The organism is Leucobacter luti, assembly GCF_050310065.1.
In the GTDB taxonomy this organism is placed as follows: domain Bacteria; phylum Actinomycetota; class Actinomycetes; order Actinomycetales; family Microbacteriaceae; genus Leucobacter; species Leucobacter luti_B.
The window spans coordinates 1928992-1986279 of record NZ_CP190007.1 but is presented as its reverse complement, the minus strand read 5'-3'; the positions used below and the strand labels follow the sequence as shown (position 1 = coordinate 1986279).

Below are 57288 nucleotides of genomic sequence, written 5' to 3'. Positions count from 1 at the left end.
CGAGATCTCCTCGTTCAGCGGGCCCGAGTTGCCGATGCAGGTCATGCAGCCGTAGCCGACGAGGAAGAAGCCGAGCGCCTCGAGGTCGTCGCGGAGGCCCGACTTCTCGTAGTAGTCGGTGACGACCTTCGAGCCCGGCGCGAGCGTGGTCTTGACCCACGGCTTCGCCTTCAGGCCCTTCGCGACCGCGTTGCGGGCGAGCACGCCTGCGGCGAGCATGACCGACGGGTTCGAGGTGTTCGTGCACGAGGTGATCGAGGCGAGGGTGACCGCGCCGTGATCGATCTCGAATTCGCGACCGTGCTCGTCCTTCACCTTGGCGGGGTTCGCCGCCTCGGCGTAGTTCTTGAGGTCGGTCTCGAACTGATCCTTCGCCGCGGTGAGCTCGATGCGATCCTGCGGGCGCTTCGGGCCAGCGATCGAGGAGACGACCGTGCCGAGATCGAGCTCGAGGTACTCGCTGAACTCGGGCTCGTGCGCCGGATCGTGCCACATGCCCTGTGCCTGCGTGTACGCCTTGATGAGCTCGATCTGCTCCTCCGGGCGGCCCGTGAGGCGCAGGTAGTCGAGCGTGACGTCGTCGACCGGGAACATCGCGGCCGTCGAGCCGAACTCGGGGCTCATGTTGCCGATGGTCGCGCGGTTCGCGAGCGGCACCGAGCCGACGCCCTCGCCGTAGAACTCGACGAACTTGCCCACGACACCGTGCTTGCGCAGCATCTGGGTGATCGTGAGCACGACGTCGGTCGCGGTCACGCCGGCCGGGATCTGGCCCGACAGCTTGAAGCCGACGACGCGCGGGATCAGCATGGAGATCGGCTGGCCGAGCATGGCGGCCTCCGCCTCGATGCCGCCGACGCCCCAGCCGAGCACGCCGAGGCCGTTCTGCATCGTCGTGTGCGAGTCGGTGCCGACGCAGGTGTCGGGGTACGCGAGGGTCTTGCCGTCCGCGTCGCGCGTGAAGGTGACGCGCGCCAGGTACTCGATGTTGACCTGGTGGACGATGCCCGTCCCGGGCGGAACGACCTTGAAGTCGTCGAAGGCGCCCTGGCCCCAGCGGAGGAACTGGTACCGCTCGCCGTTGCGCTGGTATTCGATCTCGACGTTCTTCTTGAACGCGTCCGGGCTGCCGTAGACGTCGGAGATGACCGAGTGGTCGATCACGAGCTCGGCGGGAGCGAGCGGGTTGATCTTGTCGGGATCGCCGCCCAGGTCGGTGACGGCCTCGCGCATGGTGGCGAGGTCGACGACGCAGGGCACGCCCGTGAAGTCCTGCATGATCACGCGCGCGGGCGTGAACTGGATCTCGGTGTCGGGCTGGGCGTTGGGATCCCAGCCGCCGAGGGCCTCAATGTGGGCCTTCGTGACGTTCGCGCCATCCTCGGTGCGGAGCAGGTTCTCGAGGAGCACCTTCAGGCTGTAGGGCAGCCGCTCGTGACCGGCCACCCGGTCGATCCGATAGATGTCGTATTCCTTGGTGCCGACGGCGAGTGTACTCTTCGCGTCGAAGCTGTTGACGGCTGCCATGAGACTCCTCCAAATCTCTCGATGTCGAGATAATTCTACACCGAAACGGAGACCCGAAAGTGCACGCCTACGGGGTGTTCTCCCCTGTGCTGGCAACGGAATCCGGATCCGGATCATCAGATGAAGGTGCCAGGCGGTTCAGCACCATCCACGTAAACACGACCACGAGCGCGAAGAGCGGCACACCCATCACGAGGCGCGCGATCCCGAGGGCGTCCGTCGCCGAGGGATCTCCCCCGTCCTTCGCTGCGAGGTAGAGCGGAACCTGCACGGCGAGTCGCGCGATGAAGAGCCCGCACCACACGAGCGTGAGCCAGGTCGCGGCGCGCCTGAGCGGCTTCTCCCGCCGCCACGCGGTGAGGCTGCCGCGGAACGCGCCGAGCGCGATCCCGAGCAGCGGCCAGCCAACGAGCACCGAGATGAGGAGGCCCGCCGCCCACACGATGTTCGTGATGAAGCCGGGCAGGTAGTAGTCCTCGCCGCGGCCCGTGAGCATCGTCGCGGCGACCGCGATCCCGACGCCGATCGCGCCGGAGAACACCGAAGCGAGCGGCTCGCGCCGGATCAGCCGCACGGCGATCGCGCCGAGCGCGAGCGCCGCCGGGGCGATCGCGGAGACGCGCGCGTCGCGGGTGAAGGTGAAGATGATGAGGAAGAGGAGGCCGGGGACCAGGGTCTCCGCGATCCCGCGCCAGCCGCCGATCGCGTCGAGCACGCCGCGGCCGCTCAGCGACTCGCCGCCGAGGCCGGCGCGCACCGTTCGGCCGAGGGAGCCGCCGAGGGCGCCCTCGAGGGGTGAGGCCGGGGCGGCGGTTGGCGGTTCGAGGGGCGTCGTCGCCTCGGGCGCAGGATCGCCGGGCTGTGCCGGGCCTCCGGGCCGCGTTGGGCCGCCGGGCAGCGCCGGATCGCCGGGCAGCGCCGGATCCTCGGGTCGCGCGTCGGCTCCGCTCACGCGGGCTGGGCCCCGCCCTGCTGCTCGGCCTGGCCCTGCGCCTGGCCCTGCGCGCCCGCGGGGACGCGCAGCGGAAGCAGCTCGCTCGGGGGCATCGGCTGGTCGCCGCGCACCACGACGAGCTCGCGGAAGAGCTCGAGGATCCCGTCGCGGGCCCCGGTGTCGACCGCGGCCTGCCCCATGATCACGCCGCGCAGCATCCAGCGCGGGCCGTCGACCGCGACGAAGCGCACGACACGCTCGCCGCCGCCCTGCTCTGCGGGGGCCTGCGTCCGCACGAGGAGCTCGGGGCCGAGCTGGCCCTCCTCCTCGGTGACGCTCGCGCCCTGCGCTGCCATCTGCTGCGTGACCTCGGCGCGGACGCGGTTCCAGAGGCCCGTCGACTTGGGGGCGGAGAACGCCTGCACCTGGAGCAGCGAGCCCTGGTATTCGAGCGAGACGGCCAGCACGCGGCCGGCGCGCTCGTCGACCTCCAGGCGGAGCTGCAGGCCCTCGCGCGGAGCGACCTTGATGCCGCCCAGGTCGACGTACGGCCGCATGGCCGGGACCTCGGTCACGTCGAAGGGGCCCGCGATCGCGCGATCCTCCGGCGCCGACTTCGACTCGTCGATCTCGACCTGGTCGCTCTCGTGAAGCTCGACCTCGTCGGCCGCGCCCTGCTGCTCTTCGCTCATGCCTGCATACTCCTCAACATCTCTGCCCTGATCTGGACGACTCTACTCCGCGCGCGGTCGGATCAGCCGGAAACGCCGGTCGATCCGAAGCCGCCCTCGCCGCGCTCGCTCTCGGGGAGCTCCGCGACGGGCTGAAACACGGCGCGCGACACCGGCATCACAATGATCTGCGCGATCCGGTCTCCCCGCTCGATCGCGAACGGTCGTTCGCGATCCGTGTTGAGCAGGGTGACCTTGATTTCGCCGCGATAGCCGGCGTCGACCGTTCCCGGTGAATTGACGACCGTGATGCCGTGCTTCGCCGCGAGGCCGCTCCGGGGCACCACGAACGCGGCGTACCCGGTGGGCAGTGCGATCGACACCCCCGTTCCGACGAGCGCGCGCTCGCCCGGGCCGAGCTCGAGCGACTCGCTCGAGCGGAGATCCGCCCCGGCGTCGTCCCAGTGCGCGTAGCCCGGGATCTGCTCGGCGTTGTCGGCCTTCATGGGAATGTTCACGACATCAGTCACCCGGACAGGTTATCGGATCAGCTCTGGGAGGGGCCCAGGCCGCGAACGCCTCGGCTCGCCGGGAACCCGGATCGCCAGGGACACAGGGCGGCGGGGGATAATGGGGGCATGACGAGCAACGCTTCGGCGGCGGCCGCGCCCGCCCGCCCCTACCGTGAACGACTTCTCCCCGGACCTGGCCTGTTTCTCGCGTTGCTGCTGCTGATCCCGGGCGTCACGCTCGTGCTCATGCCGATCAACAGCGGGATCGCGCTGCCCGTCGGGATCGCGGTGTTCCTGCTCGTCCTGCTCGCGCTCTTCCTCATGAGCCCCGTGATCGCGATCAGTGGCGGCAACCTCACCGCAGGACGCGCGACGATCCCCCTCACGGAACTCGGGCGCGTCGAGCTGCTCGGAGCCGAGGGGCTTCGCGCCGCGATCGGTCCCGGGCTCGACGCCCGCAGCTACCTGCTCGTGCGGGGCTGGATCCACCGCGGCGTCCGGATCGAGAACATCGACGCAGCGGATCCCGCGCCGTACTGGATCCTGACCACGAGGCACCCGCAGCGCCTCGCAGACGCAATCGAGGCCGCCCGCTAGAAAAAGCGGGCGGCCTCGGCCGTGTGGTGCTGCGGGCGCTCGCCTGCGCATTCCCGGCGCGGTGGCGCCGGCGCGGAATGCGCTAGAAAGCGATGCTTTCTAGGCTGAGCATTCCGCGCAGACCGGCCCCAGGTCGGTCTGGTGGTCCATCTGTGAGCGGTGCCGGACGAGGAAGCAGCTCACGCACGTGAACTCGTCGTCCTGCTGCGGGAGCACGACGACGTCGAGCTCGACATCGGAAAGGTCGGAACCACCCAGGTCGAAGCTCGGGTTGTCCGCATCCTCCGAATCGAGTCCCGAAGCGCCCTTCGCAGGCCCCCGTTCCTTCAAGGCTTCGATCGACTCGGCGTCTTCTTCAGTCTTGCGCGGTGCGTCGTAGTCGGTTGCCATTCTCTCCCTGCACTCCCGTGCCAGTTGCGGCACTTCATCCTTCGAGCGGCCATAGTCTGCCCCACGAAGGGCCCATTGCGCAAACTTCGGCGCTCCGAGTTCACTGAGCGCGTATTGCGTGCGACCTGAACTTTCGACCCCGCCCGGGTCAATACCGCGGAACTTCAATGGACTATGGCACGCTGGTGCACGACCCGGAAGGAATGCGCCGATGGATGAACTGCGCTTTGTGCGACGTGACGACCGCTCGTTGATCCTCGCGAACGAAGCGGACGAGGAGTTCCGCCTCGTCGTCGACGACGCCGTACTGGCCGAGCTCAAGCACCTGAACCGCCGCGAGCCCGCGGTCGGCAAGGTCAGGCCCCGCGAGATCCAGGCGCTCATCCGCGCCGGAAAGACCCGCGCCGAGGTGATGGAAGAGACCGGAACCGAAGAGGCCGACGTCGAACGCTACGAGGAGCCCGTGCTGGCCGAGCGCAGGTACATCCTCGAGCGCGCGCACGCCGTGCCCGTGCGCACCGATGCGACCGAGGAGAGTGAGGAGAAGTTCGGCGAGGTCATCGCGGAGCGCCTCGTCAGCCTCGGCGCCGACGCGAGCGAGTGGTCCTCCTGGAAGGACGAGACCACCGGCTGGATGGTCGCCCTCGAGTTCATCTCCCGCGACGTCGCGCACCGCGCCGTCTGGGCGTTCGAGCACCGCACCGGCGTGCTCTCCCCCGAGAACCCCGACGCCGTCAGCCTCTCGAAGCAGGGCGACGTCGGCGACCGGCTCATCCCGAAGCTGCGCGCCGTCGACGACCGCGAGAAGTCCGGCCGCTTCGACTCCGGCGCGTTCGACACGAACGAGCTGGGCGGCGCGGACGGCGCGGCCGACGGCGGCCAGTCCGCCGGCGCCGCTGACGCCACCGGGGCCTCCGCCGATTCGGGTTCCGGATCCGGATCCGGCCGCTCCGACGCCGGCAGCCGCACTGACGCCGGTGGCCGCTCCGACGCCGGCAGCCGTTCCGAGCAGGACGACGCCGCCGCGGAGTACGAGCGCCGCCGCGAGATCGACCAGCGCGCGATCAAGACGAGCGACGACTCCCCCGAGGACCTCAGCCAGACGGCCGACCTCCTCGACGCCCTGCGCAAGCGCCGCGGCGAGCGTGACCAGCGCGGTGCGCGCCCCAGCGAGCCCGTGGGCAACCACCCCGCGGGCACGCAGCAGCCCGAGCGCGAGCACCCGACCGCCGAGCAGCCGACGCTCGACGTCCCGATGCCCGAGGATGAGGCGCCGCGCCCGAAGCCCCGCAGCATCTGGGGCGGAGCCGGCGTGTCGAGCGACGCAGGCCCCTCCGCGGGCCCCGGCGCCGGCCGCGACGCGAACCCAGGCGCGCCGCAGGTGCCCCGACTCGTCGAGCGCCCGAGCCCCGCCGACCGCGGGTCCGAGGCTGGGCCCAACGGCGGGCAGCCCGCCGAGACGGAGCGCTCGCCCCGCAAGGGCCGCGCCTCGATCCCGAGTTGGGACGACATCCTCTTCGGCACCCGCAGCGACGAGGATCCCGCGGACTAGATTTGGCTCGGTTCGGCTCGGCACCCGGCCGCGGCCGGATCCGGCCGGCTCAGGCCGCCGCGAGCTTTGCGACGGCCGAGGCGAAGCCAGAGCCGGCGAATGCTCCGGCGAGCGCGAGCGGCACGCCCCGCTCCTCCTCGGTGAGCGCGCCGTGCTGCCCGACCATGTCGAGCGCCTGCGGGCTGTCCGAGGCCGCGTAGTAGGCGACCTGCTTCTTCGCCCCGATGAGCACGTCGCCGAGGCGCTCCGCGACGCCCGGCGCGAGCGGGCCGAACATGCCCGAGGCGATCGCCTCGTCGCGGGTCGCGACCCAGGCGCGCTGCCCCTCGGCGGCGGCGAGCTCCGCGGCGAAGGATCCGGGATCGACGCCGTCCGCGAGGAACAGCGAGCGGAACCGGGGCTCCCCGCCGAAGTCGCGCACGCCCGCGGCGACGAACGGGTGGTCGTCGAGCATGAGCCGCTGGTGCTCCGCGACGTCGACCATGCCGTGGTCCGCGGTGAGCACGACGCCGACGTCGCCCGGGAGCGAGCGCAGGAAGTCGCCGAGGGCCTCGTCGAGCTGCTCCAGGCGGCGCACCCAGGCATCGCTCTGCCAGCCCTCCTTGTGGGCCGCGCGGTCGAGCTCGTCGACGTACACGTACGCGAGCAGGGGTTCTCCGACGCGGACGGCCGCCGAGGCCGCCGCGAAGCGGTCGGCGATCCGCTGCCCGGAAACGTACTCCGCCCCCGCGAGGATCGCCTCCGTGAGGCCCCCGGACGCGTGCGCCGGCCGGCCGATCGCGACGGCGCGGGCGCCGAGATCCTGAGCGGCGAGATCCCGTACGGCGCCGAACAGCGGCGGGCAGAGCTGCCACTCGCGGCGGTTCGGGATCCCTTCCCAGTCGGTGAGCGTCGTGAGGAGGCCGTGCTCCGGGTGCATGATCCGGTACCCGATGAGGCCGTGGGCGCCGGGGAGCCGGCCCGTCGTGAGCGTCGTGAGGGCCGCGCCCGTGGTCGACGGGCAGACCGTCTCGATGCGCTTGCGCTGCATCGCGGCGATGTTCGGCGCGTGGCCGATGCGCGCGCCGAGGTTCGCGTGGCCGAGGCCGTCGACGACGACCATCACAAAGGAGCGCACGGGCGGGAGCTGGGCGGCGTCGAGCGCTGAGGCAGCCGCCGCGCGCGGCGCGCCGATCCAGCCGGACAGCGCCTCGGCGGGGTCGATCCCGATCCCGCGAGCCATCGCGGAGAGCCCGCTTGGCAGAATCGCGGCCAGCCTCGCGCCGTTGTCGCCGGTCGTCGGTACCATGAGCCCATTATGACCGAATCGCCCAGAGCACCCCACGAGATCGCCGGCGAACGGATCGAGGACATCGACATCTCCCAGGAGATGGAGGGTTCGTTCCTCGAGTACGCCTACTCCGTGATCTACTCGCGCGCCCTGCCGGACGCGCGCGACGGATTGAAGCCCGTTCAGCGCCGGATCCTGTTCATGATGATGGACATGGGGCTGCGGCCCGAGAAGGGGCATGTGAAGTCGGCGCGCGTCGTCGGCGAGGTCATGGGCAAGCTACACCCGCACGGCGACTCGTCGATCTACGACGCGCTCGTGCGGCTCTCGCAGGACTTCGCGATGCGGCTGCCGCTCGTCGACGGGCACGGCAACTTCGGCTCGCTCGACGACGGCCCGGCCGCCTCGCGATACACGGAGGCGAGGCTCGCTGGCGCCGCGCTCGCGATGACGCAGTCGATCGACGAGGACGTCGTCGACTTCGTGCCGAACTACGACAACCAGATCATGCAGCCCGACGTGCTGCCCTCCGCCGTGCCGAACCTGCTGGTCAACGGCGCGAGCGGCATCGCCGTCGGCATGGCGACGAACCTCGCGCCGCACAACCTCGTCGAGGTCGTCGACGGTGCGAAGCACCTGCTCGCGCACCCGCAGGCCACGGTCGAGGAGCTCATGGAGTTCATTCCGGGGCCGGATCTGCCTGGTGGCGGCACGATCGTCGGGCTCGACGGGGTCAAGGACGCGTACCGCACGGGCCGCGGGGCGTTCCGCACGCGCGCGAAGGTGTCGGTCGAGCAGATCGGCCCGCGCCGCACGGGTCTCGTCGTGACCGAGCTCCCCTACCTGGTCGGGCCCGAGCGCGTGATCGAGAAGATCAAGCAGGGCGTCGAGGCGAAGAAGCTCTCCGGGATCTCGGACGTCGCGGATCTCACCGACCGCAAGAACGGCCTCCGCCTCGTCATCACCCTGAAGACGGGCTTCTCCCCCGAGGCCGTGCTCGAGCAGCTCTACCGCTACACCCCGCTCGAGGACTCCTTCAGCATCAACTCCGTCGCGCTCGTGAAGGGGCAGCCGCAGACCCTCGGACTGCGCGAGATGCTGCGCGTCTTCCTCGACCACCGGATCCAGGTCATCAGGCGGCGCTCCGAATATCGGCTGCGCAAGCGCCGCGAGCGGCTGCACCTCGTCGAGGGCCTGCTCATCGCGATCCTGGACATTGACGAGGTCATCCAGCTCATCCGCACGAGCGACGACGCAGAGTCGGCGCGCGCGCGACTCATGCAGGTCTTCGACCTCTCCGAGCTGCAGGCCGAGTACATCCTCGAGCTGCGGCTGCGCCGGCTGACGAAGTTTTCGCGCGTGGAGCTCGAGGGCGAGCGCGACGAGCTGAACGCGGAGATCGAGCGGCTGCTCGAGATACTCGGCAGCGAGGCCCGGCTACACGGGGTCGTCGCGCAGGAGCTCGACGAGGCCGCCGAGGCGTTCGGTACGCCGCGGCGCACAGTGCTGACGGGCGCGGTCGTGCGGCCGACTCGAGCCGCGGCGTCCGCCGCGTCGCTCGAGGTCGCCGACTCCCCCTGCACCGTGCTGTTCTCGGTGACGGGGCGCGCAATCCGAATCGACCGGGATCCGGAGGCGCTCGACTCGCCGCGCAACGCGTCGCGGGCGACGAAGCACGGCGCGGTCCGATCCGCCGTCGAGGGCACGGTGCGCGGCGAGTTCGGCGCCGTCCTCTCGAACGGCACGCTGCACCGCTTCACGCCGGTCGACCTGCCGCTCATGCCCGCCGCGAGCATCGCGTTCTCCGGCGGCACGAAGCTGCTCGACTACATCGGTGTGACCGACAAGAAGCTCCGGGTCGTCGGCGTCGTGCCGATCGACACCGAGACGCCCATCGGCATGTTTACGCGCCAGGGCGTCGTGAAGCGGGTCGTGCTCACGGACCTGCCGGCGAAGCCCGACTTCGAGGTGATCGGGCTGAAGGCCGGCGACGAGCTCGTGGACGTGTTCCCTGCGCCCGACGACACCGAGTTCGCGGCGGTGACGAGCGACGCGCAGCTGCTGCGCTTCTCGGCCGCCGCGGTGCGGCCGCAGGGCCGGCCGGCGTCCGGCATGGCCGGGATCAGGCTTTCCAGCGAGGCGCGTGTCGTGTTCGCCGGGGCCGTGCCGGAGGGCGCCGCCGCGCGCGTTGTCACGATCGCCGACAGCTCGATCACGCTGCCCGGCACCGACGTCGCGACGGCGAAGGTCTCGGACTGGGCGGAGTTCCCCGCGAAGGGCCGCGCGACGGGCGGCGTGCGCGCGCAGCGCTTCCTCAAGTGGGAGGACCAGATCGCGTGCGCCTGGGTCGGCGTCGGTGAGCCGCGCGCCCTCGCGACGGACGGTACCGCCCGCAAGCTGCCCACCGAGCTCGGCAAGCGCGACGGCTCGGGCCAGCCCATCGACGGCTCCGCCGCCTACGTCGGCACCGCGCCGTAGGCGGGGCGCGGTTGGGGCCGGGCGGCGCCCGGCCGCCGGCGCCCGCCGCCCGCCGCCCGCCGTCCGGTGCCTGCCGGCCGGTGCCTGCCGGCCGGTGCCTGGCGCCCGGCGCCCTGTGCCTGGGCCCTGCGCCCTGCGCTTGAGTTGACCCAAACTCTCCCTTGGAACGCAGATCCCGACACTTTCGGTCAACTCAATCGGCCCGCGCCTTCCCCTCTCGCCCCTCTCGCTCTCCTCAAGGCTTGAGTTGACCCAAACTCTCTCCTGGAGCGCAGAATGCGTCACTTTGGGTCAACTCAACCGGCCCGCGACCGCCGCTCTCGCCCCTCGGGCCCTCCCCGCGGCTTGAGTTGACCCAAACTCTCTCCTGGAGCGCAGAATGCGTCACTTTGGGTCAACTCAACCCGGCGCTGGTCTACCCGGCGCTCGTCAACCCGGCGCTGCTCAGCTCAGGCCGCGAGCGGCGGCACGGGCGTGGCTCGCGGCAGTGGCCAGCCGGGACAGCGTCGCCTCAACATTCGCGCGGAGGGTGTGCGGGGCGCCGTACAGGTGCTCGGCGGTGACCCGCAGCACCTCCCAACCGGCCTCAGCGTAGTCCCGGTACTTCTCGATGTCGCGGTTCCACTGCGCCGGATCGGTGAGGTGGTGCCTGCCCTCGTACTCGAGCGCGAGTCGAATCTCGGGGTACGCGAACTCGCTGCACCCCAGCAGGCGCCCCTCCTCGTCATAGACATCGAAATCCAGCTCCGGATCAGGAAGTCTCCACGCCTTGAGGCAGAGGCGCAGGTGCGACTCAGGAGGCGAAGCGCTCGTCGTCGCGATCCAGGGCAGCGCGCGCTGCAGCAGGAGTGCACCAGGGCGTCGCTGGGTATAGGCCACTTCGCGCAGTTCGTCGGGGTCGGCGAGAGGCGGCCTGGCGAGTGTTTGCCCGCCGGGGATCCGCTTCCGATGCACGGTCGCGTCCCCGAGCGCGACCGCCCAAGCGGTGTCGTAGCGCCGAGCGAGTTCGCCCCAGGTTGTCGCGGGATCCGTCAGCCGGACGCCCCCAAGCTCGGTGATCCGGACCAAACGGGGGCGCACCTGCCTGCTCCGGATCCCCATGACGCGCATCGCACGCGCCGGGGCGAGCGAGGCGACTTCAACGGGCAGCGGCTGATCGGGTGCCGGGCCGGGAATCGGCAGCCCCCACAAAATCGCGGCCGACACCCCGGCGACGATGGCGTAGTCGGGAAGCGACGCCGCGACATCCTGGACGCGCGAAATGTGCGCCGCCCGCCAGTCGGAGTGGACACGCGCCTCGCCGCGCCGATAGGTGGCGCGGTGCACGCGCTCCACGTCGGGACGCCGGAGTCGCGAGGGTGGGACAGCGCTTCCTGCCGCCTCGGCCCAGGTGAAGCGCTCACCGAGCGACGCGGGTAGCGGTTGCGGTTGGGGGTTCATGTCGCAAGTGTGCGGCATTCTCCCCGGCCGTGGTCCGCCAAACCCAAAGCTGTGGAAAACTCGCCGCCGCCCGCCAACTTGAGTTGACCCAAAGTGACGCATTCTGCGTTCCAGGGCACACTTTGAGTCAACTCAGGGGTCGGCGCAGGGTTGCGCGAGGGCGCGCGGCCGCGGGTGGGCGGCGGTGCCGGGTTGAGTTGACCGAAAGTGTCGGGATCTGCGTTCCAAGGGAGAGTTTGGGTCAACTCAAGAGAGGGGGGGCGCGGGACGCGAGGCCGGACCGGTTGGTTGAGTTGACCGAAAGTGACGCATTCTGCGTTCCAAGGGAGAGTTTGGGTCAACTCAACCGGGGGGGGCGCGAAGCGGCCTACGCGTCGATGCGCTCGCGGTCGAGGTCGTCGGCGTTTTCGATGATGAACTCCTTGCGGGGGGCGACGTCGTTGCCCATCAGGAGTTCGAACACCTGGGATGCGGCGTGCGCGTCCTCGACGCGGACGCGGCGGAGGGTGCGGTGCTCGCGGTCCATCGTCGTCTCTGCGAGCTGGTCGGCGTCCATCTCGCCGAGGCCTTTGTAGCGCTGGATCGGCTCCTGGTGTTTCTTACCGCGGCGGCGCAGGTCCGTGAGCAGGGTATTCAGCTCGCGCTCGCTGTAGGTGTAGATGATGTCGTTCGGCTTGCGCCCCGAGTTCAGCACGACGACGCGGTGCAGCGGCGGCACGGCGGCGTACACGCGCCCGGCCTCGAGCATCGGCCGCATGTAGCGGAAGAAGAGGGTGAGCAGGAGGGTCCGGATGTGCGCGCCGTCGACGTCGGCGTCGCTCATGAGGATCACCTTGCCGTAGCGCGCCGACTCGAGGTCGAAGTCGCGGCCGGATCCCGCCCCAATGACCTTGATGATCGCTCCGCACTCGACGTTGTTCAGCATCTCCGCGACCGACGCCTTCTGCACGTTCAGGATCTTGCCCCGGATCGGGAGGAGCGCCTGGAACTCGCTGTCGCGCGCGGGGCGCGCGGTGCCGAGCGCGCTGTCGCCCTCCACGATGAAGAGTTCGGTTTCGTCGACGTTCTTCGAGCGGCAGTCGATGAGCTTTGCCGGCAGTGAGGAGCTCTCGAGCGAGCTCTTGCGCCGCGCGGTGTCGCGCTGCGCGCGGAGCGCGATCCTGGCCTTCATCTCCGAGACCATCTTCTCGAGCAGCGCGCCGGTTTGGGCGCGGTCCTGCTTCTTCGCCGACTCGTAGCGCTCGGTGAGGCCGCCGACGATCGCCCGAGACACGATCGCGCGCACCGCGGCCGTGCCGAGCACCTCCTTGGTCTGCCCCTCGAACTGCGGCTCGGGCACGCGCACCGTGACGACGGCCGTGAGGCCGGTCAGGATGTCGTCCTTGTCGGGCTTGTCGGAGCCCGCCTTCAGCTTCCGCGCGTTCACCTCGATCTGCTTGCGGAAGAACTTCGTGAGGCCCTGCTCGAAACCGCTCAGGTGCGTGCCGCCCTTGGGCGTCGCGATGATGTTGACGAAGCTCTGGATCTCGGTGTCGTATCCCGTGCCCCAGCGCAGGGCGATGTCGACCTCGCAGCTGCGCTCGACCTCGCGAGACACGAGGTGCCCCGTCGCCTCGTCCATGACGGGGACCGTCTCCGTGAAGGTGCCGGTGTCGGAGACCCGCCAGGTCTCAGTGAGGGGCGCGTCAATCGCAAGGAAGTCGACGAACTCGGAGATGCCGCCCTCGTAGGCGAAGGTGTGGACGGCCGGATTGCCCGCCTCGTCGAGCGACTCTGCGCGCTGATCCGTGATCTCGATCTTGAGACCCGGCACGAGGAACGCGGTCTGTCGGGCTCGCGCGACGAGCGACTCCGGCTCGAACTTCGCGGTCGCGAGGAAGATCTGCGGGTCGGCCCAGTACCGCACGCGCGTGCCGGTGACGCCCTTGCGCACCTTGCCGACGACGCGCAGCTCGCTGGCCTCCTCGAACGGGGTGAACGGGCTGTCGGGGCCGTCGCCCGAGAACACGCCCGGCTCGCCGTGGCGGAAGGACATCGCCCACGTCTTGCCGTCGCGATCCACCTCGACGTCGAGGCGTGAGGAGAGCGCGTTCACGACCGACGCGCCGACACCGTGCAGGCCGCCGGAGGACGCGTAGCCGCCGCCGCCGAACTTGCCGCCCGCGTGCAGCTTCGTGAAAACGAGCTCGACGCCCGAGAGGCCGCTCTTCGGCTCGATGTCGACCGGGATGCCGCGGCCGTTGTCGGTCACGGTGACGCTGCCGTCGGCGTGCAGCGTGATCCCGATCGCGTCGCCGTGGCCGGCGAGCGACTCGTCGACCGAATTGTCGATGATCTCCCAGAGGCAGTGCATGAGGCCGCGGCTATCGGTCGTACCGATGTACATGCCCGGACGCTTGCGCACCGCCTCAAGCCCCTCGAGGACCGTGAGGTGGCGTGCGGAATAGCTCGACTCTGCCAAGGCTTGGGACTCCACTCTCTAGATGACGAATCCACCCTAGGGCAGACCACCGACACTGACGGTTCATCGCCCCGGCGATTGGGGAACAAGGCCGCGAACGCTACGCGGTCAGCGAACCGGCGGGCTCCCTCCGGGTGAACTCAGCGCGGGCGTGCTTGGATAGAGGTGTATCGGATCAGGAAAAGGAGGCTGCCATGACGACGATCGAACAGGATCGCGCCGAGGAGGCCGTCGCCGCGGATCGCCCGCTGAGTGCGCTCGATCGCTGCGACAGCTGCGGCGCGCAGGCGTACGTCCGAGTGATGCTGGGGGGCAGCGAGCTCCTCTTCTGCGCGCACCACGCGACCAAGCACGAGGCCAAGCTTCGCCCGATGGCGGAGGTCTGGCACGACGAGAGCCACCGGCTCAACGCATAAGCGCGCTCGCCGCTCGCGCGGCGAAGCACAGACGGAACGAGGGCCCCGGGAGAATCTCCCGGGGCCCTCGTATCATTTCCGGGCCGCGACCAGGTCGCGACCGGATCGCACCCTAGTCGAGGTAGTCGCGCAGCTGCTGGCTCCGCGAGGGGTGGCGCAGCTTCGCCATCGTCTTCGACTCGATCTGACGGATCCGCTCGCGGGTGACGCCGAAGGTGTCGCCGATCTGATCGAGCGTCTTCGGCATGCCGTCGCCGAGGCCGAAGCGCATCCGGATCACGCCAGCCTCGCGCTCCGACAGCGAGTCGAGCAGTTGCTCGAGCTGCTGCTGCAGCATCGTGAAGCCGACCGCGTCGGCCGGCACGACCGCCTCGGTGTCCTCGATGAGGTCGCCGAACTCGCTGTCGCCGTCCTCACCGAGCGGCGTGTGCAGCGAAATGGGCTCGCGGCCGTACTTCTGGACCTCGACGACCTTCTCGGGCGTCATGTCGAGCTCGCGGCTCAGCTCCTCGGGGGTGGGCTCGCGGCCCAGATCCTGGAGCATCTGGCGCTGCACGCGGGCGAGCTTGTTGATGACCTCGACCATGTGGACCGGGATGCGGATCGTGCGCGCCTGGTCGGCCATGGCGCGGGTGATCGCCTGCCGGATCCACCAGGTCGCGTACGTCGAGAACTTGAAGCCCTTGGTATAGTCGAACTTCTCGACGGCGCGGATGAGACCGAGGTTGCCCTCCTGGATCAGATCCAGGAACTGCATGCCGCGGCCCGTGTAGCGCTTCGCGAGCGAGACGACGAGGCGGAGGTTCGCGCCGAGAAGGTGGCTCTTCGCGCGCTGGCCGTCGCGGGCGACCCACTTGAGCTCTCGCTCGAGCTTCTTCGGGAGGCCCTTCTCGGTGCCGAGCTTCTCCTCGGCGAAGAGACCGGCCTCGATCCGCATCGCGAGCTCGACCTCCTCGGCCGCGTTCAGGAGCGCGACCTTGCCGATCTGCTTCAGGTAATCCTTGACCGGATCGGCCGTGGCGCCGGGGATCGCGGTCGTGACCGTCGGCACGTCCTCCTCGTCGCCAGCCTTCAGCACGATGGCACCGGTCGGGAGCGGGACCGCGGGCGCGGTGGGCGTCGGGCGCTCCTCGGCGGCCTCGGCCTCCTCCTCGGTTCCAAGCTCCGGATCCTCGACCTCGGCCTCAGCCGCCTTCTTTGCGGCGGCGCGCTTGGTCGTGGTCTTCTTCGCCGCAGTGCTCTTCGCCGCAGTGCTCTTGGCAGCGGTGCTCTTGGCCGCAGTGCTCTTCGTCGCGGTCGCCTTCTTGGCTGTCGTCTTCTTCGCGGCCGCGGGCTTCGTCTCCCCCTCGCCCTCGGCCCCCGCTGCGGTCGCCTTCTTCGCCGCCGCAGTCGTCTTCTTCGTGGCGGTCTTGCTGGCCGCCGCCTTCTTCGTCGCCGGTGCCTTCTTGGCAGCAGCCGACTCCGTGCTCTCGGTCTGATCCGCGGTTTCGGCCGCCTCAGCCGTGGCCTTCGCCGCAGAGTTCGCACGGGACTTGGTCGTGGATGCAGTTGCCACGCAGCCGCCTCTCTGTATCGCAATCGACACTGTGCACTCGGCCTGTCGACCGAAAAGTGCTCACAGCATGAAAACCCATGTCAAGCCCGGACTATTCCCGCGAGCGGGTCAAGGTACCGGATTGAATGGGTTCGGACCTCCATTATTGCACGTTCTCGTGCCGGATCTGACCACACCCTGACAGCGTGCTCACAACCGCCGTCTCCGAGATGGGCACGAGATTTTGGGAGCTACTGCGCGGGGTCTTCGCCGGGTTCGGGATCCGGGTTGTCTCGCCCGTTCGCACCGCCGTCGCCCTTCGGGAACTGCTGGCGCTCTGCCAGGAAGCGCTCGAGCTCGCTCGCGAGCTGATCCGCCGTGGGGATCGTGCCGTCCTCGCTGATCAGCGGGGACCGCGAGGCCTGGCCTCCCTGCTCCTCGTGATCCTCCATGTACGCGTCGTACCGGTGCTCGAGGGTCTCGACCATCTCCGTCGATTCGTGGTTTTCGCGGATCTGGCTGTCGACCTGCAAGTTGAACTGCCGCGCAGACTCAAGCACCTCGTCGGTCGAGAGAATGAGGCCGGTCGCGGCCATGATCCCGTCGAGCGAGGCATAGAGTGCATCCGGGTATTCGGTGTTCGCGAGGTAGTGCGGGACGAGCAGCGCGAGGCCGACAACCTCCTCCCCCATGCTGTGCAGCCGATACTCGAGCACATGCGCGGCGGATGCCGAGAGCTTCGTCGTGGGGCGCCAGACGGACCGGGCCTCAATGAGGTCGTCCCTCGTGCCGCTCACGGTCATCGCGATGGGCCGAGTGTGCGGGACCGGCATCGGGATCGCGTGGCTCCAGACCGTTACCGAAACCTCGAACTCGTGCACCAGGAGCAGGACGCTGTCGATGAACGCATCCCACCTGAAGTCAGGCTCATACCCGCTTAGGAGCAGGAAGGGATGGCCCAGCTCGTCGTGCAGGAGGCTGAGTGTGAGCTCGTCCGGGAGGTACTCGGTGAGGTGGTCCTCCTCGAACGTAATGACCGGACGGCGCGCCCGGTAATCGAGCAGGAGGTCGGCGTTGAAGCGTACGAGCTCCTCCGGCTCGTATCGATCCCAGAAGAATTCCTCGAGCTGCGAGACCGCACCGCCCGCGTCGCTCAGCCCCTGCATCGCGACGATGAGGGGAAGCCCGCGCGGGACGCGAGCACGGCGTTCTGCGTAGTCAGCGGAGAAGATGGGATTGGTCACGTCTCCATCCTACGAAGGGCGTCTGACATGCGGCGCAGTATCGTCACGCCCACAGCGAACCCGGGTTCCGGATCTCAGCGATTCCCCGGGTGTAGTCTTGAGGCGGTGCGTCCTGGAAACCAACGGACAGCCAAAACGTGCGAGCAATCCGAGGGAGATCCACTTGGCCGATCAGCAGTTTGACATCGTTGTTCTTGGCGGCGGCAGCGCCGGATACGCTGCGGCGATCCGCGCGACCCAGCTGGGCTTCAGCGCCGCCGTGATCGAGAAGGACAAGCTCGGGGGCACCTGCCTGCACCGCGGCTGCGTCCCGACCAAGGCCCTCCTGCACTCCGCAGAGATCGCCGACGTCGCGCGCGACGGCGAGGCGTACGGTGTCCTCTCCAGTGTCTCCGGCGTCGATATCGCGAAGGTCAACGCGTTTCGCGAGAACCTGGTCGCGGGCAAGTTCAAGGGCCTCCAGGGGCTGCTGAAGGCCAACGGCATCACGGTCATCGAGGGCGAGGGGCGACTGACCTCCCCCACGACCGTGCAAGTGGGTGACGACACGATCACCGGCAAGAACGTCGTGCTCGCGACGGGATCCTACTCCCGCTCGCTGCCCGGCCTCGAGATCGGCGGCCGCGTGATCACGAGCGAGCAGGCGCTCGAACTCCAGGAGGTGCCGAAGAAGGTCATCATCCTGGGCGGAGGCGTCATCGGCGTCGAGTTCGCCAGCGTGTGGCGCTCCTTCGGGGCCGAGGTGACGATCGTTGAGGGCCTGCCCCACCTCGTCCCGAACGAGGAGGAGTCCGTCTCGAAGCAGCTTGAGCGCGCCTTCCGCAAGCGGAAGATCGACTTCAAAATCGGCGTCCGCTTCCAGAGCGTGACGCAGGACGACTCGGGAGTCACCGTGACGCTCGAGGATGGCACGACGCTGCAGGCGGACTACCTGCTCGTCGCCGTCGGACGTGGTCCCTCGACGCAGGGTCTCGGTTTCGAGGAGGTCGGGATCGAGATGGATCGCGGCTTCGTGCTCACGAACGAGCGCCTCGCCACGAACGTCCCCGGCGTCTACGCGATCGGCGACATCGTCCCCGGTCTGCAGCTCGCGCACCGCGGCTACCAGCAGGGCATCTTCGTGGCCGAGGAGATCGCGGGCCTCTCCCCCGTCGTCGTCGCCGACGTCAACATCCCGAAGGTCACCTACTGCGATCCCGAGATCGCATCTGTAGGCCTCACCGAGGCGAAGGCTAAGGAGAAGTACGGCGACGACAAGGTCACGAGCTACGAGTACAACCTCGCGGGCAACGCGAAGAGCTCGATCCTCGGCACGGCCGGCACGGTCAAGGCCGTGCGCGTCAACGACGGCCCCGTGGTGGGCGTGCACATGATCGGCGCGCGCGTCGGCGAGCTCGTCGGCGAGGCGCAGCTGATCGTGAACTGGGAGGCGTACCCCGAGGACGTCGCGCCCTTCATCCACGGCCACCCCACCCAGAACGAGACGATCGGCGAGACCATGCTGAAGCTCGCCGGCAAGCCGCTCCACGCGATCTAGCAGCGGCCGCATACTTTTTAAGCAACGAACGGAGAAATGCACGATGAGTGAATCGGTGGTCCTCCCCGCACTGGGTGAGAGCGTGACTGAGGGCACGGTCACCCGCTGGCTGAAGAACGTCGGCGACACGGTCGAGGTCGACGAGCCGCTGCTCGAGGTGTCGACCGACAAGGTCGATACCGAGATCCCCTCGCCCGTGTCGGGCGTGCTCGAGGAGATCCTCGTCCAGGAGGACGAGACGGCAGAGGTCGGCGCCGTGCTCGCGCGCGTCGGCGACGGCAGCGGCGGATCCGACTCCGCGGCGCCCGCGGCTCCGGCAGAGTCCGAGCCTGCACAGGCACCCGCCGAGGAAGCCCCCGCACAGGCGGCACCTGCGGCAGAGGCCCCGGCAGCCGAGGCTCCCGCGGCCGCTCCGGCCGCCGCGCCCGCGCAGGAGGCGCCCGCTGCCCCCGCAGCCCCGGCCGCTGGCGCCGGCGACGCGCAGGACGTCGTGCTTCCCTCGCTCGGTGAGAGCATCACCGAGGGCACCGTGACGCGCTGGCTCAAGAGCGTCGGCGACGCCGTCGAGGTCGACGAGCCGCTGCTCGAGGTCTCCACGGATAAGGTCGACACCGAGGTGCCCTCCCCGATCGCCGGTGTGCTGACCGAGATCGTCGTGGCCGAGGACGACACCGTCGAGGTTGGCGGTGTGCTCGCGCGCATCGGCTCCGAGGCGCCCGCGGCCCAGGAAGCGCCCGCTCAGGAGGCCCCGGCCCAGGAAGCGCCCGCTCAGGCGGCCCCGGCTCAGGAGGCCCCCGTCCAGGAAGCACCTGCGCAGCCCGCACAGCAGGCGCAGCAGGCTCCTGCCGCCGCGGATGCCCCCGCTCAGGAGGCGCCGGCACAGCAGCAGGCTCCCGCACAGCAGGCCCCCGCGCAGGAGGCCCCCGCAGCGCACGCCGCGCCTGAGGTGCAGGCCCAGACTGAGCCGGGATCCGGCTACGTCACGCCCATCGTCCGCAAGCTCGCGAACGAGCGCGGAGTCGACCTCGCGAACGTGAAGGGCACGGGCGTCGGCGGTCGGATCCGCAAGGAGGACGTGCTCGCGGCCGCTGAGCAGGCCGCGCCTGCCGCCCAGACGCCCGCGGCCGAGGCCGCCCCGGCGCGCGCAGAGGTGCAGGTGTCCGAGCTTCGCGGCACGACCCAGAAGATGAGCCGCCTGCGCAAGGTCATCGCCGAGCGCGCGGTCGCCTCGCTCCAGGGCACGGCACAGCTCACGACGGTCGTCGAGGTCGACGTGACGAAGGTCGCGAAGTTCCGCCAGGCGCACAAGGACGAGTTCCTCGAGAAGACGGGCAACAAGCTCTCCTTCCTGCCGTTCTTCGCGCTGGCCGCCGCCGAGGCGCTGCGCACCTACCCGATCATCAACGCCACGGTCGAGGGCGACACCATCAACTACCCGGCGCACGAGAACATCAGCATCGCGGTCGACACCGAGCGCGGGCTGCTCACGCCCGTGCTGCGCGACGCTGGCGACAAGAACCTCGCCCAGATCGCCGGGGAGATCGCCGACCTCGCGGCGCGCACGCGCGAGAACAAGCTCACCCCGGATGAGCTGAGCGGCGGCACCTTCACCCTGACGAACACGGGTTCGCGCGGCGCGCTCTTCGACACGCCGCTCGTCTTCCTGCCGCAGACGGCGATCCTTGGGACCGGCGCGGTCGTGAAGAAGCCCGCGGTCGTCTCGGGCCCCGAGGGCGACGCCATCGCGATCCGCTCCACGGTGTACCTCGCGCTGTCGTACGATCACCGCGTGATCGACGGCGCCGACGCCGCTCGCTTCCTCACGCAGGTGCGCGAGCGCCTCGAGGGCGGCGACTTCGCGGACGCGCTCGGGTACTAACCGGACGCGGGTTCCGGATCCGGATCAGGATCCGGAACCGCGGTTCAGGGCCGCGGCCCCCGTCAGGGGCCGCGGCCCTCTTCCGTTTCGGGCGCCGGCGTCAGCCGCGACTGCACCGCGTAGAGCACGGCCTCGAAGTCCCGCTCGGGATCGATCCCGCGGCTCGGGTCCGCGTGCGCCGCCGCGATCTCGCGCGCGGCCTCCCCAAGCGCCTCGCACAGGAGGCCTGCGGCGCCGACCGTGTTCCAACGGGTGAGCGCCGGCTCGAGCGAGTACAGCGGGATCCCGAGCGTCTCGCAGCCGACGTCGTGCCCGAGCCTCCGGTGCCGCCGCTCGCCCCCGTCCGCGGCCGCGCAGCGCCCGGAGACGCGCAGCAGCAGCCCCGCCCGGCAGAGCCGGACCGCGAGCCGCGCCAGCTCGCGCGCCCCGCGGCGCGGCACCTCCTTCCCACGGCGCCTCCAGGCCATCGTCATCACCTCCCGCCGACAGCGTCCCACGCGGGCCTCCGCGCGACCCCGCAATCGCGCGCCACTGCCCACATATGTGGACACTGCGCGGGCGCGGGGCGCTGTGAGCGAACACCCCGTCGAGTGCAGACGCCGCGGTCACGCGTGACGCCGGGACGCGATACTCTAGGTGTCATGGCAGCAGAGAAGGCAAAGCGGTCCGGACGCATCCGGCAGATGATTGAGATCTACAAGACCACGAAGGTTCACGATCGCAATCTGACACTCGCGCTGCTGCTTTCCTTCATTGGCCCGCTCGCGGTCGCGCTCATCCTCGCGTGGCTGCTCCCCGGCGGCTGGTTCGGCTGGGTCATCTGGCCGCTCACGGGCGTGCTCGTCGGCATCCTGCTCGTCATGATCGTGCTCGGCCGCCGCGCCGAGACGGTCGCGTACCGTCAGATCGAGGGTCGCCCCGGCGCCGTCGGCGCCGTCGTGCAGAGCGCGCTGCGCCGCTCCTGGCGCGGCTCGGAGGTCCCCGTCGCCATCAACCGCAACCAGGACGCGGTCTACCGCGTCGTGGGCCGCGGCGGCGTCGTGCTCATCTCCGAGGGCTCGCGCCAGCGCACCCAGCGCATGGCCGCCGACGAGGAGCGCAAGGTCCGCCGCGCGCTGCGCAACGTCGAGGTCGTGCACCTCTACGTCGGCGAGGAGGAGGGCGGGATCCCGCTCCCGAAGCTCTCGAAGGCCCTCGTCAAGCTGAAGCCGGCCCTCAACCGCAACGAGGTCGCCGCGGTCTACAACCGCCTGTCCTCGCTGCAAGGCACCCCGATCGGGATCCCGAAGGGCATGGACCCGAACAAGATCCGCTCGCAGCGCCCGCGCTGATCCGGACCAGCTACTGGCATGGCAACCTCCTCCCCTCAGCGCTTCGGGGACCTCGAGCCGAGCAAGTGGCCGGGCGAACGCCTCGGCCTGCCCGAAACGGGCCCCGGATCCGTCGGACGCATCGGCCGCCGCTTCATCGCGATCTTCATCGACTGGTGGCTCGCCGCGCTTCCCGCGTACTTCCTCATCGGCGGCGACGCCGCTGCCTGGTGGAACTTCCTGATCTTCGCCGCCCTGCAGATCGTCTTCATCCCGACGATCGGCGGCTCGATCGGGCACCGCCTCGTCGGGCTGCGCGTCGTGCCGCTCGTCGGCGGCTGGGTCGGCGTGTGGCGCCCGCTCGTCCGCACGGTGCTCCTGTGCCTCGTGATCCCGGTACTCGTCTGGGACTCGGATCAGCGCGGCTTCCACGACAAGATCGCCGGCACCGTCCTCGTGCGGGCCTGAGCCGGACCAGTTTCGGCCCGATCACCCGCTCGCGACACGTAACATTCGCGAAACACTGGTCACACGTTACTGAAATCTAGCTCGCGTAGGGTGGATACCAAGCCGACGCCACCGAAGGCGCATCAGCACCAAGGAGCAGCATGTTCACCACCCCTCAGGAAGTCATCGAGTTCATTAAGGAGACGGACGTCAAGTTCGTCGACATCCGGTTCACCGACATGCCGGGGGTGCAGCAGCACTTCAACATCCCGGCTTCGGCGGCAGATGAGGACTTCTTCGAGGTCGGGCAGATGTTCGACGGCTCTTCGATCGCCGGCTTCGCTGGCATCGCCGAGTCCGATATGCAGCTCATCCCCGACGTGACGACCGCGTACCTCGACCAGTTCCGCGCCGAGCGCACGCTCATCGTCGTGTGCGACATCTTCAACCCGCGCACGGGCGAGATCTACTCGAAGGATCCCCGCCAGGTCGCGAAGAAGGCGGAGCAGTACCTCGCCTCGACCGGCATCGCCGACACCGCGTTCTTCGCCCCCGAGGCCGAGTTCTACATCCTCGACTCGGTGCGCTACGAGACGACGCCGCGCCGCACCTTCTACGAGATCGACTCGGAGGAGGCGCACTGGAACTCGGGCCGCAAGATCGAGGGCGGCAACCTCGGCAACACGACGCGCGAGAAGGGCGGCTACTTCCCCGTCTCCCCCGTCGACAAGCAGGCCGACCTCCGCGACGACATTTCGCTGCGGCTGATCGAGGCCGGGCTCATCCTCGAGCGCGCGCACCACGAGGTCGGCGCCCCCGGCCAGGCGGAGATCAACTACCGCTTCGACACGATGGTCCGCGCGGCCGACGACGTCCTCAAGTTCAAGTACGTCGTGAAGAACACGGCCGAGCTGTGGGGCAAGACCGCGACGTTCATGCCGAAGCCCGTCTTCGGCGACAACGGCTCGGGCATGCACACCCACATGTCGCTCTGGCAGGACGGCGAGCCGCTGTTTTACGACGAGAACGGCTACGCCGGCCTCTCGGACATCGCGCGCTGGTACATCGGCGGCATCCTGCACCACGCCCCCGCGCTGCTCGCGTTCACGAACCCCACGATCAACAGCTACCGCCGCCTCGTGAAGGGCTACGAGGCGCCCGTGAACCTCGCGTACTCGGCCGGCAACCGTTCCGCGGCCGTGCGGATCCCGCTCACGGGCTCGAACCCGAAGGCGAAGCGCATCGAGTTCCGCGCCCCCGACGCCTCGGGCAACCCCTACCTCGCCTTCGCCGCGCAGCTCATGGCCGGTATCGACGGGATCCGGAACCGGATTGAGCCGATGGAGCCGATCGACAAGGATCTCTACGAGCTGCCCCCCGAGGAGGCGAAGAACATCCCGCAGGTGCCCGGCTCGCTTGAGGAGGCGCTCGACGCGCTCGAGGCCGACCACCAGTTCCTGCTCGAGGGCGGCGTCTTCACCGAGGAACTCGTCGAGACCTGGATCGAGCTGAAGCGCGAGACCGAGATCGCCCCGATGGCGCTCCGCCCGCACCCGTACGAGTTCGAGCTGTACTACGGGGTGTAAGGATCAGATTGTCGGGACTTTCGCCCTGACCGGGTAGTCCCCTGCGGCTTCCTCCGCATTCGCCCCTCACCGCATGCCGCGGTGAGGGGCGTAGTGCTGCTCGCCCGCGTATCGGCGGGGCCGATCGCAGCGGAACGCGAGCCGTGGGCTGTGGGCGCCACGATGTTGCTCACCCCACGGTCACACCTGCACCGAGCGTCTCGGCTTCTGCGACGTGGATCCCCGTGAGGGTGCCGTTTCTGACGAGGAGCCCGCGGCCGGGCGGGTAGTTCGCGCGCTTTTCGTGGGTGAACGGCGTGGTGAACAGGCTCGGGGTGTCGTTGGCGTCGGGTTGGAGTGCGATGGCCCAGCGCGCGCCGCGGAGCGGGGCCGCGAGCTCCCAGACCGTGCTGAGTGTTGCATTCTCGCCCTCGATGATCACGGTGTGATCGCTGCGGCGCAGGAGCTTGAGGAGTGCCGCGAGTGCGGCCTCGTTGCCGGAGCCATCGAAGCCGCCGATGTCTTCGATGACGACGAGGCCCTGGGCACCGGGCGCGGGGAACGTGCTCGGGGCCGCGCCGAGCTCGTCCTGCTCGGGTGCGTCCTCAAGTGGCATGCTGCCGATGAGCGGAAGGAGCGTGAGGCCGGATGCGGCGTGGGGCTTGCCGCCGAGCGCGAGGGTGAGCCGTTCGATCTCGTGCTCCCGGGAGGACGGACTGTCTGCGATCTCGGTCCAGTAGTGCAGCGCTCGCAGGCTCGATCGGCGCGGAGACAGGAGCACGGCATCGAGGCGCTCGTTCTGGTTCTGTGCTCGTTCGGAGATGGCGTCGATGAGTGAGGCGACTGCTGTGGTGCGGCCGGAGCCTGCGGGGCCGGTGACGAGCAGCATGCCGCCCTCGGGCACATCGACGGGCTGCAGGTCTACGGTTTCAATGGCAAAGGCTGCCGGGCTGCCGGCCTCGGAAAGTGCCGTACGGCTGACATGAGTGGGGACTTCCGGCACCCCGGGCACCTGGGCGACGCCGGCCTCGCGCTGGGACACGGCGAGCGCCGCGATCGCGGCGTCCAGGTCGGACGGGTCGTTGCCGACGGCCGGGACAGCGATGTGGATTTCTTCGTCGGTGCCGATTCTGACCGCTCGTCCCGGCGGCGCGTCCTCGAGTGCGCTCGCGGGGATGCCGAGGAGCTGGTAGTCGGATTCGGCCGTGAGTCTGAGCGCGAGTCGTTCGGGGATGCTTGCGGCAAGTGCCGCAGGAAAGTTTGCCGCACGCTCGGAGGCGAACACCACGTGGACCCCAACATTGCGACCAGCCCGTGCGACCTCGACGAGGTGCTGGAAGGCGTTCGTGCCCCCACCGAGGTGTTCATAGGCGTCGCGGAATGCCGCGAAGCCGTCCACCAGCAGGAGCACCGGCGGGCGGTCCCCCGCGGGAGACGACCCGCGCGTCGCGACGACCCGGGTGAGCATGCCGAGAAGTCTCGTCGTGCGGTCCTTGTCGTCGGCTGGCACGACATCCCCCGTGTTGGGAAGCTGCGTGAGGAGCGAGAGTCTGCCGCCCGCGGAGTCGATTCCGAAGACCTGCGCGGCGGGGTGCTCGCGTATGGCGGCAACCGCGAAGCTGATGAGGGCGGTGGTCTTCCCGGATCCGGATCCCCCGTAGATCGCCACGTTGCCCATCTCGGTGAGGTGAATGCGGTACGGCGACTGTCGCTGGAGGCTCGGCTCGTCGATAAGGCCAACGGAGACAGCGCACCCGCCCGCTGCTGCCCTGGATCGAGGCGCACCGAAGTCTTGCAGCTGGTCGAGGAGCAGCGTCGAGGGGAGCTGGTCAACCCAGGGCCTGCGCGGGGCGCGCACCCCCGACGCCTGCGCCGCATCTCGGATGTTCTGCGCGAGGACCTCGATATCGCGGGGGCCCTTGCGGGATCGCTCGGTGCCGCGCTGGCGCACCTCCGGGTGCAGGGGCCAGGGAGCGTGCTCACCAAAGGTGAGATCTCGGATCTCGACCGCGTCGCGCTGCTCGGTCTCGGACCGACCGCCGAGGTAGCCGGTCTGGAAGTGGGTCAACCTGCCGGCCCCGACCTTCACCGCGGCACGACCCGGCGTTTCCGGGGCGAAGCCCGCGGCGTCGGCCACCCCGAGCACGTCGGTGCTGTCTGCCGGGTCAGACATGCGCAGGCCGATTCGGAGGTTGGTGTTGGCGCGCAGATTGTCCTTGATGACGCCCGCCGGGCGCTGCGTGGCCAAGACCAGGTGCAGACCGAGTGACCTGCCCCGCTGGGCGACATCGATCACGCCGTCGACGAACTCCGGGATCTCATTCACGAGCGCCGCAAACTCGTCGATGACGATGACGAGGGTTGGCGGTGCGTCAGGATCCCCCCGACGCTCGAGTGCGATGAGATCCTTCGCACCCTTCTCAGCGAGCAGTTCTTCGCGATATCTCAGCTCAGCTCGAAGTGAGGTGAGCGCGCGGCGAACGAGGTGCGTGTTGAGGTCCGTGACGAGGCCCACCGTGTGCGGGAGGTCGACACAGTCCGCAAATGCTGCGCCGCCCTTGTAGTCCACGAGGAGAAAGGTGAGGCGATCCGGGGCGTACTGGGCGGCGAGCGACAGAATCCAAGTCTGCAGGAACTCGGACTTTCCGGATCCCGTGGTGCCGCCGACGAGCGCGTGCGGGCCGTGGGTGCGCAGGTCGAGCTCGACGGGGCCGTCGCTCCCCTGGCCGACGACCGCCGAGAGCGGACCGGGCTCGCGTTCAACGCCGATCGACCAGCCCGAGGTGAGGCTGTCGTTTGCGTGCCACGCCTGTGCCACCGCCTCACCCGATCCGAGAATGTCGGTGTCGACGATCTGCCCGAGAGCGACGCTTCGGGGGAAGTCGCTCTCATCGAGCACGCGAGCGCCGGCATCGACGACCGGGGCGAGGGCGCGACCGAACGTGTGTGCCTGAGGTGTGTCGATGAAGTCCAGGCCAGAGAGGGGAATGATCTCTCCCTGCCGAACGAAGTGCGCGCGCCACGCCCCCTCGGTGACCTCGATGACGGTGCGGCATGCTGCAGGGGTCGCCCCCAAGTGGGAGGCGAGCCAGATGAGATGCACGCCAACGTCGGCCCCATCCTCGGCGAGGCCGACGAGTCGCGTGCGGTCCACGATGACGTCGGAGAGTACGAGTACCACGATGGCCGGGGCCGGAGCGAGGTCGGATGCGGGTGCGAGGCGCTCGCCAGCATCAGCGGCGCTCCCCTCGATGCGGGACCTGATCGTGCTGGCCCGCGCGGAATCTGAGCGGGTCTGGATCAGGCCTTCGAGTGCGGTGAGGAGCGAGTTTGCGCTGCGTGGATCAGACACGAGGTGGGAGACGCCAAGCGGGCTGTACGCCGAGTCTGCGTGGGGCACCCATTTCAGCCAGGCCCAGTCTCCGTCGGCCTGGTAGGCGCAGGCGAAGGCGGTGAATACCAGATCTGCAGGGGAATGGAGTGCGAAGAGCTGCACCAGGAGCGCCCGGGCCGCTGCGCTTGCCCAGAGCGCGGGTCCGGCGACGCCGAGCGATCCGCAGCGATCAAGGCGTTCAAGCACCGGGACATCGGGAACGGCGGCGAACTCCTCGTGCAGTTGCGAGAGTTCTGCCCAGTTTTCGGCCGGAATCTTGCCGCGCGGCGGCAGCTCAATGCGCTTGCGACTGGGTAGCTGGGCCTTGCCGAGTCGCAGTTCGAGGAAGGCGCGATGCTCCGGGCGCCGGGTCCAGAGCCGAAGATCCTGATCGGTGGGGTACCGCAAGAGATCTGCCGGGTGCGGGGTCTCGGCGTTTCGAGCCAGGAGCTCGATGTCGCGATTCTCGGTCAGTTCCGTGCGTGCGAGTGCCAGGCCTGCGACATACTCACGCTGCTTCGTCGCTGTCGTTTTCCGCCGTGTGAGCCGAGTGTCGACCCACGAACCGATCATGATTAACGGGGAAAGCGCGACAAAGATCAGGCTCATCATTGACTGCGTTGTGAGGTACAACACCGCCCCCATGAGCAGGGGCGCCACCATCGCGATCAGGGGGGAAGCGGGTGGGCTCAGGGGTATCCGGTGGGCTCGGCAGTTCGATCGGATCGGGAGTGAACACCGGATCGACGTGAGGCGACTGCAAGTGCGGGATCGAACTCGCCAGAGACTGGTCGCGCTGAGCCGGAGGACCGACTTCAATTCGCGCCCTCACGGCACCGATCTCAACCGTCGACGTGCCCGTGAGGTGAATGGAGTGCGCCGGTTCAGCACGTCCGGTCTGATCAATTCGCGCGATGCCGTTCGCCGAACCCAGATCCTCCAGGACGACGTGGCCGTCCCGCAGGGCAAGGACCGCGTGTCGGCGTGAAACACTACGATCGTGGAGCTCGACACGACTCCCCCGCTCACGCCCGATCAGATTCTCGCCCTGCACCGCGAGAAACGAGACGCCCGCTTGTGACCCGTCAAGGACGGTGAGTTGCGCGATCGGCGTGCGGGATCGTCGCCCTTCGCCTGGCGCGGCCTCGAGCACCGGTTCAACGCTGCTCCCAGAGCTGAGTCCAGATGTGCCGATCGGATCGCCTGCGTCGAGAATGAGCGTCGGCTTGTCGGGGAACTCGGCGCGAAGGGTCAACGGCGCCTCGCGATGGGTCGCATACGGGAGAAGCCGCGGATCACCCGCACCAGCCCGCACCAGTGTCCGCGCGATTTCGCCGACCGTTGCCGTCACATCGGTGGTGAGGGTCACGTCGCGGGCTTGAAGCCGGGAAGCGCTGCTGCGCTGGACCAGGGTGACGCGGAGCTTCATGCGGAGAAATCCTTAGGGGCCGAGAACGGTCAACAACCCTGACCCCCCTGCGGCACCGACCACCCATCTCGTGGTTATCGCAGGTGCCGCGCGACACAGGGCGAAATGCGGCACGACCCCAGCCTAGAGGCAATCTCTGCCGCATGCGAAGTCCTGCAAGTTGGACGAAGTATCTGCATTGGTGGGGGTAATCCTGGCATTTGCAATGAGATTTGCATTTGTTAACAGTTGTCGTCTATCTTGAGGGGGTCGGAACGGGATCACGGTCTTGTTTTGACTCATGTGGCGTGTGCAGTGATGTTGGGGCTCTCGCACTCACGCGTCTTGGGGGAAGTACACGTCCGTCAGTGAAGGTAAGGGTGCCCCGTATGTCGAATATCAAGGTCAGCTACGCAGAGATCGAGACCGCTGCATCACAGCTCGGATCTGGTCGTGAAGAGATTACGACGAAGTTGCAGGGAATGCAGACCCAGATTCAGAACCTGGTGTCTTCGGGGTTCGTGACTGATCAGGCGTCGGGGAAGTTCAACGACGCGTACACGAAGTACACGACGAGCGCGAACACGCTGATTGCGCAGTTGAATGAGATCCAGGCGTTCCTGACGAGTACCGCGACCGCGATGCGTGATCTCGACTCCCAGATCGCATCCAAGATCAACTAGCTCCGCGCCGGCATGTCCGTCAGGGACGAAGTATTTCGTGGACCCGACTCCGGCGAGGCCTCGGCAGTGGATCTCGAAGCAGACGGTGATCTGCTGACCGAGCTTGCCAGGCTGTGGGGCCGGGGGCTTGCTGACGAGCGGAAGCTGTGGCAGCTTTTCGACGCCTGCGAGATGTTTATGTACCGTCCCGATTACTTCGGGGCGCCGGTCTTCGACGTCGAAGGCACCCTCGTGACACCCGTGTTCTCTCGAGTTGAGCTTCTCACCGAATTCGTCACGGCATCACCGCTCGGACCCGAGCACGGTGCCGACGGGTTTGACTGGGTACGAATCACTGGTGCGCAACTGTTCGGGTTGCCGGTTCGAGCGAGGTACCTCGCGATCGATCCCGGGCAGGAGCACACCGCACTCATTGATCTCGCGTCCCGTGAGGACCCGCCGCCACTTGCCGGTGGGGCCGCTCCCGTCGCGGTCAATCTTGAATCAACACAGGACGGGATCATAGTCGCCGGGTATGAATCCTTGGCGGCAGGCACGATCGCAGCAGAAACCTAGCCCATGAGTTCTTTCCAGAGTTCTTCGCAAGACCTCCGAACCACCGCGGCCAATGCCGCGACCGTGTGTTCAGCGCTCTCGAAGCACCCGGTGCATCAGCTCGCAGCTGGTGAGTTCGGGCATGCCGGGGTTGCGGCCGCCGTCAGTGCATTTCAGCAGGCCTGGGCCGGGGAATTTGGGCTTCGCCAACGCGCAGCCCAAAACGGTTCGCAACTTCTCCGAAACGCAGCAAGTGACACCGACCGGGTTGACGCCCTTCTCGCACGCGCAGCATCGAAAATGGCTGGTGGCTGATGCTTTCAGGATCCGCGTCGGTCGAGACCTTGATCCCGGGGAACCCGGCTACGATCTCTGGAGCACTTGAAATCGTCGGTTCCGGGGTAGGCGCATCACGCCAAGTGAGCCATGCGTGGCCGAAGCTACAGATTCCGTCCTGGGCCGGGCAAGCCGCTACCAGTTGGGCTTCGGTTGTGCCGCGCGAAGCGAACCGTATGGCTCAAGCCTCCGCTGCCTTTACTCGCGTCGCGGCCGCGCTACTCCGGTATCAGACCGCGTTTCTGACGGCGCGGACAGAAGCGCAGGCGGCGATTGCGGATGCAGCCGCCGCCGAACAAGCGACCGTGCTGGCCCGAACGAAGCATCAGCAGGCAGCGAAGGCCGCAGCGCAGGCTGATCCCGGAACCCCGGCCGCGACCCCTCCGGTCTATTCCGATCCGGGCGCCATGGGGCTCCTGATGGCGCAGTCCCGGCTGGCAACAGCGCAGATGACGCTTCTCGCCATTGGGAATGAAGTCACGGCTGAAATCCATGCGGCAGCCGGCACCACCAGCAACGCTCCGCCCGAGATCACTGAGGACGGGTGGGACGTCTTCTGGAATTCACCCTTCGGGCGCGGCCCGCTCCTTCACGCCTTCCCGCAACTGGATCCCATCGTGAGCGGGTTCTTCAAGGGGTTCACGAGCGCCGCCTGGGACACCATTGTGGGCCTGAATGAGCTCATCCAGGCGATGGACCCCGCTCAGAGACTCATCCGGGACCTCCGCAACTTCCTCACGGGAGGCCCTGACGCACTTTTCAAGCAGTACATGGATGATACCCATACACTCATCGCGATCGGCTCAGACCCGCTCGGGGCGCTGCGAGAAGTGTGGCGGCAGATCAGCGCAGAGGACTTGTGGGCAACACACCCAGCCGAAGCCACCGGACGGGTCACCTTCGAAATCCTCAGTTTGGTTGTCCCTGCCGCAAAGGCCGGCGCGGTCAGCAAACTCGGAAATGCCGCAGAAGCTGCCGCTCAAGCTGCCGCGAGGATGTCAAGAATGACCAACTTGCTTCGGAACAGCAAGGGCATCACGGTATCTGGGGAAAGAGTGCTGGTCAATGGCGTAGACAAGATGTCCCTGGGAGAACTCTCTGCCCTCTACGACAAAAGCACCCACAATATGGGCGCGGGTCAAGCAACGCTTGGCCGGTTCATTCCAGGGAATTCAAAAAGCTATGAGCAGATCGCGCAACAGAATGGCGACGCGCATTTCAATCTTAAAAATCCAGGCTGGCAAGAGACCAGAAACACCTACAACCTTTCAGATGAAGCGCTCTACGAACTCCTGAACAAGCCATTCTTGGACGAGATCGTCGCCAAGGGGATGCCAGTTCGATTTACAGACAACCCAGCTGCCAGACCGGGCAGCGCAGTGGACAAGGAACTCAAGTATCTTGAAATGAACGGTTATGAATACAACCCAAGAACAGGCTTTGCGACTTACGAGGGGAGGTAAACACGTTGAAGATTCAGAAGCTATTCGACTACCGCGAGGTCGTTGGAGACCACTTTGGTCCTAAGGCCCGGTACATCGACACTGTCCGCTACGGTCCTGAAAGGGATCAGGAGGACGGACATGTGCGATTTCTCTTATACGAAACATTCATCTTCGGGTTTGGATTTCCTGGCGCCCAGTACTCTTCGGTGAGTTGTTTTTTCCAGGCGAGTGATTCGGTATCCATGACTGAATTCAGTGGTAGGGATCACACGTTCATCGAGAACAATCTTGATGCGCTGAAAGAAGCGTTTTTTGATGTGGACACCTTCTGTCGGCTTCGTCTTCCTGAGAAGTTCTTGTCGGATCTGGATTCTCGCGCCAGAATAATCTGATCGCAACTCTCGTGAATGTGCGCAAGGTTGGGTCTGATGCGCGTTGAGGTGACAGTTTGACTTTTACGTGCATCAGACCCAGCTCTGAAGCGCCCGGGGAGCGGTGGAGGCTTGAAACCTGTGAGGCATGAGCGTAAGGCAGCATCGAGGAAGTACAGCGAGGAAGTGAAGGAGTGGCGACGCGGCTTGCATTGGACGCATGTCGCGATCCGGCGAGCAGGATAGGGGCGATCAAGCGGATCGCGGCCCAGCTCGAGATCCATCTGGAGGCGTTGCGTACCTGAGATAGGAACTGGTGCAAAAATGAGCAAGACCGAACCTTACTTCGGGGTGTTCTGGGGAGCACGCGAACAGACCTTCGGGCAATTTGTACACCAGACACGCGAGTTCCTGTTGTTGCTACGGAAACTGCACCCGACCTTCGGAGCTCTCTACGTACTTGGTGATCGTGTAGACAATGAACGGCCCCTAGGTCCGAACCTAGAGAATCTCGAGAAGCTCGCTCTAGAGCGAGCTTGGAGCAACGAGACCCCAAGCTCGCTCTAGAGCGAGCTTGGAGCAACGAGACCCCAAGCAGCTGGTTCACGCATCTTGACAGTGAAGGGCGTCCAACCTGCGATACAACGGTTGATGTTGGTTGGGGTCTCGGGTTCGCGAACGAACCCGAGACTCAACGCACGAGCGAACACCTGTCCATCTCGATACACACAGGTTCACTTGCTGAAAGAAAGAGCGCTAATCGCGTGTTGTTGAACCTGGGGGAATCTGTCTCTCGGCTATTAGACCCAATTGTGTCGGAGCACGTATTCAGATTCATGATCGATTACTGGTCACCTGATCGAGCCTGGGCCACCGAAGAGCGCTATCGGGATGCTGTCTGGGATGACCGCACGCATGAACAGTTGGGGTGGTTGAACTATCGTGCTGATCCGGGTTTCTCGCGATTCTTGCCCCACACTGTCACAAAAGAGTCATTTGGCGGTGGCGTTCTGTTCCGCATTGGTGACGGTCGCGTTCTGAACGAGTGTGACAAGCGAGAGGTCGATGCTGGTCTCCATATTCAATCTGCGATCCGAGCGACGATGCGGTGAATGGAGGAGCTCCTTGATGCCCTGCAAGCGAGCTCGCCCTGGTGGGAGCAGCATGTCAAGGACATGACATTTCTGAGACCTACAGTTCAAGCACAACTGAATGATAGTGAAGGAGCCGTGCTTCCCTACCCAGCATTGGCAGACCTTGTGCACGAGGTCGCCTACGGTGAAGTGGAGGAAATTGCGCTGGGTTTCGTGGATGGCCGGCAAAAGCTTCGGCAAATGGTGACAGCGATGTTCAGGACCTTTTCGTCACTCGTACACGAGTGGCCGTTCCGTGTTCTGAAAATGGTGGCCCCTGCGCTACAGAAATCCTGCCGTATTTGGTGGCGATACATTGTCGATTCGAGAATTGAAACCGCCAGTTTTCCGCGTTACTGCCGTAGGTCCGTACCGGCATTTCCGCCTGCGAGCGGCGTGATCGTCATCCATAGTGATCGTAGAAGACTCCGCGCTCTGCTGGGCAGGATCCGTGAAACCCATGAGGAACTATCTGGCGGCGCGACGTTAAGGACCGTTGATAGTTGCGCGTACTTCCTTGAGCATTTCCTTGAGCATTTGGAGTGAGAAGAATGCGCTTAATATCCTTTGCTTCGACCAGTTTCCCTACAGCTCTCGAGAAGCACCTTTCGAGAGAGGCTGTGACGAGTGATGAAGTTGTATTCATCGCTGACCGCACGAGTATTCGTGCTTTGTTGGATAGCATTCGGGAAACCCATGAGGAACTACGTGATGGTTCATTCCTGTCTCGCATTGGCATATCGGCCGAGCAAGCCGTCGAACTCAGGATCCCGATCCGAGAATTCTATCGAGCCTCCGCCTGTGATGCTTCGAGCACCCGGGATTCGGCGGAGGTGCCCCGCCTGGGTTTTCACAGAATTTTCCGTTCGGAGTCAGCTGAAAACGAGCGGGGTGAACTCAAACTGGGTGCTTCGCTTCAAGCGGGGACTTTGGTATTTGCCGCATCACGGGAAGAGATCGCTGCACACATTGAGATGTGTGCTGCGACCATGGAAGTGCTTGATGACTGGGACTATTCGATTCGAATGGGCTTTACCCGCGAGGAGATTCAAGTCATCATCGATGAACTGCGTCAGCTGATCTGAAGACTGGGGCCTCCGCCACATGAGTGACTTGACTATTGAGTTCGAGGTTGAAGACCCGAGCGCGCCGCCTGCAGTAGACGTGCACTATGAGTGGACTCAGTACGCCTTGTGGATGTCGGGAAAATATGGGTTGGCTAATATTGATGGTCATGAGATCGGGCTGAGTGACGAGCTTGTGCGCGACTTACTAGCTTGGGGTGACAGCGCTGACGCAATTTTCCCAGCCGACGATCCCGCCAGTTACGAGCTTCCAGACAATTTTCTGGAGGATGGCTATGAACTTGCTCGGCGAGTTCGCGCCGAGCTTCCCGATGAATGGGTGGTGACGACTCGGCATCCGATCCGGGGACTCCGAGTTGTCGTCCCGTTGGAAGGCTAATGCGCTGTATTTCTCGACCATAAGGATTCTCGCTTTGCTTGTTGGTTGACGAGTAGTTTTCTCGTGCACCGGGTCTGATGCAAGAACAGTTGACATCTAACGTGGCTAGCTGAGAGGGCTGGCCTCGAAGGGTGCCATCATGTCTGAGCGGTTCCCCCCAAGGAGTTCCGTGAGGATGTAGTTCGTGTTGCGGAGAACCGTGACCCGGAAGTGATTCTCGCGCAGTTCGCGAATGGCTTCTGCGTGCATGTCGGGACCCTCGACAAGTGGATGCGACAAGCGTGTGTCGAGGCCGGCGAGAAGCCGGGTGAGATGAAGCAGGATGCTGCGGAAGTGCGTGAGCTGCGTAGGCGGCTCCTCGAGTACGCGACCTCTCCCCCAGGACACAACCATCTCCTTCTCCGGCGTGACCTTCGCGTACCCGGACGCGTCACGCGGCTCCCGGGAATCCGATCGCTCCACCGTCGCCGAGGTGACGTTCCAGGTAGCTCCAGGCGAGAAGGTCGGCATCGTCGGCCCCAGCGGTGCGGGAAAGTCGACGCTGCTGAGCCTATTGGAGCGCTTCTATGACGTCGACGCCGGAGCGATCGCACTGGGCGGTATCGACATCCAGAGCCTCAATGTCGACGGCCTGCGCGAGATGTTTTCCTACGTCCAGCAAGATGCGCCCGTACTGGCCGGGTCAATCTTCGAGAATCTACGACTGGGTGCCCGCGATGCCAGCGATGTCGAATGCCGCAATGCGCTCGAACGTGTCAACCTGGCTTATCTGCTGAGCCAGGGCGCAGACGGTAACGAGACGCGCCTGGGCGACCAAGGAGCGAACCTCTCGGGTGGAGAACGTCAGCGTCTCGCGATCGGACGCGCACTCCTCGCGCAGAGGCCGGTGCTGCTGCTCGATGAAGCAACGTCGCAGATCGATAGCCCGAACGACTCGCTCATGCAGAAGGCCTTGTCCGAGATGACTCCTGGAACCACGCAGCTGATCGTTGCGCATCGACTTTCGACCATCGTCGATAGCGACCAGATCATCGTCATGCGCGACGGGTCGATCGAGGACAACGGCACGCACAGGGAGCTTCTCGAGCGCAACGAGTTCTATCTCATGACCGCTCAACAACAGATGCTCGTTGCGAGAGAATGGGAACAAGACGTCGACCTGGAGGTGCAGCCATCGTGACAGCGAACGAGGAGCAGATCACGGTCCTGATCGTCGACGATCACGAGCTGTCGCGCCTCGGCAACCCTCTCGTGCTCGACAGCGCCGACGACATCACCGTCGTCGGCGAGGCCGCCTCCGGCGAGGAAGCCGTCGCCCAGGTCGAGGCATTGAAGCCCGACGTCGTGCTGATGGACGTGCGGATGCCCGGCATGGGCGGCATCGAGGCAACCAGGCTGATTACCAGTGCCTCGATCGACGTCCGGGTCGTCGTGCTCACCACGTTCGATCTGGACAGGTACGCTTTCGGTAGCTTGCAGGCCGGAGCCAGCGCGTTCCTGCTGAAGAGCGCCACCCCCGACATGCTGATCAACGCCGTGCGCGTGGTCTCACAGGGGGACGCCGTCGTCGAGCCGCGGATCACGCGCCGGCTCATCGACGCGTTCGTCACACCCGACGAGTCGGCAGGAGCGCTGCATCCCAGCGACGAGCGTCTAGGCCTTCTGAGCCCGCGGGAGCTCGAGGTGCTCGCCAGTATCGGCCGGGGCCTGTCGAATCAGGAAATCAGCGAGCTGTTCTTCCTCTCGACGGCCACCGTGAAGACGCACGTGAACCGGATCTTCGCGAAGCTCGACCTGCGTGATCGCGTGCAGGCGGTGATCTTCGCTCGAGAGCAGTCGCTGCACCGGGACATCGACCCCGCACTGTAGGGCATGCCGCCGCGATCAGCATGTCTCCGCTGATCGGCTGAGAGCCCTCGCAAATCAACCCCAGGGTGGTCGTTGTGCCTGTGCGATCTGCCTAGCGTCGAAGTACTGGCCCGCTCTTCTGGGCCCGGTCGAGCAGCACACGACGACAGGACGGCGGCAAGAACTATGGAGGCAGCAGCGCAGGCAGCAAGCAACGGAGCGCCTCTGGTGCTGCAGGCCTTCGGTGTGGTGAAACACTACGGCGAGACGGTGGCGCTGCATAGCGTGACGCTCGCCGTCCTCGCCGGCGAGTCGCTGGCGGTGATGGGTCCCTCGGGCTGCGGCAAGTCCACGCTGCTGCAGATCCTCTCCGGGATCACCCGCCCGGACTCCGGCGACGTGCTGTACTCGGGCCCGGCCGGCGGACAGAACCTCGGAGCGCTCGACGACGATGCCCGTGCGGCGCTGCGAGCCCGCGATTTCGGCTTCGTCTTCCAGCAGGGGCTGCTTCTCAGCGAGCTCACCGCGGCGGAGAACGTTGCGGTGCCGCTCATGCTGACCGGCACCTCATCCCGTGATGCCGTGGCACGGGCCGGGCAGCTCCTGGCGCAGGTCGGACTCGGCGGGCTCGATGCTCGACGGCTGGGCCAGCTCTCCGGCGGCCAGGCGCAGCGGGTCGCCATCGCTCGGGCGATCGCCTCGGACGCCCGTGTGGTCTTCGCCGACGAGCCCACCGGCGCGCTGGATTCACGAACGGCCACAGAGGTTCTGGAATTGCTTCTTGTGCACACTGCCGGCCAGCAGCGCGCGCTCGTGATCGTCACCCACGACGAGTCCGTCGCCGCGCGCTGCGGCCGCATCATCCGCATGAGCGACGGACGCGTGGTGTCGGACGTCCAGGTCGCGTCATGAGCACTGGGAACGCCGCGCTCGTCCGGATGCTACTGCGCCCGTCGCGGCTCGGCATCGACGCGGTGCTCTTGCCCGCGGTGGCCTTCACCGTCGTCACCGTGGTGACTTTCGGGGCTGTGGCTCTGGCTCTACGGCTCTGGGCGGTGCGCGACAACGCGTTCAGCGCCTACGCGCTCCTTGGCGGGGCGCTGATGGTGTTCCTGCTGGCGCCCGTAATCTCCCTCGTGAGCGCCGCGACCCGACTCTCAACCCGGCGACGCGACGACCGGCTCTCAACCCTTCGGCTATTCGGTGCGAGCGGCCGGTTCCTGCGCCGGGTCGCCGTCGGCGAGATGGCGATCGACTCCGCTCTCGGCATCGTCGCGGGCACGGCAACCTACCTGGCCGTCGCGCCGCTCGTGGCGCTGATCCCGGTCCAAGGCCTGGCCACCCAGCCAGAAGACACCTGGCTGCCCTGGCCTGTGATGGTCGGCGTGGCGGTGCTCATCGAGCTGCTTGTCGTGGCGATCGTCGTCGCAGGCCTCCGGCGCATCGAGGTGAGCCCGCTCGCGGTGCGGGTCCGAGCTGTCCCTCGGGGCGCGCGGGCCCGAGCGCTGCTAATTGGTGTCGCGGTCATCGTGGTAGGTCTCGTGGTCATGCAGCTGGCCGGGCAGAACTGGGGCGTGACGGGTATCGCTATCGGCTACATCGTCGCCCTCGCCACGATCATGACCGCCGTGAATCTCGTCGGCCCAGTGCTCACCCGCTGGATCGCTCAACTGCGCCGGCGGCGCGCGAAGGACCTCTCAGGGCTCCTATCTACGCGCAGCGTACTCGAGGACCCGAAAGCAGCGTGGCGGCAGGTCGCACCGGTCGGCATCGCCACGTTCATCGTCGTGCCCGCCGGCTCCGTGCTTGGATACCTGAACACCATCGCGACGAGCTCCAACGCCGTGGGGTCCGCGGCCCTGATGCTCTTCGCCGACTTCCGCACCGTGGCGATCGTCGCCGTGGTCGTCGCGTTCCTCATCGTCGGCTGCTCGGTCGGCATCACCCAGGCCGCCGAGATCCTCGACCGACGCGCGACCTACGTGGCACTCGACCGGGTCGGCGTGCCCCGCTCGCTCATGCAGCGGGCGAGGCGGCGCGCCGTGTGGATCCCGCTCGGCATCGCCACTGTGGGAGCCGCCCTGCTCAGCACGGCGCTGGACTTCCTCGTCTTGGTGATCTCCCTGGCCTCCTCGCCCCTGTTCCTGCTCGGCGTCGTCGCACTGCTGATCCTTGGCGTGCTGTTGGTGCTCGCCGCCGTCCAGGCGACCCGGCCAGTACTACAGGGCGTCCTCGCGACACCCGAGCGCGCGCTGTAGCGACGGCGATATCCACCTGCGGTGCCACCTCACACTCAACCCTGGGGTGGCATCGGGTGACAAGCGCTCCTTCCTAGCGTGGTGAACGTGGCGGATCTCGCCGCATCCACCACCAGTGAAGGAGAGTGCCCGATGACGATCGTCGCCGATAGACTGACCAAGCGATACGGGAGCAAGTACGCCATTCAGGACGTTACGTTCGAGATCCGCCCCGGAGCCGTCACCGGGTTCCTCGGACCCAACGGCGCAGGCAAGTCAACCACAATGCGGTCTCTGGTCGGCCTCGACCACCCCACCAGCGGCCGCGGGCTCATCGGCGGGAAGCCGTACCGTGAGCTGAAGGCTCCGCTGTGTCACGTCGGCACGCTGTTGGACGCAAAGTCGGCGCACCGCTCGCGCACCGCTTACCAGCACCTGCGCTGGATCGCCGCGACGCACCGGCTACCGAAGGCGCGCGTCGAGGAGGTCATGGGCATCGCGGGGCTCTCCAGCGTCGCCGGCAAAAAGGTCGGCGGATTCTCCCTCGGTATGGGCCAGCGACTTGGCCTGGCCGTCGCACTCCTCGGCGACCCGCACACGCTGATCCTAGACGAGCCGGTGAACGGACTCGACCCGGACGGCGTGATCTGGATCCGGAACCTGCTGAAGCAGCTCGGCCGCGAAGGCCGCACCGTCCTACTGTCCTCGCATCTGCTGAGCGAGCTGTCGCTCGTCGCCGATCACGTCGTGATCATCGGCAAGGGACACATCATCGCCGACAAGCCGCTCGCGGAGCTCGTCGACCAGCCGGACCGGATCCGGGTGCGCAGTGCCCGTCCCGCGAAGCTCATGGACGTCCTCGCCGGCGAGAATGTCACGCGTACGTTGATCACCGACGGCACGGTCGAAGTCTCGGGTCTCACAGCCGATGACATCGCAGCGCGGGCCGCTCGCAACGGCATTGTGCTGACCGAGCTCAGCGTCGTAAACGCCAGTCTTGAGGACGTCTACCGCGAGCTGACGCGCGACCAGGTCGAGTACAGCTCCGAAGCACCAGGGACGGGGCAATGACCATGGCTGAGCCTCTGGCGCGACCGCTCGCAGCGCGCGAGACGCTGCGACGACGCGCCGCCCCAGTGACGGTGCTCACGGTGCTGCACGCCGAGTGGATCAAGTACCGCACGCTGGTGTCGTACCCGATCACCACGGCGGCCGTGCTGGCGCTCATCGTCGGCATGGGGCTGCTCAGCGCGTTCTCGCTGGTCTGGAACGCCGACGCGGGTCAGGCGGCAGGGACAGGCGCTGTTCCTGCGCTTCCGCCCGGACAGTTCCTCGACGGCATGCAGTACGCGTACGTCGTGCTCGGCATCCTGGCCGCGGTGTTCACCGCCTCGGAGTACACGCAGGCGACCATGCAGCCGTCCTTGCTCGCGGCACCGAAGCGAATCCCTGTCCTGGCGGCGAAGGCCGGGCTGATGGGCATCGCCGGCCTCGTCGTCGGAGCCCTTGGCAGCGCGATCGTGCTGCTCGTGGCTCCCGGGCTCCTCGCTGGCGTGGACCTCGCCGTCGGCGGCGCCCCCGACGGTATCGCGCGCATCATCGTCGGCAGCGGCGTCTCCCTCGCGCTAATGGGTGTGCTCGCCGTCGGCCTCGCCGCGCTGATCCGTTCGCTGGTCGCCGGCTTCATCACCGTCGTCGTGCTGCTCACCGTCGCACCAATTGTGTTGTCCGCCGTGCCGGTGGAGTGGGTCGCGAAGCTCATGGTCTACCTGCCGACCGTTGTCGGCTCCCAGTACCTGTCACCCGACCCGACTGCGACGATCGTCGATCCGTGTTGGGGACTCGTCATCCTGGCCGGCTGGGCGCTTGCGTTCCTCGTCGCCGGTGGCCTGACCCTGCGTTACCGCGACGCCTGACCTCTTGTTCCTCTCATGAGAAAGCACATCGCATACCCCATGACTACGACTCAGACCCAAGGCGCGCCTCCGCCCTCCTCACTCGTTGGTGTCCCGGTTCGCTCGGGAGGCTTCCTGGCGACGATTAATGCCGAGATCACCAAGTTCTTTACCCTCAAGACCGGACCCATCACGACCGCGGTGCTGGGTGTATTCATTGTGCTCGCGGCGCTGCTGTCGTCGCTCTCACTGCTGTCGCCGTCGGGGAATCAGAACCCGAACGCGGAGCCGATCACGAGCGTGACGGAACTCCGTTTCGTGGACACGGTGCTCTGGATGGCGATCGTTTTCGCCGTTGTTGCGGTGCTGTTCGCGACCACTGAGTTTAGCTCCGGGCAGATCCAGCTCTCCTTCCTCGCCACGCCGAAGCGGGTGCCCGTAGTGCTCGCCAAAAGCGTCGTGATCGGCGTGCTTGGCCTCCTCGTCGGGGCGACCGCATCGACGCTTGCCATGTTCGTGGCCTTCGCCGTGCTGTACACGAGCGATGTGACGTACGAGATCGACCTGCCCGAGGTGGCGACGCTCGCCGCGGCGTCCGGGCTGTTCATGGGGCTGATCGGGATCATCTCGCTCGCGTTCGGGCTGCTGGTGAAGAACGTCATCGCCGGCATCGCCGTCCCGGTGTTACTGTTCAGCATCCTGCCGTCGATCCTGGAATCGATCGGCAATGACGTCGTCACGACGATCGTCGGTTACCTGCCTTCGGTGGCAGGGCGCGTGGTCCTCACGACATTCCCGAACCCCGCCGATCTCGAAGCCTGGCCCGGCATGGCGGTCCTCAGCGGCTGGGCGGTCGTCATGGTGGCACTGGCGAGCATCGTGCTTCGCCGGCGCGACGCCTGAGTCGGTTCTTCCTCATGTGACAGAGTTGAGGCACGTCGGAAGGGAGAGCTGTTGACTACGAAGGGCCTCATCACACGCATTCGGGCGAGCGACATCGACCCGGACGTGTGGCCGCCCGCGCGCTGGCTGCTCTCCCGCCCTCGCCTCGTCGACGGCCTGATCATCGCGGTGAGCGTGCTCCCGCAGCTGATCGCACTCTCGTTCAGCGGTGGTGAGCAGCCCATCACGGCCTGGGCCGCGGTGATCCTCGCAGGCGTCGCTCTCTGGTGGCGCAGAGACCACGCCTTCTGGGTGATGATTGCCCTGGCCCTGGTGTCCTGCATCCACCCGGCGATGAGCCTGACGGCGGCGTTTGCCTTCACCGGATACGCCCTCGCCAGCAGCGGGCCATTCGTGCGGACGATCGTCGGGGTCGCCGCCGTGTTCGGGATCACGGCGGCCGGGACGGGCGTCCGCTGGCTGATCACAGGCCACGCGTTCTTTCCCACCACGGTGATCGACGCATTCGCACTCATCGCCGTCGGACTGGGACTCGCCACACGAGGCCGGAGAGACCGTCGAGCCGCAGTCGGCGAGCTGATCGCGCAGCGCATCGAGAACGCGCGACAGCTCGAGCGCACTCGCATCGCCGCCGAGATGCACGACGTCGTCGCGCACTCGCTCTCCGTCATGATCGCCCTGGCCGACGGCGCGGCCGCATCACGAGAACGCGACCCGGAGCAGTCCGCGCGGGCTATCGTCCACCTCGCGGCGACGAGCCGCCACGCGCTCATCGAGATGCAGACCATCATCGGCGTGCTGCGGACATCCGATGAGAAGCTCGACGATGCGCTGGACAACTCCGGCTACAACGTACCGTCGCTGGAGGAGCTCGTCGAAGTCTTCCGCACTGCGCACCTGCCGGTCGTGCTGGTGCGCGACGGCACGGAGACAGGGCTGTCGCCGAACCTGCGCACTGCCATCTACCGGATCGCGCAGGAGGCGCTGACGAACGCGCTCCGCTACGCGAACGACGCCACGAGGGTCGAGCTCCGGCTTGCAGTCACCGCCGACGAAGTGTATCTGCAAGTCAGCGACGACGGACGTAGCGAGAGCACCTTCACGCACGGCTCCGGCCAGGGGATCGTCGGCATCGGAGAGCGGGCTCGGCTCCTCGGCGGCTCTGCGGAGGCCGGGCCGAGAGCAGAGGGTGGCTGGTTGTTTGATGTGAGGATCCCGCTGCAGCGAGGCGAGGACGTCTGACACCTCTGGCGTCACACGCGCGTGATCGAGAGGATCTGGTTGCCCTCCTGTAGGCCGGTGCGTAGTTCATCGAGGTCCTCGGCCTCCACACTCATGGCACCGCGTGTGCCAGGGGCGTCAGAGATTGCATGTGGCATTCGCTGCAATTCACCCTACATTGTGGACCTGAGCGGCGTGGAGTTTCGAAGTCGCACTGACCAGGTGATCGTGGCATCGTGTCGAGCGGGTCTGATCCACGGATAGGTCAAACTGTCACCTCAACGTGCATCAGACCCACCTCTGAAGCGCCCTGGGCCTGCGTCCGAACGATACCCGGCTGCCAGGCTCACGCCGGTAGTGCGCACACCGCCCCCGCTCAGATTCGAGCGGGGGCGTTGTTCTTGGTTGGGCAACGGCACTGTTGCTACGGCAAGATGCGCTGCTGGCGGTCAGGATTCCAGTTCGTCCTCGAACTCTGCCCCGTCCTCAGCGAGAAGGGCCTCGAGGAATGTTTGTAAGTACTGCATAACGATGAGATTACGCTTCGATAACGGATTTGGGAAGGGATTGCCGGTGAACGTGGCTGTCTGTTGCGTTACCTTCCGGTGAACGGCAAGGCCGCGGTCAAAACAGCGGGTAGATCCCGTCGTCGACGAATCCGTAGAAGCGGTGTTCGAACACGGCCCGCGCGCGGCGCGAGAGCCCGAGCCAGCGCTCCTCGATCTCCGAGGTGCGCCCCCTCGGCAGGTCCAGAACGCCAGCGACGCCCTCGAGGTCACCCCGGTCGCGCGGGAGCGAGTCCGAGGAGCGCCCGGTCCACAGCTTCAGCGCCGAGCGCACCTCGCTCGCGAATCGCCAGGAATCGCGCAGGTGCTCCGCCTCGTCGGGGTCGAGGAACTCCAGCTCGACCGCGGCGTCGAGCGCCTGAAGCGTCGACACCGTGCGCAGCGAGGGGTGCTCGTGGCCGTTCCTGAGCTGGAGCAGCTGGACGAGCCACTCGACGTCGCTCAGCCCGCCAGGGCCGAGCTTCAGGTGGCGCGACGGATCCTCGCCCCGCGGCAGCCGCTCCGCCTCGACGCGGGCCTTCAGGCGCCGCACCTCGCGCGTCTCGTTCTCGCCGAACTTCTCCGGGAACCGGATCCGGTCGGCGAGTTCCGTGAACGCCGTGCCCAGCCACGCGTCGCCCGCGACCGGGCGGGCGCGCAGAAGGGCCTGCGCTTCCCAGGTGAGCGACCAGCGCTCGTAGTACTTACGGTAGGCCTCGAGGCTGCGCACGATCGGGCCGTTCTTGCCCTCGGGGCGCAGGTCGAAGTCGAGGTCGACCTTGAAGCGCGGGTCCGAGACGAGGCGGCGCAGCTCGGCGACCTGCCTGGCCGCCTCGCGCGAGGCGCGATCCGGCGCCACCTCCTCCGGCGCGCGGAACACCGCGATGACGTCGAGATCCGAGGCGAAGCCGAGCTCGCCGCCGCCGTAGCGGCCCATGCCGATGAGCGCGATCTCGACGGGGCAGGGATCCGGAGCAGCCGCGGCCGCGGTCTGCACGACCCGCAGCAGCGCGTCGAGGAGCGCCGTGTGGGCCGCGTCGAGGCCCGCAGCGACGTCGGCCTCGCTCAGGACGCCGGCGACGCGGCCCATCGCGAGGCGCAGGATCTCCCTGCGGTGCACCGCACGGAGCGCGGCGGCCGCCTCGTCGAGCGTCGAGCGCCGCGAGGCGAGCGCGCGCATCTCGTCGAAGAGCTGCTGCAGTCCGGCAGGCCGGAGCGTCTCGTCGCGCTCGAGCCACGCGACCGCGTCGGGAAGCGACTCGAGCAGCTCGGCCGTGAAACGGGAGCAGGAGAGCACGCGCATGAGCCGCTCCCCCGCGTCCGTGCCGTCGCGGAGCAGCCGCAGATACCAGGGGTTCTCCTGGTTCGCCTCGCTGATCCTGCGGAAGGCGAGAAGCCCGTAGTCTGGATCCGTGCCGTCGGCCAGCCAGCGCAGGATCACGGGCATGAGATTGCGCCGGATCCGCGCCCGCCTCGACGTGCCGCGGGTGAGCGCGCCGAGGTGCCGGATCGCGCCGTCCGGGTCCTTGAAGCCGATGCTCGCGAGTCGGGCGCGCGCCTCGTCGCTGCCGAGGATGAGCTCCTCCTCCGGCAGCTCGGCGACGGCGCTCAGGAGCGGCGCGTAGAAGATCTTGAGGTGGAGCTCGCGGACCTCGCGCTTCGTGCGCTCCCACGCGCGCAGGAGTTCCTGCCCGTTCGCGGCGAGGCGGCTCGCGCGGGCAAGGACCCGCAGGCCCTCGTCGTCGGTCGGCATGAGCGCCGTGCGCCTGAGGTCGCGCAGCTGCAGGCGGTGCTCGAGCACCCGGAGGAAGCGGTAGTCGGCGATGAGCCGGTCGCCGTCGCTGCGCGCCACGTAGCCGCCCTCGACGAGGGCGCGGAGCGCGGGCAGCGTGCCGCGCAGGTGCAGGCGCTCGTCGTAGTAGCCGTGCACGAGCTGGAGGAGCTGCACGCTGAACTCGATGTCGCGCAGGCCGCCTGGCCCGAGCTTCAGCTGCACCTCGAGTTCGTCATCGTCGATGTGCTCAGTGACCCGCTCGCGCATGCGCTGCACTGAGCCCACGAAGTCCTCGCGCGACGAGGAGCTCCAGACGGCCTCGCGGGTGCGCGCGACGAACTCGGCGCCGAGCTCCTGGTCGCCCGCCTGCGGCCGCGCCTTCAGGAGCGCCTGGAACTCCCAGCCCTTCGCCCAGCGGTCGTAGTAGTTCATCATGGAGCCGAGGGTCCGCACGAGCGGACCGTGGCGCCCCTCGGGGCGCAGGTTCGCGTCGAGCTGCCAGAGCGGCGGCTCGATGAGCGGATCGTGGATCCCGCGCATCGTCTCCGTCGCGAGGCGCGTGCCGACCCTGATGAGCGCGTCGCCGTCGATCACGTCGTCGTCGGCCGAGTCCACGATGAATACGACGTCGACGTCGGAGACGACGTTCAGCTCCTGGGCGCCGCACTTGCCCATCGCGACGATCGCGAGCCGGGTCGCGGCGAGGCGCTCCGCCGGGACCGCGGGCCCCGAGACGCCCGCCGCGAGCGTGTGCCGCGCGACCGCGAGCGAGGCCTCGATCGCGGCGTCAGCGAGGATCGCGAGCGAGTCGGCCACGGCCTCGAAGCACTCGGCCGCGAGCCCCTCGGCCCCGCGCTCGAGGTCGTGCAGCATGAGCGTCGCGAGCAGCTCGCGGTACCGGATCCGGAGCGCGTTCCATCCCTCCTCCGCGATGAGCGGCGCGCCGCCGGGCGCCTCCTCGACCGCAGCGAGGAGCTCGCCCCGCGCCGTCTCGGCGTCGATCAGACGGCCGCCTGCGGCCAGGATCTCGCGGAGGCGCTCCGGGCGCCGCTCGAAGAAGTCGCCGAGCGCCGGCGAGGCTCCGACGAGCAGGCAGAGCCGCACCCAGCAGGCCTCGTCGAGGCCGTCGAGCGCGTCGGGATGGCGGTCGTGGATGCCCCGGATCCGGATCAGCGCCGCGTCGGGATCCGCCGCCTGCGTGAACGCGTCGAGCAGGCACTCGACCCCGACCCCGATGCTCGTGCTGAGCGCGTGAATCTCATCCCGGGCCTCCGAGAGGTCCTGGAAGCCTGCCCGCGCGACCTCCGCGAGCTTCGGAACCGGCCGAGTGCCCTGCACGTCGCTTGCGTCAGATCGTGTCGAGCATCGACGCGAGCTCGTACGGGGTGACCTGCGAGTGATACTCGGCCACCTCGCGCCGCTTGTCGCGCAGATAGTAGGCGAAGACCTGCTCGCCGAGCGTCTCGGCAACGAGCTCAGAGCGCTCCATCACGGCGAGCGCGTGGTCGAGGCTCGCCGGCAGCGGGTCGAAGCCCATCGCGCGCCGCTCGCCGTCGCTGAGCGCCCACACGTTGTTCTCCGCCTCGGGCGGCAGCTCGTACTCGTCGCGGATCCCGCGTAGGCCGGCCGCGAGCAGCACGGAGTACGCGAGGTAGGGGTTCGCCGCGCTGTCGAGGCCGCGGTACTCGACGCGCGCCGCGCCGCCCTTGCCCGGCTTGTACATGGGCACGCGCACGAGCGCCGAGCGGTTGTTGTGGCCCCAGCTCACGAACGAGGGGGCCTCGTCGCCGCCCCAGATCCGCTTGTAGGAGTTGATGTACTGGTTCGTGACCGCCGTGATCTCCGGGGCGTGCCGCAGGAGACCCGCGACGAAGCGCCTGCCGGTCTGCGAGAGCTGGTACTTCGCGGCCGGATCGTAGAAGGCGTTCGTGTCTCCCTCGAAGAGCGAGAGGTGGGTGTGCATGCCGGATCCCGGCTGCCCCGCGAGCGGCTTCGGCATGAATGTCGCGTGCACGCCCTGCGAGATCGCGACCTCTTTCACCACCGTGCGGAAGGTCATGAGGTTGTCCGCCGTCGTGAGCGCGTCGGCGTAGCGCAGGTCGATCTCGTTCTGGCCGGGGCCTGCCTCGTGGTGGCTGAACTCGACCGAGATCCCGAGCTCCTCGAGCATCGAGACGCTCTCGCGGCGGAAGTCGTGCGCCGTGCCCCCCGGCACGTTGTCGAAGTAGCCCGCGCGGTCGACCGGCACGGGGCCCTCGGGCCCGAACTCCTTCGACTTCAGCAGGTAGAACTCGATCTCGGGGTGCGTGTAGAAGGTGAAGCCCTGATCGGCCGCGTGCGCGAGCGTGCGCTTGAGCACGTTGCGGGGGTCGGCCACGGCGGGCTCGCCGTTCGGCGTGCGGATGTCGCAGAACATGCGGGCGGTCGGCGCCTCGATGCTCCGCCACGGGAGCAGCTGGAACGTCGAGGGATCCGGGATCGCGAGCAGGTCCGACTCGTAGGCGCGCGTGAGCCCCTCGATCGCGGAGCCGTCGAAGCCGATGCCCTCGGTGAACGCCCCCTCGACCTCGGCCGGCGCGAGAGCGACCGACTTCAGCGTGCCGGAGACGTCGCTGAACCACAGCCTCACGAACTTGACTCCGCGCTCCTCGATCGTGCGAAGAACGAAATCCCTCTGCTTGCTCACTCCCGCCTCCATTCGCTGATTGCGCGTGCCGCGCGGTGGGCGCGGCTCGTCGTCGCCACTCGGCTTCAGACTACATCGGGCCTGTGTCGGGCGTGTTACGGCGGCGGGATCCTGCACCCCGCCGCCGCACGCCGCGGATCAGTCCTCCGCCGCGTCCTCGTCGGCCCACGCCTTGGCGCGCTCCGCCACGATCTCGTTCGCCCGCTCGGCCTCCTCGCGCGTGGCGAACGGCCCGAGGCGGTCGACGGCCAGCGACTGCGGCCCCACCTCCACCTGTCCGGTGTGCGTGTTGAACCAATAGGTCTCCTGGGGATCGTCGATCCCCCAGTCCTTCTTGCTCATAGCGAGCGCTCCTTCCCCGCCCGAACACTGTCAGGCGTACTTCATAGACTATTGGCATGCCCTTCGATGCACACGGACATCTTGTCCCCGGATCCCTTCCCCCCGTCCGCACCGTGCCCGCGAGTATCGCGCGCCCGCCCTACGTCGGCCTCCAGGCGCCGCCGGAGTACACGGGCGACAACACGTACACGGCGGAGGAGATCGAGAAGATCAGGGCGGCCGGCCGGATCGCGTCCCGCGCGCTCGACGCGGTCGGCGAGGCCGTGCGGCCGGGCGTCACGACGGCCGAGCTCGACCGCGTGGCCCACGAGTCGGTCGTGGCGGCGGGCGCCTACCCGTCGACGCTCGGGTACCGCGGCTACCGGGCGTCCTCCTGCACCTCGGTGAACGAGGTCATTTGCCACGGGATCCCGGACGACACGGTGCTCCGCGAGGGCGACCTCGTGAACGTCGACGTGACGGCCTTTCTCGACGGCTTCCACGGCGACACGAACCGGACGTACCGGGTCGGCGCCGTCTCCGAGGAGGTCGACCTCCTCATCGAGCGCACCCACGAGGCGATGATGCGCGGGATCAAGGCGGCGAAGCCGGGCCGGCAGGTCAACGTGATCGGCCGCGTCATCGAGACCTACGCGAAGCGCTTCGGCTACGGCGTCGTTCGCGACTTCACGGGCCACGGCGTTGGCGCCGCGTTCCACACCGGCCTCATCATCCCGCACTACGACTCGGCGCCGAGCTACTCGGACGTGATCGTGCCCGGAATGGTGTTCACGGTCGAGCCCATGCTCACGCTCGGCACCCACACCTGGGATCAGTGGGACGACGACTGGACCGTGACGACGAAGGACAAGAGCCTCACGGCGCAGTTCGAGCACACGGTGCTGATCCGCGACGACGGCTTCGAGATCTTGACGCTCTCGGAGTAGGGCGCGAGACCGCCCGGCGGGATGGAATGGGCCGGATCATACGCCGGGTTCTGTCCCGCCCGGCGAACCGGGCGGTGACGGCCATCTCTCTCGGATCACTGTCGCCAGTGCTCTCTAGCGGCCTACCCGAGGACTCGGCGGGGCGCGTCGTCATCCTCTGTCTGGCCTTGCTCCGAACGAGGTTTACCTGGCCGCCCGTGTCACCACGGGCGCCGGTGGTCTCTTACACCACCCTTTCAGCCTTACCCCTCGGCGCGAGCCGAGTGGCGGTCTACTCTCTGTTGCACTTTCTCGCGGGTTTCCCCGGGTGGGCGTTACCCACCGTTCTCCCCTGCGGAGCCCGGACGTTCCTCGGCGCGCCACCGCACGCGGCGACGCGACGCGACCGTCTCACCGGCCCATTCCGCCTTCGATTCTAGCGGCTACTCGCCCTCGACCCTGACCAGGATCGCGCCGGTGCCCGGGCAGAAGATGAGTTCGTCGTCCGCGGTCGCGCGGATCGTGCTGAGCTCGGCCGGCGTGAGGGACATGTTGCTCGCCTCGGAAACGTTGCCGCGCAGCCTGGCCGCGCCGATCCCGATCCTGCCGCGCAGGTCCTCGTAGATCTCCACGAGGTCGCGCTGGATCTCCGCGGAGAGTCCCCCGCGCTCGTCCGCCTGCCTCGCGAGCTGCGCGTCGATCTCGGCCTCGGCGGCCGCGATCTGCTCGCGCAGCGCCGTGCGCTTCGCCTCGACGCCCGAGAGCACGGCCTCGGCCGCGTCGAACCCGGCCTGGGCGGCCTCCTGGGCCTCCATGATCTCGAGCTCGCGGTCCTCGAGCTCGCCCGTGCGGCGGGTGAGGGTGTCGAGCTCCGACTGCAGTGCCTGCGCCTCCTTGGGCGAGGTGCTCACGGCGAGGAGCTGCTCGTCGCGGGTCCTGCGCTGCCTGACCATCTCGACGTCGGCCTCGATCCGGGCGAGCTCGGCGCCGTGGCCGTCGAGCTCGCGCTGCGCCTCCATGAAGCTCGCCTTCGCGGACTCGGCCTCCCCGGAGAGGGCCGCGAGCTCCGAGCGCTCGGGGATCCCGGCTCGCTTGCGCTTGAGCCGCGCGGTCGCGGTGTCAAGGTCCTGGAGATCGAGGAGGAGTCGCTGCTGGCGGGGGCTGGCCTTCATGCTGCACAGCATAGCGGCGATCCGGGCCGCCGTCCCGGAGCGTGGTCCCCCGGCCGCGTCGCGTCAGTCTCCGGCCGTCTCCGCGCCGACCGCGAACGTCCACGGGTCGGTCCGGATCCCGCTCACGCGGAACTCGGCGCCCGGCAGCCGCTCAGCGAGCCGCTCGGCCGCGCCTTCGAGCCAGAGCGACTCGCTCGCCCAGTGGGCGACGTCGACGAGCGCCGGCCCGCCGGCCGCCGCCGCGAGCTCGAGCGCGTCCTGCGCGGGGTGGTGGCGAAGATCCGAGGTCAGGTAGACATCCGCGCCCCGCACGAGCGGGTGGTCGAGGAGGCTGTCGCCCGCGCCGCCGAGGAGCGCGACGCGCTCCACCCCGCGGCCGGGATCGCCCGCGACGCGGACGCCCTGCACCGTGCGCGGCATGACGCCCGCGACGTGCGCGGCGAACTCGGCGAGGGTGAGCGGCGCGGGAAGCTGGCCGACCCTGCCGATGCCGGCGCCGGGCAGCGCGCCCGGTCCTCCCGGCACGAGCGGCTCGGCGCCGACGAGCCCGAGGCGCTCCGCGATGACGTCGGAGACGCCGCCCGCGGGCGCGTCGGCGTTCGTGTGCGCCGCGAGCAGCGCGCACTCGCCCCGGATCAGGCGCGCGAGCAGCGCTCCCTTGCCCGTGTCCTCGGCGATCGTGTGTACGCCGCGCAGCAGCAGCGGGTGGTGGGTGAGGAGCGCATCGGCGTCCCACGCGACCGCCTCGTCGACGGTCGCCGCGACCGCGTCGACCGCGAGCAGCACACGGCGCAGCGGCTGGTCGTCGCGGCCCGTGACGAGTCCGACGCGATCCCAGCCCTCGGCGGTCTCCTCCGGCCAGAACTCCTGCGCGACGCGCCTGAGATCGGCGAGCTTCCACGCTGCTTCCTGGACCACGAGCTACCTCCTGAGAAGTTTGCGGGCGATGACGTTGCCGAGCACCTGCACGAGCTGCACGATGACGATGATGACGAGCACGGCACCCCAGGTGACCCACGGGTTGAACTGGCGATATCCGTACTGCAAGGCCAGGTTACCGAGTCCGCCGCCGCCGATCACACCGGCCATCGCCGTCATGTCGACGACCGCGATGAACGCGAAGGTGTAGCCGAGCACGAGCGGGCCGAGACCCTCGGGGATCAGCACCGTGAGGATGGTCCGGATCGGCCCGGCGCCCATGGCGCGCGCGGCCTCGATGACCCCGGGCGGCACCGTGAGCAGGTTCTGCTCGACGAGGCGCGCGATGCCGAAGGTCGCGGCGAACGAGAGCGTGAACATGAGCGCGCGGTCGCCGATGCCCGTCTGCATGATCAGCCTCGACAGCGGCTGGATAGCCGCGATCAGGATCACGAACGGGATCGGGCGGAAGAAGTTCACGAGGAAGTTCAGGATGAAGAACGCGGGGCGGTTCTGCATGATCCCGCCCTGCCGCGTCACGGTCAGGAAGACGCCGACGATCAGGCCGAGCACGCCGCCGACGCCCATCGCGACGACGACGTAGCTCAGGGTCTGGAATGTCGCCTCGAGGAATTTTCCGTTCGAGAGGAGCTCGATCAGCTTGTCCATCAGGCGAGCACCTCCAGATCGGCTTCCTGGCCGAGCGCCGCGACGGCGTGCTCGACCTTCAGGTCGTCGCCGATGAGTTCGAGGGTGAGGCGGCCGAAGCTGCGGCCGCCGACGTCGGTGATCCCGCCGTGCACGATGCTGACGCCGACGCCGCGCTCCGCGAGGGTGCGGAACACGACCGGCTGGTCCACGTCGCCGTCGCGGAACGTGAGCGAGACGAGCCTGCCGCGGTGCCGCTGGCGGAGCTCGTCGAGGTGCTCGGGATCCGGCGCCGTGGGAAGCGCCGTCGCGACGAAGCGCCGGGTCGTGTCGGTCTGCGGCGCCGAGAACACGTCGAACACCTCGCCCTGCTCGACGGCGCGGCCTCTGTCCATGACGGTGACGCGGCTCGCGATCTCGCGCACGACCTCCATCTCGTGGGTGATCAGGATGATCGTGATCCCGAGCTCCGCGTTGATGCGCTTGAGCAGCGCGAGCACCTCCTGCGAGGTCTCGGGGTCGAGGGCGCTCGTCGCCTCGTCCGCGAGGAGGAGGCCGGGGTTCGTCGCGAGCGCGCGGGCGATGCCGACGCGCTGCTTCTGGCCGCCGGAGAGCTGATCCGTGTACGCGTCGGCCTTATCGGCGAGGCCGACGAAGTCGAGGAGCTCGGCCACGCGCGCCTTGCGCTCGGCCGGGGGCATGCCCGCGACGATGAGCGGGTACTCGACGTTCTTCGCGACCTTCTTCGAGTGGAAGAGGTTGAACTGCTGGAAGATCATGCCGATGCCGGCGCGCACGCCGCGCAGCTTCGACTCGCTGAGCGCCGTGATCTCGTGGTCGCCGACGAGGATCCGGCCCGAGCTCGCGCGCTCGAGGCCGTTGACGAGCCTGAGCAGCGTGCTCTTGCCCGCGCCCGAGTAGCCGATGATCGCGTGGATCTCGCCGGATGCGACGTCGATCGTGACGTCGTCGACGGCCACGACCTCCGCGGCGTCCCTTCCTCTGCCCGGATAGCGCTTCGATACGCCGAGTATCTGGACGCGTGCCATGGGCGTCTCCCTTCCTCGGCTGTGCCGAGCGTGGTGTCGTGCAGGTCGTGTTCGTTGTCGCGCAGCCGCGCGGCGCGCGGACCGCGGGGAGCAGAAACGCGAGCGGGGCGCCCGGTGAAATTCCGGACGCCCCGATCCTATGCGGTGCGTGGGCCTTAGCCCTTGTTCTCCTTGACCTGCTTCTCGGAGTCGGCGAGGATCTCGGCGAGCTCGGAGACCGGGGTCTGCAGGAGAATGGCGCTGTCGCCCGAGTTCTCCTTGACGCCCTTCTGGACGTCCGCGTTCGTCTGGTAGATCTCCACCAGCTTCTTGAACGTCTTGTTGTCCTTGTCCTCGGCGCGGGCGGCGAAGATGTTGATGAAGTACTTCGCGCCCTCGTCCTCGGGGTCGTCCTGGTACAGGGCGTCGGAGAACTCGAGGCCCGCGTCGGTCACGAAGTCGTTGTTCACGACGGCCGCGTCGACGTCGGCGAGCGACGTCGCGGTGAACGCGGCATCCATCTCGGTGACGGTGACCTTGGATCCGGACGCCTCGATGTCATCGGGGGTCGAGAAAAGCGATCCGCCGCCCTTCAGCTTTACGAGGCCGGCGCTCTGCAGCACGTTGAGCGCGCGCGCACGGTTCGTCGGGTCGGACGGGATCGCGACGACGCCGTCCTTCGGGATCTCGTCGAGCGACTTGTGCTTCGTCGAGAAGATCGCGAGCGGGTAGATCGCCGTCGAGCCGATCGCGACGAGGTCGTCGTCGTTCGCGACGTTGTAGTCGGCGAGGTACACGATGTGCTGGAACTGGTTCAGGTCGAGCTCGCCCTCGCTGAGCGCGGGGTTCAGCTGGTTGTAGTCGGTGAAGTCCTGGATCTCGACGTCGATCCCCTCGGCCTTCGCCGCTTCGGTGAACGTGGCCCAGTACGGATCGCTCGCGCCAACGACGCCGAGCTTCACGGTGGCAGACTCGTCGGAGCCGCCGTCGCCGCCGGGCGCGCACCCGACGAGCGAGGCCGCGAGGACGAACGCCGCTGTGGAGGCGGCGAGGATGCCGCGCTTCTTGAAGGACATGTGTGATCCCGTTTCGTTTCGAAAGGTGTGCGGCGCTCGTGGCGCACGCGGGTGACGGGTTCAAGCCTGGTCGATAGGCCCGTTGCGCGGGAAATCCCGGTGTCATACGGCGTCATCCGCATGGGATACTAGAGGTGACGAAGAAGCGTCGCCGGCGGGCAGGCCGACCCCCTTCAGGATCCCGAAAGGAACTCTCCGTTCATATGAACAAGCGTGCTGATGCTCATCTCGAGGACTGGAAGGCGAAGCAGGAACTCGCCGAGCGGATGATCCCGCTCATCGGACAGCTCTACCGCGATCACGACGTGGTCATGTCGGTCCACGGCCGCAGCCTCATCGGGCGCTCGCCGATCGACATCATCCGGGCCCACAGCTACGCCCGCAAAATCGACCTCGTCGAGCTGCCGCTCGAGGAGACCTCGGCCATCGTCGAGGCGCTCGCGAAGATCCAGCCCGGCCCCGTGTCGGTCGACCTCGCGCTGCTCGCGAAGGGCTTCCGCGAGTCGGGCGCAGCGGATCTCGAGGCGTACCTCCGCGAGGCGCTCGCCCCCGCGATCGGCGCGGAGCGCGGCGAGGGCACCGACGTGGTGCTCTACGGCTTCGGCCGGATCGGCCGCCTCCTGGCCCGCATCATCATCGACCACTCCGGCAGCGGCAAGGGCCTGAACCTCCGCGCGATCGTCGTGCGCAAGGGCTCGGAGAACGACCTCGTGAAGCGCGCGAACCTGCTCCGCCGCGACTCGGTGCACGGCCCGTTCAACGGCACGATCAAGGTGCTCGAGGACGAGAACGTCATCCTCGCGAACGGCGTCCGGATCCAGGTCATCTACTCGAACGACCCGGCCTCGGTCGACTACACGCAGTACGGCATCGAGAACGCGATCCTCGTGGACAACACGGGCCGCTGGCGCGACGCCGAGGGCCTCGGGCAGCACCTGCAGAACCAGGGCATCTCGCGCGTCCTGCTCACGGCGCCAGGCAAGGGCGACATGCTGAACATCGTGTTCGGCGTGAACAGCGACAAGATCACCGACGAGCACACGATCGTGAGCGCGGCGTCCTGCACCACGAACGCGATCACGCCCGTGCTCAAGGTCATCAACGATCGCTACGGGGTGAAGCGCGGTCACGTCGAGACCGTGCACTCGTACACGAACGACCAGAACCTCATCGACAACTTCCACAAGGGCGACCGCCGCGGCCGCTCGGCGGCGCTCAACATGGTGCTCACCGAGACGGGCGCCGCGAAGGCCGTGTCGAAGGCGCTGCCGGAGTTCGAGGGCAAGCTCACGGGCAACGCGATCCGCGTTCCCACCCCCGACGTGTCGATGGCCGTGCTGAACCTGCAGCTCGAGCAGGAGACCGACCGCGACGAGCTGAACGCCTTCCTCGAGCAGGTCTCGCTCACGGGCGCGCTCCGCACTCAGATCGACTACGTCGAGTCCCCCGAGATCGTCTCGACCGACTTCGTCGGCTCGAACCGCGCGGGCGTCGTCGACGGCCTCGCGACCATCGTGACGGGCGACAGCGCCGTGCTGTACGTCTGGTACGACAACGAGTACGGCTACAGCTGCCAGGTGGTCCGCATCATCGAGCAGCTCGCGGGCAGCCACCCCGCGCACCTTCCGGCTCTCGACGCCTAGCGCCGAGAACAGGCACCATCCCGAGGAAAGGATCGCAATGTCGGAGAAGTACCTCATCGGAGTCGACGGTTCCGAGCAGAGCAGGGTCGCGCTGGCCTGGGGCCTCGCGCGGGCGACCGAGCGCGGCGCGAGCGTGGAGCTTCTCCACGTCGCCGACGACTCGTTCCTGTCGGAGAGCGTCGCGTTCCTCTCGGAGGCCCAGCAGGCCTCTGAGCAGATGCTGCAGGCCGAGATCGAGTACGCCCGCAGCCTCGGCTACAAGGGCGAGATCTCGGGCACCGCGGTCGTCGGCCACCCGATCGCCGAGGTGGAGGAGGCGTCGAAGCGCGCCGATCTCCTGGTCCTCGGCGCGCACGAGGGCAGCCGATTCGCCGGTTCCTTCTTCGGCACGCGCGCGGTCAAGGTCGCGGCGACGGCGCACTGCCCCGTCGCCGTGATCCCGAAGACGTCGCCCGCCCCCGGCGGCAGCGTCGTCGTGGGCGTCGACGGCTCGGAGGCCTCGAAGAAGGCCATCGCGTTCGCGGCAGAGGAGGCCTCGACGCGCGGCCTCGCGCTCACCGCCGTCTACGCGTGGATGCCGCCGCTCACCCCGGGCCTCGAGTACCTCTGGAGCGAGGAGCTCGTCGAGTCGCAGCGCTCGGCGGCCGAGGAGGCGATCGCGATCGGCGTCGCCGGTCTCGCGAGCCGCTACCCCGACCTCGAGATCCGACGCGAGATCGTGCAGTCGCCGCCCGTGGCGGCGCTCGTCGACACCGCGCAGGGCGCCGAGCTGCTCGTCGTGGGCAGCCGCGGCCGCGGCGGGATCACGCGCCTGCTGCTCGGCTCCGTGAGCCACGGCGTGCTGCAGGCGCTGCCGTGCCCGGTCGTGGTGACGCGCGCCTAGCGGCCGCACACGCGCACGCACGCGCGCACGCACGCCGAAGCGGGGCGGGATCCGGAGCACCGGGCCCCGCCCCGCTGTGCGTGTGCCCCCTTCGCGTGTGCCCCCTTCGCGTGTGCCCGGCCCGCGCCGATTCGGGATAGCGTTGAGGCATGAGCGAAGCCGCAGGACCACGCATCGACCGGGTCATCACCCAGGGATACATCGGCGCAGGCCGCGAGGGGGCCCCGCCCGAGGGATTCCTGCTCGAGAACAACGTCTGGCTGCTCGGCGACGAGGAGTCCGTGCTCGTCGTCGACGCTGGGCACGACGCCGAGGCGATCATCCGCGGCGTCGGTGACCGCGAGGCGCTCGGCATCCTCCTCACCCACGGCCACGAGGACCACATCAGCGTGGCGCTCGACACCGCGCGGGCGCTCGACACCCACATCTACCTGCACCCGGCCGACCTCTTCCTGTGGCAGGAGGTCTACGGCGAACGGCTCCCCGACTTCGAGCTCGCCGACGGCGCGAGCTTCCTCGTCGCCGGGGCCGAGGTCGTGACGCTGCACACGCCCGGTCACACGCCCGGCTCGGTGTGCTTCGCGATCCCGTCGCTCGGCACCGTACTGACGGGCGACACGCTGTTCGAGGGCGGCCCGGGCGCCACGCGCTGGGACTACTCGAGCTTTCCCCAGATCGTCCAGTCGATCCAGGATCGCCTCTTCACGCTCCCCGGCGAGACCGTGGCGCGGCCGGGGCACGGTGCGAGCACCACGATCGAGCGCGAGGAGCCGCAGCTGCAGGAGTGGCTCTCGCGGGGCTGGTAACACGCCGTTCATCTGCGGGCCTGTATCGTAGGCACGTCCTTCCACCGGGCGGAGTAGTCGGGTGACCAGCCACGACTCCGAGGAGCCCCATGCCCACCCTCACGCCAGCACGCCGCGGCATCGCGCTCTTCGCGCTCGCGCTCGGCGGCTTCGGGATCGGGGTCACCGAGTTCGCGACGATGGGCCTTCTGCCCGACATCGCGGGTGAGCTCCTCCCCGGCTTCGAGCAGGATCCGACCCGCGTCAT

The 57288-nt window shown here is 67.8% G+C and carries 51 protein-coding genes and 1 other RNA gene (2 of these 52 cut by a window edge); 30 read left to right on the top strand and 22 right to left on the bottom strand.

Annotation, left to right across the window (positions count from 1 at the left end; genetic code table 11):
• The 4 genes from acnA to dut all read right to left on the bottom strand — a co-directional run.
• A protein-coding gene (gene acnA / locus ACOPJ3_RS09085; protein WP_427868868.1) for an aconitate hydratase AcnA crosses the window boundary here: on the bottom strand, positions 1-1527 show its 5' portion. Its footprint begins 1143 nt before the window's first position; only the first 1527 of its 2670 coding nucleotides appear in the window; the start codon lies at positions 1525-1527; the stop codon falls past the left edge of the window.
• Positions 1528-1594: 67 nt separating this feature from the next.
• Complete coding sequence (locus ACOPJ3_RS09080) at positions 1595-2479, bottom strand: DUF3159 domain-containing protein (RefSeq protein WP_427868867.1); 885 nt, start codon at positions 2477-2479, stop codon at positions 1595-1597.
• Positions 2476-3153, bottom strand: a complete 678-nt coding sequence (locus ACOPJ3_RS09075; protein WP_427868866.1) for a DUF3710 domain-containing protein — start codon at positions 3151-3153, stop codon at positions 2476-2478. Before ACOPJ3_RS09075 ends, ACOPJ3_RS09080 begins: the two co-directional genes overlap by 4 nt.
• A 62-nt stretch (positions 3154-3215) precedes the next feature.
• Complete coding sequence (dut, locus tag ACOPJ3_RS09070; protein ID WP_427868865.1) at positions 3216-3662, bottom strand: dUTP diphosphatase; 447 nt, start codon at positions 3660-3662, stop codon at positions 3216-3218.
• 108 nt (positions 3663-3770) lie between these two features.
• On the opposite strand from dut, the gene ACOPJ3_RS09065 reads away from it, so the two are divergent.
• On the top strand, positions 3771-4241 hold the full coding sequence (locus tag ACOPJ3_RS09065) for a DUF3093 domain-containing protein (RefSeq protein ID WP_427868864.1): 471 nt from the start codon (positions 3771-3773) through the stop codon (positions 4239-4241).
• A gap of 99 nt (positions 4242-4340) precedes the next feature.
• Here ACOPJ3_RS09065 and ACOPJ3_RS09060 read toward each other — a convergent pair whose 3' ends face one another.
• Positions 4341-4631 (bottom strand): DUF4193 domain-containing protein, encoded by a 291-nt coding sequence (locus ACOPJ3_RS09060; protein WP_427868863.1) that lies wholly within the window; start codon positions 4629-4631, stop codon positions 4341-4343.
• A 211-nt stretch (positions 4632-4842) separates the two neighbouring features.
• Between ACOPJ3_RS09060 and sepH the strand changes: the two genes are divergently transcribed.
• A complete protein-coding gene (gene sepH / locus ACOPJ3_RS09055) occupies positions 4843-6183 on the top strand; it encodes a septation protein SepH (RefSeq protein WP_427868862.1) in 1341 nt (446 codons plus the stop codon).
• 49 nt (positions 6184-6232) lie between these two features.
• Here the strand turns inward: sepH and ACOPJ3_RS09050 are convergent, their stop codons facing one another.
• Positions 6233-7471 (bottom strand): alkaline phosphatase family protein, encoded by a 1239-nt coding sequence (locus ACOPJ3_RS09050; protein WP_427868861.1) that lies wholly within the window; start codon positions 7469-7471, stop codon positions 6233-6235.
• Between the two features lie 9 nt (positions 7472-7480).
• On the opposite strand from ACOPJ3_RS09050, the gene ACOPJ3_RS09045 reads away from it, so the two are divergent.
• Positions 7481-9931 (top strand): DNA gyrase/topoisomerase IV subunit A, encoded by a 2451-nt coding sequence (locus ACOPJ3_RS09045; RefSeq protein WP_427868860.1) that lies wholly within the window; start codon positions 7481-7483, stop codon positions 9929-9931.
• A gap of 444 nt (positions 9932-10375) precedes the next feature.
• Here ACOPJ3_RS09045 and ACOPJ3_RS09040 read toward each other — a convergent pair whose 3' ends face one another.
• On the bottom strand, positions 10376-11371 hold the full coding sequence (locus tag ACOPJ3_RS09040) for a hypothetical protein (RefSeq protein ID WP_427868859.1): 996 nt from the start codon (positions 11369-11371) through the stop codon (positions 10376-10378).
• Positions 11372-11738: 367 nt separating this feature from the next.
• The gene (locus tag ACOPJ3_RS09035) at positions 11739-13832 is read right to left on the bottom strand and encodes a DNA gyrase/topoisomerase IV subunit B (protein ID WP_427868858.1); all 2094 of its coding nucleotides are present in this window, start codon (positions 13830-13832) and stop codon (positions 11739-11741) included.
• Positions 13833-14026: 194 nt separating this feature from the next.
• Here ACOPJ3_RS09035 and ACOPJ3_RS09030 point away from each other — a divergent pair, with 194 nt between their 5' ends.
• Entirely contained in the window at positions 14027-14248 is a 222-nt protein-coding gene (locus ACOPJ3_RS09030) for a DUF7455 domain-containing protein (protein WP_427868857.1), read from the top strand.
• Between the two features lie 112 nt (positions 14249-14360).
• On the opposite strand, the gene ACOPJ3_RS09025 is transcribed toward ACOPJ3_RS09030, so the two are convergent.
• Together ACOPJ3_RS09025 and ACOPJ3_RS09020 are read right to left on the bottom strand one after the other, a co-directional pair.
• A complete protein-coding gene (locus ACOPJ3_RS09025; RefSeq protein WP_427868856.1) occupies positions 14361-15803 on the bottom strand; it encodes an RNA polymerase sigma factor in 1443 nt (480 codons plus the stop codon).
• Positions 15804-16033: 230 nt separating this feature from the next.
• Positions 16034-17026 (bottom strand): proteasome assembly chaperone family protein, encoded by a 993-nt coding sequence (locus ACOPJ3_RS09020; protein ID WP_427868855.1) that lies wholly within the window; start codon positions 17024-17026, stop codon positions 16034-16036.
• 163 nt (positions 17027-17189) lie between these two features.
• Between ACOPJ3_RS09020 and lpdA the strand changes: the two genes are divergently transcribed.
• Together lpdA and sucB are read left to right on the top strand one after the other, a co-directional pair.
• Entirely contained in the window at positions 17190-18563 is a 1374-nt protein-coding gene (lpdA, locus tag ACOPJ3_RS09015) for a dihydrolipoyl dehydrogenase (protein WP_427868854.1), read from the top strand.
• 43 nt (positions 18564-18606) lie between these two features.
• Entirely contained in the window at positions 18607-20442 is a 1836-nt protein-coding gene (sucB, locus tag ACOPJ3_RS09010; RefSeq protein ID WP_427868853.1) for a 2-oxoglutarate dehydrogenase, E2 component, dihydrolipoamide succinyltransferase, read from the top strand.
• Positions 20443-20504: 62 nt separating this feature from the next.
• On the opposite strand, the gene ACOPJ3_RS09005 is transcribed toward sucB, so the two are convergent.
• Positions 20505-20909: a hypothetical protein gene (locus ACOPJ3_RS09005; RefSeq protein WP_427868852.1), complete on the bottom strand. Its 405-nt coding sequence runs from the start codon at positions 20907-20909 to the stop codon at positions 20505-20507.
• 174 nt (positions 20910-21083) lie between these two features.
• Between ACOPJ3_RS09005 and ACOPJ3_RS09000 the strand changes: the two genes are divergently transcribed.
• The 3 genes from ACOPJ3_RS09000 (at position 21084) to glnA (ACOPJ3_RS08990) (ending at position 23785) form a co-directional block, all read left to right on the top strand.
• Positions 21084-21773 carry a DUF4191 domain-containing protein gene (locus tag ACOPJ3_RS09000; protein ID WP_427868851.1) on the top strand — a complete coding sequence of 230 codons (690 nt, stop codon included), beginning with the start codon at positions 21084-21086 and terminating at the stop codon, positions 21771-21773.
• A gap of 18 nt (positions 21774-21791) precedes the next feature.
• Entirely contained in the window at positions 21792-22220 is a 429-nt protein-coding gene (locus ACOPJ3_RS08995) for an RDD family protein (RefSeq protein ID WP_427868850.1), read from the top strand.
• Between the two features lie 140 nt (positions 22221-22360).
• Positions 22361-23785 (top strand): type I glutamate--ammonia ligase, encoded by a 1425-nt coding sequence (gene glnA, locus ACOPJ3_RS08990; protein ID WP_427868849.1) that lies wholly within the window; start codon positions 22361-22363, stop codon positions 23783-23785.
• 169 nt (positions 23786-23954) lie between these two features.
• Here glnA (ACOPJ3_RS08990) and ACOPJ3_RS08985 read toward each other — a convergent pair whose 3' ends face one another.
• The gene (locus ACOPJ3_RS08985; RefSeq protein ID WP_427868848.1) at positions 23955-27710 is read right to left on the bottom strand and encodes an FtsK/SpoIIIE domain-containing protein; all 3756 of its coding nucleotides are present in this window, start codon (positions 27708-27710) and stop codon (positions 23955-23957) included.
• Complete coding sequence (locus tag ACOPJ3_RS08980) at positions 27646-28566, bottom strand: FHA domain-containing protein (protein WP_427868847.1); 921 nt, start codon at positions 28564-28566, stop codon at positions 27646-27648. The genes ACOPJ3_RS08985 and ACOPJ3_RS08980 overlap by 65 nt, the downstream gene beginning before the upstream one ends.
• Positions 28567-28934: 368 nt before the next feature.
• Between ACOPJ3_RS08980 and ACOPJ3_RS08975 the strand changes: the two genes are divergently transcribed.
• The 16 genes from ACOPJ3_RS08975 (at position 28935) to ACOPJ3_RS08900 (ending at position 42636) form a co-directional block, all read left to right on the top strand.
• On the top strand, positions 28935-29228 hold the full coding sequence (locus ACOPJ3_RS08975) for a WXG100 family type VII secretion target (RefSeq protein ID WP_427868846.1): 294 nt from the start codon (positions 28935-28937) through the stop codon (positions 29226-29228).
• Positions 29229-29294: 66 nt separating this feature from the next.
• Positions 29295-29783, top strand: a complete 489-nt coding sequence (locus ACOPJ3_RS08970) for a hypothetical protein (RefSeq protein WP_427868845.1) — start codon at positions 29295-29297, stop codon at positions 29781-29783.
• A gap of 293 nt (positions 29784-30076) precedes the next feature.
• On the top strand, positions 30077-31561 hold the full coding sequence (locus tag ACOPJ3_RS08965) for a putative T7SS-secreted protein (RefSeq protein ID WP_427868844.1): 1485 nt from the start codon (positions 30077-30079) through the stop codon (positions 31559-31561).
• A gap of 5 nt (positions 31562-31566) precedes the next feature.
• Positions 31567-31935: a hypothetical protein gene (locus tag ACOPJ3_RS08960; RefSeq protein ID WP_427868843.1), complete on the top strand. Its 369-nt coding sequence runs from the start codon at positions 31567-31569 to the stop codon at positions 31933-31935.
• 815 nt (positions 31936-32750) lie between these two features.
• A complete protein-coding gene (locus ACOPJ3_RS08955; RefSeq protein WP_427868842.1) occupies positions 32751-33026 on the top strand; it encodes a hypothetical protein in 276 nt (91 codons plus the stop codon).
• Positions 33027-33593 carry a hypothetical protein gene (locus tag ACOPJ3_RS08950; RefSeq protein ID WP_427868841.1) on the top strand — a complete coding sequence of 189 codons (567 nt, stop codon included), beginning with the start codon at positions 33027-33029 and terminating at the stop codon, positions 33591-33593.
• Positions 33594-33667: 74 nt separating this feature from the next.
• On the top strand, positions 33668-34132 hold the full coding sequence (locus tag ACOPJ3_RS08945; protein ID WP_427868840.1) for a hypothetical protein: 465 nt from the start codon (positions 33668-33670) through the stop codon (positions 34130-34132).
• Positions 34133-34151: 19 nt separating this feature from the next.
• Positions 34152-34511 (top strand): hypothetical protein, encoded by a 360-nt coding sequence (locus ACOPJ3_RS08940; protein ID WP_427868839.1) that lies wholly within the window; start codon positions 34152-34154, stop codon positions 34509-34511.
• Between the two features lie 406 nt (positions 34512-34917).
• Positions 34918-35691, top strand: coding sequence for an ABC transporter ATP-binding protein (locus ACOPJ3_RS08935; protein ID WP_427868838.1), 774 nt, complete (start codon positions 34918-34920; stop codon positions 35689-35691).
• On the top strand, positions 35688-36380 hold the full coding sequence (locus ACOPJ3_RS08930; protein ID WP_427868837.1) for a response regulator: 693 nt from the start codon (positions 35688-35690) through the stop codon (positions 36378-36380). Before ACOPJ3_RS08935 ends, ACOPJ3_RS08930 begins: the two co-directional genes overlap by 4 nt.
• 207 nt (positions 36381-36587) lie before the next feature.
• Positions 36588-37271, top strand: coding sequence for an ABC transporter ATP-binding protein (locus ACOPJ3_RS08925; protein WP_427868836.1), 684 nt, complete (start codon positions 36588-36590; stop codon positions 37269-37271).
• Positions 37268-38617: an FtsX-like permease family protein gene (locus tag ACOPJ3_RS08920; protein ID WP_427868835.1), complete on the top strand. Its 1350-nt coding sequence runs from the start codon at positions 37268-37270 to the stop codon at positions 38615-38617. The genes ACOPJ3_RS08925 and ACOPJ3_RS08920 overlap by 4 nt, the downstream gene beginning before the upstream one ends.
• A 132-nt stretch (positions 38618-38749) precedes the next feature.
• Positions 38750-39667, top strand: coding sequence for an ABC transporter ATP-binding protein (locus ACOPJ3_RS08915; protein ID WP_427868834.1), 918 nt, complete (start codon positions 38750-38752; stop codon positions 39665-39667).
• 2 nt (positions 39668-39669) lie between these two features.
• Complete coding sequence (locus tag ACOPJ3_RS08910) at positions 39670-40512, top strand: hypothetical protein (protein WP_427868833.1); 843 nt, start codon at positions 39670-39672, stop codon at positions 40510-40512.
• A 15-nt stretch (positions 40513-40527) separates the two neighbouring features.
• Positions 40528-41394: a hypothetical protein gene (locus ACOPJ3_RS08905; protein WP_427868832.1), complete on the top strand. Its 867-nt coding sequence runs from the start codon at positions 40528-40530 to the stop codon at positions 41392-41394.
• Between the two features lie 51 nt (positions 41395-41445).
• Complete coding sequence (locus ACOPJ3_RS08900; RefSeq protein ID WP_427868831.1) at positions 41446-42636, top strand: histidine kinase; 1191 nt, start codon at positions 41446-41448, stop codon at positions 42634-42636.
• Positions 42637-43239: 603 nt separating this feature from the next.
• Here the strand turns inward: ACOPJ3_RS08900 and ACOPJ3_RS08895 are convergent.
• The 3 genes from ACOPJ3_RS08895 to ACOPJ3_RS08885 form a co-directional block, all read right to left on the bottom strand.
• On the bottom strand, positions 43240-46272 hold the full coding sequence (locus tag ACOPJ3_RS08895) for a bifunctional [glutamine synthetase] adenylyltransferase/[glutamine synthetase]-adenylyl-L-tyrosine phosphorylase (protein WP_427868830.1): 3033 nt from the start codon (positions 46270-46272) through the stop codon (positions 43240-43242).
• 10 nt (positions 46273-46282) lie between these two features.
• Positions 46283-47620 carry a type I glutamate--ammonia ligase gene (gene glnA / locus ACOPJ3_RS08890; protein ID WP_427868829.1) on the bottom strand — a complete coding sequence of 446 codons (1338 nt, stop codon included), beginning with the start codon at positions 47618-47620 and terminating at the stop codon, positions 46283-46285.
• Positions 47621-47758: 138 nt separating this feature from the next.
• Positions 47759-47962 carry a methionine aminopeptidase gene (locus ACOPJ3_RS08885; RefSeq protein ID WP_427868828.1) on the bottom strand — a complete coding sequence of 68 codons (204 nt, stop codon included), beginning with the start codon at positions 47960-47962 and terminating at the stop codon, positions 47759-47761.
• 56 nt (positions 47963-48018) lie between these two features.
• Between ACOPJ3_RS08885 and map the strand changes: the two genes are divergently transcribed.
• Entirely contained in the window at positions 48019-48888 is an 870-nt protein-coding gene (gene map / locus ACOPJ3_RS08880; RefSeq protein WP_427868827.1) for a type I methionyl aminopeptidase, read from the top strand.
• A gap of 23 nt (positions 48889-48911) precedes the next feature.
• Here the strand turns inward: map and rnpB are convergent.
• From rnpB to ACOPJ3_RS08850, 6 genes are all read right to left on the bottom strand, one after another.
• Positions 48912-49289, bottom strand: an RNA gene (gene rnpB, locus ACOPJ3_RS08875) — RNase P RNA component class A.
• A 21-nt stretch (positions 49290-49310) separates the two neighbouring features.
• The gene (locus ACOPJ3_RS08870) at positions 49311-50039 is read right to left on the bottom strand and encodes a zinc ribbon domain-containing protein (RefSeq protein WP_427868826.1); all 729 of its coding nucleotides are present in this window, start codon (positions 50037-50039) and stop codon (positions 49311-49313) included.
• A 63-nt stretch (positions 50040-50102) separates the two neighbouring features.
• Complete coding sequence (locus ACOPJ3_RS08865; protein ID WP_427868825.1) at positions 50103-50957, bottom strand: Nif3-like dinuclear metal center hexameric protein; 855 nt, start codon at positions 50955-50957, stop codon at positions 50103-50105.
• A 3-nt stretch (positions 50958-50960) separates the two neighbouring features.
• Positions 50961-51626 carry a methionine ABC transporter permease gene (locus tag ACOPJ3_RS08860; protein ID WP_427868824.1) on the bottom strand — a complete coding sequence of 222 codons (666 nt, stop codon included), beginning with the start codon at positions 51624-51626 and terminating at the stop codon, positions 50961-50963.
• A complete protein-coding gene (locus tag ACOPJ3_RS08855; protein WP_427868823.1) occupies positions 51626-52654 on the bottom strand; it encodes a methionine ABC transporter ATP-binding protein in 1029 nt (342 codons plus the stop codon). Before ACOPJ3_RS08855 ends, ACOPJ3_RS08860 begins: the two co-directional genes overlap by 1 nt.
• 155 nt (positions 52655-52809) lie before the next feature.
• Positions 52810-53709 carry a MetQ/NlpA family ABC transporter substrate-binding protein gene (locus tag ACOPJ3_RS08850; protein ID WP_427868822.1) on the bottom strand — a complete coding sequence of 300 codons (900 nt, stop codon included), beginning with the start codon at positions 53707-53709 and terminating at the stop codon, positions 52810-52812.
• 203 nt (positions 53710-53912) lie between these two features.
• Between ACOPJ3_RS08850 and ACOPJ3_RS08845 the strand changes: the two genes are divergently transcribed.
• The 4 genes from ACOPJ3_RS08845 to ACOPJ3_RS08830 form a co-directional block, all read left to right on the top strand.
• Entirely contained in the window at positions 53913-55352 is a 1440-nt protein-coding gene (locus ACOPJ3_RS08845; protein WP_427868821.1) for a glyceraldehyde-3-phosphate dehydrogenase, read from the top strand.
• A gap of 37 nt (positions 55353-55389) precedes the next feature.
• A complete protein-coding gene (locus ACOPJ3_RS08840; protein ID WP_427868820.1) occupies positions 55390-56235 on the top strand; it encodes a universal stress protein in 846 nt (281 codons plus the stop codon).
• Between the two features lie 149 nt (positions 56236-56384).
• On the top strand, positions 56385-57041 hold the full coding sequence (locus ACOPJ3_RS08835; protein ID WP_427868819.1) for an MBL fold metallo-hydrolase: 657 nt from the start codon (positions 56385-56387) through the stop codon (positions 57039-57041).
• Between the two features lie 89 nt (positions 57042-57130).
• On the top strand, positions 57131-57288 hold the 5' end (the start) of the coding sequence (locus ACOPJ3_RS08830) for an MFS transporter (RefSeq protein ID WP_427868818.1). 1084 nt of this gene lie beyond the right edge of the window; only the first 158 of its 1242 coding nucleotides appear in the window; it begins with the start codon at positions 57131-57133; the stop codon falls past the right edge of the window.

Bases quoted from the DNA above. Each gene is read 5' to 3' on its own strand.
- ACOPJ3_RS09075 (WP_427868866.1), bottom strand. From the start codon at position 3,153: ATGAGCGAAGAGCAGCAGGGCGCGGCCGACGAGGTCGAGCTTCACGAG.
- ACOPJ3_RS09065 (WP_427868864.1), top strand. From the start codon at position 3,771: ATGACGAGCAACGCTTCGGCGGCGGCCGCGCCCGCCCGCCCCTACCGT.
- ACOPJ3_RS09060 (WP_427868863.1), bottom strand. From the start codon at position 4,631: ATGGCAACCGACTACGACGCACCGCGCAAGACTGAAGAAGACGCCGAG.
- sepH (WP_427868862.1), top strand. From the start codon at position 4,843: ATGGATGAACTGCGCTTTGTGCGACGTGACGACCGCTCGTTGATCCTC.
- ACOPJ3_RS09050 (WP_427868861.1), bottom strand. From the start codon at position 7,471: ATGGTACCGACGACCGGCGACAACGGCGCGAGGCTGGCCGCGATTCTG.
- ACOPJ3_RS09045 (WP_427868860.1), top strand. From the start codon at position 7,481: ATGACCGAATCGCCCAGAGCACCCCACGAGATCGCCGGCGAACGGATC.
- ACOPJ3_RS09040 (WP_427868859.1), bottom strand. From the start codon at position 11,371: ATGAACCCCCAACCGCAACCGCTACCCGCGTCGCTCGGTGAGCGCTTC.
- ACOPJ3_RS09030 (WP_427868857.1), top strand. From the start codon at position 14,027: ATGACGACGATCGAACAGGATCGCGCCGAGGAGGCCGTCGCCGCGGAT.
- sucB (WP_427868853.1), top strand. From the start codon at position 18,607: ATGAGTGAATCGGTGGTCCTCCCCGCACTGGGTGAGAGCGTGACTGAG.
- ACOPJ3_RS09005 (WP_427868852.1), bottom strand. From the start codon at position 20,909: ATGGCCTGGAGGCGCCGTGGGAAGGAGGTGCCGCGCCGCGGGGCGCGC.
- ACOPJ3_RS09000 (WP_427868851.1), top strand. From the start codon at position 21,084: ATGGCAGCAGAGAAGGCAAAGCGGTCCGGACGCATCCGGCAGATGATT.
- ACOPJ3_RS08995 (WP_427868850.1), top strand. From the start codon at position 21,792: ATGGCAACCTCCTCCCCTCAGCGCTTCGGGGACCTCGAGCCGAGCAAG.
- glnA (WP_427868849.1), top strand. From the start codon at position 22,361: ATGTTCACCACCCCTCAGGAAGTCATCGAGTTCATTAAGGAGACGGAC.
- ACOPJ3_RS08985 (WP_427868848.1), bottom strand. From the start codon at position 27,710: ATGATCGGTTCGTGGGTCGACACTCGGCTCACACGGCGGAAAACGACA.
- ACOPJ3_RS08980 (WP_427868847.1), bottom strand. From the start codon at position 28,566: ATGAAGCTCCGCGTCACCCTGGTCCAGCGCAGCAGCGCTTCCCGGCTT.
- ACOPJ3_RS08975 (WP_427868846.1), top strand. From the start codon at position 28,935: ATGTCGAATATCAAGGTCAGCTACGCAGAGATCGAGACCGCTGCATCA.
- ACOPJ3_RS08965 (WP_427868844.1), top strand. From the start codon at position 30,077: ATGCTTTCAGGATCCGCGTCGGTCGAGACCTTGATCCCGGGGAACCCG.
- ACOPJ3_RS08955 (WP_427868842.1), top strand. From the start codon at position 32,751: ATGATCGATTACTGGTCACCTGATCGAGCCTGGGCCACCGAAGAGCGC.
- ACOPJ3_RS08950 (WP_427868841.1), top strand. From the start codon at position 33,027: ATGGAGGAGCTCCTTGATGCCCTGCAAGCGAGCTCGCCCTGGTGGGAG.
- ACOPJ3_RS08940 (WP_427868839.1), top strand. From the start codon at position 34,152: ATGAGTGACTTGACTATTGAGTTCGAGGTTGAAGACCCGAGCGCGCCG.
- ACOPJ3_RS08920 (WP_427868835.1), top strand. From the start codon at position 37,268: ATGAGCACTGGGAACGCCGCGCTCGTCCGGATGCTACTGCGCCCGTCG.
- ACOPJ3_RS08915 (WP_427868834.1), top strand. From the start codon at position 38,750: ATGACGATCGTCGCCGATAGACTGACCAAGCGATACGGGAGCAAGTAC.
- ACOPJ3_RS08910 (WP_427868833.1), top strand. From the start codon at position 39,670: ATGGCTGAGCCTCTGGCGCGACCGCTCGCAGCGCGCGAGACGCTGCGA.
- ACOPJ3_RS08905 (WP_427868832.1), top strand. From the start codon at position 40,528: ATGAGAAAGCACATCGCATACCCCATGACTACGACTCAGACCCAAGGC.
- ACOPJ3_RS08885 (WP_427868828.1), bottom strand. From the start codon at position 47,962: ATGAGCAAGAAGGACTGGGGGATCGACGATCCCCAGGAGACCTATTGG.
- map (WP_427868827.1), top strand. From the start codon at position 48,019: ATGCCCTTCGATGCACACGGACATCTTGTCCCCGGATCCCTTCCCCCC.
- ACOPJ3_RS08870 (WP_427868826.1), bottom strand. From the start codon at position 50,039: ATGAAGGCCAGCCCCCGCCAGCAGCGACTCCTCCTCGATCTCCAGGAC.
- ACOPJ3_RS08860 (WP_427868824.1), bottom strand. From the start codon at position 51,626: ATGGACAAGCTGATCGAGCTCCTCTCGAACGGAAAATTCCTCGAGGCG.
- ACOPJ3_RS08855 (WP_427868823.1), bottom strand. From the start codon at position 52,654: ATGGCACGCGTCCAGATACTCGGCGTATCGAAGCGCTATCCGGGCAGA.
- ACOPJ3_RS08850 (WP_427868822.1), bottom strand. From the start codon at position 53,709: ATGTCCTTCAAGAAGCGCGGCATCCTCGCCGCCTCCACAGCGGCGTTC.
- ACOPJ3_RS08845 (WP_427868821.1), top strand. From the start codon at position 53,913: ATGAACAAGCGTGCTGATGCTCATCTCGAGGACTGGAAGGCGAAGCAG.
- ACOPJ3_RS08840 (WP_427868820.1), top strand. From the start codon at position 55,390: ATGTCGGAGAAGTACCTCATCGGAGTCGACGGTTCCGAGCAGAGCAGG.
- ACOPJ3_RS08835 (WP_427868819.1), top strand. From the start codon at position 56,385: ATGAGCGAAGCCGCAGGACCACGCATCGACCGGGTCATCACCCAGGGA.